This is a genomic window from Pseudarthrobacter sp. TAF60_1, assembly GCF_052113505.1.
Classification (GTDB): Bacteria; Actinomycetota; Actinomycetes; order Actinomycetales; family Micrococcaceae; genus Arthrobacter.
Window position 1 is genome coordinate 1 of record NZ_JBFRDI010000013.1, and the last position, 55,809, is coordinate 55,809.

54 protein-coding genes are annotated in these 55,809 nt (G+C 64.8%); 25 read left to right on the forward strand and 29 right to left on the reverse strand.

Annotation, left to right across the window (positions count from 1 at the left end; all coding sequences use genetic code 11):
- Positions 1-172 precede the first annotated feature (172 nt).
- Positions 173-1,828 (reverse strand): sensor histidine kinase, encoded by a 1,656-nt coding sequence (locus AB4Y73_RS14725; protein WP_441872626.1) that lies wholly within the window; start codon positions 1,826-1,828, stop codon positions 173-175.
- Positions 1,829-1,927: 99 nt separating this feature from the next.
- Between AB4Y73_RS14725 and AB4Y73_RS14730 the strand changes: the two genes are divergently transcribed.
- Positions 1,928-2,689, forward strand: coding sequence for a response regulator transcription factor (locus tag AB4Y73_RS14730; protein WP_441872627.1), 762 nt, complete (start codon positions 1,928-1,930; stop codon positions 2,687-2,689).
- Here the strand turns inward: AB4Y73_RS14730 and AB4Y73_RS14735 are convergent.
- The 5 genes from AB4Y73_RS14735 to bioB form a co-directional block, all read right to left on the reverse strand.
- A complete protein-coding gene (locus tag AB4Y73_RS14735; RefSeq protein WP_441872628.1) occupies positions 2,662-3,072 on the reverse strand; it encodes an Hpt domain-containing protein in 411 nt (136 codons plus the stop codon). The genes AB4Y73_RS14730 and AB4Y73_RS14735 overlap by 28 nt on opposite strands.
- A 230-nt stretch (positions 3,073-3,302) precedes the next feature.
- Positions 3,303-3,725, reverse strand: a complete 423-nt coding sequence (locus AB4Y73_RS14740) for a very short patch repair endonuclease (RefSeq protein ID WP_441872629.1) — start codon at positions 3,723-3,725, stop codon at positions 3,303-3,305.
- Between the two features lie 19 nt (positions 3,726-3,744).
- On the reverse strand, positions 3,745-4,179 hold the full coding sequence (locus AB4Y73_RS14745) for a pyridoxamine 5'-phosphate oxidase family protein (protein ID WP_441872630.1): 435 nt from the start codon (positions 4,177-4,179) through the stop codon (positions 3,745-3,747).
- A gap of 19 nt (positions 4,180-4,198) precedes the next feature.
- Positions 4,199-4,465 (reverse strand): biotin synthase auxiliary protein BsaP, encoded by a 267-nt coding sequence (bsaP, locus tag AB4Y73_RS14750; RefSeq protein WP_441872631.1) that lies wholly within the window; start codon positions 4,463-4,465, stop codon positions 4,199-4,201.
- Complete coding sequence (gene bioB / locus AB4Y73_RS14755; protein WP_441872632.1) at positions 4,462-5,487, reverse strand: biotin synthase BioB; 1,026 nt, start codon at positions 5,485-5,487, stop codon at positions 4,462-4,464. The genes bsaP and bioB overlap by 4 nt, the downstream gene beginning before the upstream one ends.
- Positions 5,488-5,798: 311 nt before the next feature.
- On the opposite strand from bioB, the gene AB4Y73_RS14760 reads away from it, so the two are divergent.
- The 3 genes from AB4Y73_RS14760 to AB4Y73_RS14770 all read left to right on the forward strand — a co-directional run bounded on the left by AB4Y73_RS14760 (position 5,799) and on the right by AB4Y73_RS14770 (position 8,556).
- Positions 5,799-6,449, forward strand: coding sequence for a DUF6318 family protein (locus tag AB4Y73_RS14760; RefSeq protein WP_441872634.1), 651 nt, complete (start codon positions 5,799-5,801; stop codon positions 6,447-6,449).
- A gap of 149 nt (positions 6,450-6,598) precedes the next feature.
- On the forward strand, positions 6,599-7,384 hold the full coding sequence (locus tag AB4Y73_RS14765; protein ID WP_441872635.1) for a PKD domain-containing protein: 786 nt from the start codon (positions 6,599-6,601) through the stop codon (positions 7,382-7,384).
- 101 nt (positions 7,385-7,485) lie between these two features.
- Positions 7,486-8,556, forward strand: coding sequence for an alkene reductase (locus AB4Y73_RS14770; RefSeq protein ID WP_441872636.1), 1,071 nt, complete (start codon positions 7,486-7,488; stop codon positions 8,554-8,556).
- 214 nt (positions 8,557-8,770) lie between these two features.
- Here AB4Y73_RS14770 and AB4Y73_RS14775 read toward each other — a convergent pair whose 3' ends face one another.
- Positions 8,771-9,067 (reverse strand): hypothetical protein, encoded by a 297-nt coding sequence (locus tag AB4Y73_RS14775; protein WP_441872767.1) that lies wholly within the window; start codon positions 9,065-9,067, stop codon positions 8,771-8,773.
- A gap of 139 nt (positions 9,068-9,206) precedes the next feature.
- Here AB4Y73_RS14775 and AB4Y73_RS14780 point away from each other — a divergent pair, with 139 nt between their 5' ends.
- Entirely contained in the window at positions 9,207-11,675 is a 2,469-nt protein-coding gene (locus tag AB4Y73_RS14780) for a Tex family protein (RefSeq protein ID WP_441872637.1), read from the forward strand.
- Positions 11,676-11,739: 64 nt separating this feature from the next.
- Here AB4Y73_RS14780 and AB4Y73_RS14785 read toward each other — a convergent pair whose 3' ends face one another.
- The 4 genes from AB4Y73_RS14785 to AB4Y73_RS14800 form a co-directional block, all read right to left on the reverse strand.
- The gene (locus AB4Y73_RS14785; protein ID WP_441872638.1) at positions 11,740-12,480 is read right to left on the reverse strand and encodes a YqjF family protein; all 741 of its coding nucleotides are present in this window, start codon (positions 12,478-12,480) and stop codon (positions 11,740-11,742) included.
- A 39-nt stretch (positions 12,481-12,519) separates the two neighbouring features.
- On the reverse strand, positions 12,520-12,903 hold the full coding sequence (locus AB4Y73_RS14790) for a DUF1622 domain-containing protein (RefSeq protein WP_441872639.1): 384 nt from the start codon (positions 12,901-12,903) through the stop codon (positions 12,520-12,522).
- A 64-nt stretch (positions 12,904-12,967) separates the two neighbouring features.
- Positions 12,968-13,828, reverse strand: coding sequence for an NAD-dependent epimerase/dehydratase family protein (locus AB4Y73_RS14795; protein ID WP_441872640.1), 861 nt, complete (start codon positions 13,826-13,828; stop codon positions 12,968-12,970).
- 4 nt (positions 13,829-13,832) lie between these two features.
- Complete coding sequence (locus AB4Y73_RS14800) at positions 13,833-14,756, reverse strand: MSMEG_6728 family protein (protein WP_441872641.1); 924 nt, start codon at positions 14,754-14,756, stop codon at positions 13,833-13,835.
- Positions 14,757-14,922: 166 nt separating this feature from the next.
- On the opposite strand from AB4Y73_RS14800, the gene AB4Y73_RS14805 reads away from it, so the two are divergent.
- On the forward strand, positions 14,923-15,513 hold the full coding sequence (locus AB4Y73_RS14805; RefSeq protein WP_441872642.1) for a hypothetical protein: 591 nt from the start codon (positions 14,923-14,925) through the stop codon (positions 15,511-15,513).
- A 135-nt stretch (positions 15,514-15,648) separates the two neighbouring features.
- Here the strand turns inward: AB4Y73_RS14805 and AB4Y73_RS14810 are convergent, their stop codons facing one another.
- Positions 15,649-16,284, reverse strand: coding sequence for a transglycosylase family protein (locus AB4Y73_RS14810; protein ID WP_441872643.1), 636 nt, complete (start codon positions 16,282-16,284; stop codon positions 15,649-15,651).
- Between the two features lie 214 nt (positions 16,285-16,498).
- A complete protein-coding gene (locus AB4Y73_RS14815; protein ID WP_441872644.1) occupies positions 16,499-19,078 on the reverse strand; it encodes an ABC transporter in 2,580 nt (859 codons plus the stop codon).
- 48 nt (positions 19,079-19,126) lie between these two features.
- Here AB4Y73_RS14815 and AB4Y73_RS14820 point away from each other — a divergent pair, with 48 nt between their 5' ends.
- From AB4Y73_RS14820 to AB4Y73_RS14835, 4 genes are all read left to right on the forward strand, one after another.
- On the forward strand, positions 19,127-20,176 hold the full coding sequence (locus tag AB4Y73_RS14820; protein ID WP_441872645.1) for an adenosine deaminase: 1,050 nt from the start codon (positions 19,127-19,129) through the stop codon (positions 20,174-20,176).
- 235 nt (positions 20,177-20,411) lie between these two features.
- Positions 20,412-21,353 (forward strand): pullulanase X25 domain-containing protein, encoded by a 942-nt coding sequence (locus AB4Y73_RS14825; protein ID WP_441872646.1) that lies wholly within the window; start codon positions 20,412-20,414, stop codon positions 21,351-21,353.
- A gap of 132 nt (positions 21,354-21,485) precedes the next feature.
- The gene (locus AB4Y73_RS14830) at positions 21,486-22,031 is read left to right on the forward strand and encodes a YceI family protein (protein ID WP_441872647.1); all 546 of its coding nucleotides are present in this window, start codon (positions 21,486-21,488) and stop codon (positions 22,029-22,031) included.
- A 5-nt stretch (positions 22,032-22,036) separates the two neighbouring features.
- On the forward strand, positions 22,037-22,333 hold the full coding sequence (locus AB4Y73_RS14835; protein WP_441872648.1) for an acylphosphatase: 297 nt from the start codon (positions 22,037-22,039) through the stop codon (positions 22,331-22,333).
- Here the strand turns inward: AB4Y73_RS14835 and AB4Y73_RS14840 are convergent.
- The 4 genes from AB4Y73_RS14840 to AB4Y73_RS14855 all read right to left on the reverse strand — a co-directional run bounded on the left by AB4Y73_RS14840 (position 22,320) and on the right by AB4Y73_RS14855 (position 30,285).
- Positions 22,320-23,534 (reverse strand): MFS transporter, encoded by a 1,215-nt coding sequence (locus tag AB4Y73_RS14840; RefSeq protein WP_441872768.1) that lies wholly within the window; start codon positions 23,532-23,534, stop codon positions 22,320-22,322. The two genes, AB4Y73_RS14835 and AB4Y73_RS14840, sit on opposite strands and share 14 nt — an antisense overlap.
- Before the next feature lie 30 nt (positions 23,535-23,564).
- Complete coding sequence (locus tag AB4Y73_RS14845) at positions 23,565-27,260, reverse strand: TM0106 family RecB-like putative nuclease (RefSeq protein ID WP_441872649.1); 3,696 nt, start codon at positions 27,258-27,260, stop codon at positions 23,565-23,567.
- Positions 27,261-27,347: 87 nt separating this feature from the next.
- Positions 27,348-28,544: a TerC family protein gene (locus AB4Y73_RS14850; protein ID WP_441872650.1), complete on the reverse strand. Its 1,197-nt coding sequence runs from the start codon at positions 28,542-28,544 to the stop codon at positions 27,348-27,350.
- Between the two features lie 37 nt (positions 28,545-28,581).
- Positions 28,582-30,285 carry a RecQ family ATP-dependent DNA helicase gene (locus AB4Y73_RS14855; protein WP_441872651.1) on the reverse strand — a complete coding sequence of 568 codons (1,704 nt, stop codon included), beginning with the start codon at positions 30,283-30,285 and terminating at the stop codon, positions 28,582-28,584.
- A 219-nt stretch (positions 30,286-30,504) separates the two neighbouring features.
- Between AB4Y73_RS14855 and AB4Y73_RS14860 the strand changes: the two genes are divergently transcribed.
- Complete coding sequence (locus AB4Y73_RS14860) at positions 30,505-32,832, forward strand: FdhF/YdeP family oxidoreductase (RefSeq protein WP_441872652.1); 2,328 nt, start codon at positions 30,505-30,507, stop codon at positions 32,830-32,832.
- An 18-nt stretch (positions 32,833-32,850) separates the two neighbouring features.
- Here AB4Y73_RS14860 and AB4Y73_RS14865 read toward each other — a convergent pair whose 3' ends face one another.
- Both AB4Y73_RS14865 and AB4Y73_RS14870 read right to left on the reverse strand, forming a co-directional pair.
- Entirely contained in the window at positions 32,851-33,195 is a 345-nt protein-coding gene (locus AB4Y73_RS14865; protein WP_441872653.1) for a DUF6457 domain-containing protein, read from the reverse strand.
- A 57-nt stretch (positions 33,196-33,252) separates the two neighbouring features.
- Positions 33,253-34,227, reverse strand: coding sequence for an aldo/keto reductase (locus AB4Y73_RS14870; protein WP_441872654.1), 975 nt, complete (start codon positions 34,225-34,227; stop codon positions 33,253-33,255).
- Between the two features lie 158 nt (positions 34,228-34,385).
- Between AB4Y73_RS14870 and AB4Y73_RS14875 the strand changes: the two genes are divergently transcribed.
- The 3 genes from AB4Y73_RS14875 to AB4Y73_RS14885 all read left to right on the forward strand — a co-directional run bounded on the left by AB4Y73_RS14875 (position 34,386) and on the right by AB4Y73_RS14885 (position 36,698).
- Entirely contained in the window at positions 34,386-34,733 is a 348-nt protein-coding gene (locus AB4Y73_RS14875; protein ID WP_441872655.1) for a GNAT family N-acetyltransferase, read from the forward strand.
- 75 nt (positions 34,734-34,808) lie between these two features.
- On the forward strand, positions 34,809-36,188 hold the full coding sequence (locus AB4Y73_RS14880; protein ID WP_441872656.1) for an MFS transporter: 1,380 nt from the start codon (positions 34,809-34,811) through the stop codon (positions 36,186-36,188).
- Between the two features lie 42 nt (positions 36,189-36,230).
- Positions 36,231-36,698 carry an SRPBCC family protein gene (locus tag AB4Y73_RS14885; protein ID WP_441872657.1) on the forward strand — a complete coding sequence of 156 codons (468 nt, stop codon included), beginning with the start codon at positions 36,231-36,233 and terminating at the stop codon, positions 36,696-36,698.
- A gap of 22 nt (positions 36,699-36,720) precedes the next feature.
- On the opposite strand, the gene AB4Y73_RS14890 is transcribed toward AB4Y73_RS14885, so the two are convergent.
- Positions 36,721-37,218: a DinB family protein gene (locus AB4Y73_RS14890; RefSeq protein ID WP_441872658.1), complete on the reverse strand. Its 498-nt coding sequence runs from the start codon at positions 37,216-37,218 to the stop codon at positions 36,721-36,723.
- A 94-nt stretch (positions 37,219-37,312) separates the two neighbouring features.
- Between AB4Y73_RS14890 and AB4Y73_RS14895 the strand changes: the two genes are divergently transcribed.
- Entirely contained in the window at positions 37,313-37,636 is a 324-nt protein-coding gene (locus AB4Y73_RS14895; protein ID WP_441872659.1) for a hypothetical protein, read from the forward strand.
- On the opposite strand, the gene AB4Y73_RS14900 is transcribed toward AB4Y73_RS14895, so the two are convergent.
- Positions 37,633-37,950 (reverse strand): hypothetical protein, encoded by a 318-nt coding sequence (locus AB4Y73_RS14900; RefSeq protein ID WP_441872660.1) that lies wholly within the window; start codon positions 37,948-37,950, stop codon positions 37,633-37,635. The two genes, AB4Y73_RS14895 and AB4Y73_RS14900, sit on opposite strands and share 4 nt — an antisense overlap.
- Before the next feature lie 288 nt (positions 37,951-38,238).
- On the opposite strand from AB4Y73_RS14900, the gene AB4Y73_RS14905 reads away from it, so the two are divergent.
- Positions 38,239-38,619: a VOC family protein gene (locus tag AB4Y73_RS14905; RefSeq protein WP_441872661.1), complete on the forward strand. Its 381-nt coding sequence runs from the start codon at positions 38,239-38,241 to the stop codon at positions 38,617-38,619.
- Between the two features lie 312 nt (positions 38,620-38,931).
- A complete protein-coding gene (locus tag AB4Y73_RS14910; RefSeq protein ID WP_441872662.1) occupies positions 38,932-39,444 on the forward strand; it encodes a mycothiol transferase in 513 nt (170 codons plus the stop codon).
- Here AB4Y73_RS14910 and AB4Y73_RS14915 read toward each other — a convergent pair.
- Positions 39,441-41,117, reverse strand: a complete 1,677-nt coding sequence (locus AB4Y73_RS14915) for an FAD-binding dehydrogenase (protein WP_441872663.1) — start codon at positions 41,115-41,117, stop codon at positions 39,441-39,443. The genes AB4Y73_RS14910 and AB4Y73_RS14915 overlap by 4 nt on opposite strands.
- Positions 41,118-41,367: 250 nt before the next feature.
- On the opposite strand from AB4Y73_RS14915, the gene AB4Y73_RS14920 reads away from it, so the two are divergent.
- From AB4Y73_RS14920 to AB4Y73_RS14930, 3 genes are all read left to right on the forward strand, one after another.
- Complete coding sequence (locus AB4Y73_RS14920; protein WP_441872664.1) at positions 41,368-42,315, forward strand: 2-hydroxyacid dehydrogenase; 948 nt, start codon at positions 41,368-41,370, stop codon at positions 42,313-42,315.
- Between the two features lie 190 nt (positions 42,316-42,505).
- The gene (gene fdhA, locus AB4Y73_RS14925) at positions 42,506-43,717 is read left to right on the forward strand and encodes a formaldehyde dehydrogenase, glutathione-independent (protein ID WP_441872665.1); all 1,212 of its coding nucleotides are present in this window, start codon (positions 42,506-42,508) and stop codon (positions 43,715-43,717) included.
- Positions 43,718-43,858: 141 nt separating this feature from the next.
- Positions 43,859-44,197 (forward strand): cupin domain-containing protein, encoded by a 339-nt coding sequence (locus AB4Y73_RS14930; RefSeq protein ID WP_441872666.1) that lies wholly within the window; start codon positions 43,859-43,861, stop codon positions 44,195-44,197.
- A 17-nt stretch (positions 44,198-44,214) separates the two neighbouring features.
- Here AB4Y73_RS14930 and AB4Y73_RS14935 read toward each other — a convergent pair whose 3' ends face one another.
- Together AB4Y73_RS14935 and AB4Y73_RS14940 are read right to left on the reverse strand one after the other, a co-directional pair.
- On the reverse strand, positions 44,215-45,513 hold the full coding sequence (locus AB4Y73_RS14935) for a Y-family DNA polymerase (RefSeq protein WP_441872667.1): 1,299 nt from the start codon (positions 45,511-45,513) through the stop codon (positions 44,215-44,217).
- The gene (locus AB4Y73_RS14940; protein ID WP_441872668.1) at positions 45,506-45,937 is read right to left on the reverse strand and encodes a LexA family protein; all 432 of its coding nucleotides are present in this window, start codon (positions 45,935-45,937) and stop codon (positions 45,506-45,508) included. The genes AB4Y73_RS14935 and AB4Y73_RS14940 overlap by 8 nt, the downstream gene beginning before the upstream one ends.
- A 530-nt stretch (positions 45,938-46,467) precedes the next feature.
- On the opposite strand from AB4Y73_RS14940, the gene AB4Y73_RS14945 reads away from it, so the two are divergent.
- A complete protein-coding gene (locus tag AB4Y73_RS14945; protein WP_441872669.1) occupies positions 46,468-46,803 on the forward strand; it encodes a hypothetical protein in 336 nt (111 codons plus the stop codon).
- Between the two features lie 72 nt (positions 46,804-46,875).
- Here AB4Y73_RS14945 and AB4Y73_RS14950 read toward each other — a convergent pair whose 3' ends face one another.
- The 4 genes from AB4Y73_RS14950 to AB4Y73_RS14965 form a co-directional block, all read right to left on the reverse strand.
- Entirely contained in the window at positions 46,876-47,088 is a 213-nt protein-coding gene (locus AB4Y73_RS14950) for a hypothetical protein (RefSeq protein ID WP_441872670.1), read from the reverse strand.
- 580 nt (positions 47,089-47,668) lie between these two features.
- Complete coding sequence (locus tag AB4Y73_RS14955; protein WP_441872671.1) at positions 47,669-48,301, reverse strand: LutC/YkgG family protein; 633 nt, start codon at positions 48,299-48,301, stop codon at positions 47,669-47,671.
- Positions 48,298-49,839 carry a LutB/LldF family L-lactate oxidation iron-sulfur protein gene (locus AB4Y73_RS14960; protein WP_441872672.1) on the reverse strand — a complete coding sequence of 514 codons (1,542 nt, stop codon included), beginning with the start codon at positions 49,837-49,839 and terminating at the stop codon, positions 48,298-48,300. The genes AB4Y73_RS14955 and AB4Y73_RS14960 overlap by 4 nt, the downstream gene beginning before the upstream one ends.
- Complete coding sequence (locus tag AB4Y73_RS14965) at positions 49,836-50,639, reverse strand: (Fe-S)-binding protein (protein WP_441872673.1); 804 nt, start codon at positions 50,637-50,639, stop codon at positions 49,836-49,838. Before AB4Y73_RS14965 ends, AB4Y73_RS14960 begins: the two co-directional genes overlap by 4 nt.
- A gap of 186 nt (positions 50,640-50,825) precedes the next feature.
- On the opposite strand from AB4Y73_RS14965, the gene AB4Y73_RS14970 reads away from it, so the two are divergent.
- Both AB4Y73_RS14970 and AB4Y73_RS14975 read left to right on the forward strand, forming a co-directional pair.
- Positions 50,826-52,568, forward strand: a complete 1,743-nt coding sequence (locus AB4Y73_RS14970; RefSeq protein ID WP_441872674.1) for an L-lactate permease — start codon at positions 50,826-50,828, stop codon at positions 52,566-52,568.
- Positions 52,569-52,642: 74 nt separating this feature from the next.
- Entirely contained in the window at positions 52,643-53,389 is a 747-nt protein-coding gene (locus AB4Y73_RS14975; protein ID WP_441872675.1) for a FadR/GntR family transcriptional regulator, read from the forward strand.
- 330 nt (positions 53,390-53,719) lie between these two features.
- On the opposite strand, the gene AB4Y73_RS14980 is transcribed toward AB4Y73_RS14975, so the two are convergent.
- Positions 53,720-54,304 carry a recombinase family protein gene (locus AB4Y73_RS14980; protein ID WP_441872677.1) on the reverse strand — a complete coding sequence of 195 codons (585 nt, stop codon included), beginning with the start codon at positions 54,302-54,304 and terminating at the stop codon, positions 53,720-53,722.
- Positions 54,305-55,056: 752 nt separating this feature from the next.
- Here AB4Y73_RS14980 and AB4Y73_RS14985 point away from each other — a divergent pair.
- Together AB4Y73_RS14985 and AB4Y73_RS14990 are read left to right on the forward strand one after the other, a co-directional pair.
- Positions 55,057-55,362 (forward strand): nucleotidyltransferase family protein, encoded by a 306-nt coding sequence (locus AB4Y73_RS14985; RefSeq protein WP_441872678.1) that lies wholly within the window; start codon positions 55,057-55,059, stop codon positions 55,360-55,362.
- Positions 55,352-55,702: a HepT-like ribonuclease domain-containing protein gene (locus AB4Y73_RS14990; protein WP_441872679.1), complete on the forward strand. Its 351-nt coding sequence runs from the start codon at positions 55,352-55,354 to the stop codon at positions 55,700-55,702. The genes AB4Y73_RS14985 and AB4Y73_RS14990 overlap by 11 nt, the downstream gene beginning before the upstream one ends.
- Positions 55,703-55,809: the final 107 nt, after the last annotated feature.

Genomic DNA, 55,809 nt, shown 5'->3' on the forward strand with positions numbered 1-55,809 from the left:
TGGTTCCGGAACGGACGCCCGCGTTGGCCGTCAGAGCTGGGCAGCAACGGCTCAACGCGGGCCCACTGATCATCAGTAAAAACTTGAAAACGAGACACGCCGCCAAGTTTTCCAGTCAGCGATCAACCGATTTGGGAGACACGCCCTAGTCCCACCCGCTCAGCCACCGAACTCAGACCGGCACGCGGAAGATGAACGTGGTGCCTTCGCCCAGCCTGCTTTCAACATGGATGGTGCCGCCGTGGGCTTCCACGATTGCCTTGCTGATGGACAGCCCCAGCCCCACTCCGGGGATGGCGGTCCGGCGCACACTGCTGGTTCGGAAGAACTTTGAGAACACTTCGGCCTGGTCCTCGCTGCTCATGCCCATCCCGGTATCACTGACGCGGCAGGCAACCTGGCCGTCTTCCTGCTCCAACGAGACCACCACGTTTCCGCCGTCGGGCGAGTATTTGATGGCGTTCGAGACGAGGTTGTCCAGTACTTGGGAGATCCGGGGGCCGTCCACGTGGGCATCCAGCCGTCCCGGCGCGTCAGCCTTCAGTACCACCCGGGCAGCGTCAGCCTTGGGCATGGCGGCTGAGACGCTGGCACGCACCAGGTCGGCCACGTCCACCGCATGCGGCGTCACGATCAGTTGGCCGTTCCTGGTGGCGAGAAGGTCCGATACCAGGGTCAGCAGGCGCTCTGAGTTGCGTCTGATGATGGTCAGCGGTTCCAGCTGGTCATCCCTGGGTTCGTCCTCCAGCAGGATTTCCACGTAGCCCAGGATGGACGTCAGGGGTGTCCGGAACTCATGGGACACGCTGGAGACGAACTCGTCCTTGGCGGCCAGCGCATTCACCAGGTCGGTCACGTCGCTGAAGACAATGACCGAGCCCGCGAACTGGCCGTCAGCGTCCTTCATGGCGCGGGCGCTGGTGGTGATGGCGCGCTGCTCCTTCCCAGCGCCCAGCCAGACCAGGTAGTCGGTGAACGTCTCGCCCAGGACAGCCCTACGCACCGGGCGCTCCGCCACCGGAACCAGGGTGGTGCGGTCCGCGGCGAAGACCAGCAGCTGCGACTCGTTCGGATCCTCAATGGTCTTCGGGCTGGCCAGCTCGTGGTTGGCGCGCTGTTTCCGGTTCATCAGGATGTCATGTCCATCTGCGTCGACGGCCAGGACGCCGATGTTCACGGTTTCCAGGACGGAGTTGAGCAGGGCCTCCTGCTGTTTGGTGCTGCGCAGGCTGGCTTGGAGTTGCTCGTCCTTTTCCTCGAGGGTCCGCTGCTGGCGCATCATGCTCAGGGTCAGGACGCTGACCGATACGCCGATGCCCAGCATCATGACGGGCAGGAGCAGTGACTTGGCCAGGCTGGGCCCGGAGACATCCCCGTGGATGAACAGCGGAACCCAGATGATGGCCAGCGGAGCAAGAAAGGACAACCACAGCGCAAACCGTGGATAGTAGCCCGACGCGCAAAGCCAGATGACAGGGAAGACCGACAGCAGGCTGATGCCTGTCAGGCTCTCCTGTCCGCCCTCCCGGCCCACCGCGATGGAGACGAAGTCCAGGAGAGGGATGACCAGGAAGCTCGTGTAGGGGAGCCGGTCCCACGGCACCAGGAAACACAGTGCCATGATGGCCAGCTGGGAGACAAGGAACGCGACGAACAGCGGGTTGTCCATGGTCCCGGGGAAGAATGCCCACATGAGGAACGCCGTCAGCAGTGTGGTGATGAACAGGGGCGCCTGGCTCAGGACCACCCTGTCCGTCAGCCGGTATTCGTGGAAAGGGCGACGAAAAAACCGCAGCCGGCCCGTCGCCCACGCTACTGGCTCAGTCATGAATGGTGGCCAGAAGTGTGGGGGTTGTGAGACGCATACCAACAGGGTATCGGCAGCGGGCTATACTTCTCACGTGTCAAGCTGGCTGAGGGGGCTTGTATGAGTGATGCACGAGTGGGCCTGGTCATCGAGGATGACCAGGATATCCGGGAGTTGGTCCGCGCTGTCCTGACCCAGGCTGGGTTTGACGTGAGCGTTGCCGCCAGCGGGACTGAAGGAGTCTTGGCGGCACGATCGCTGAATCCTGATGTCATCACCCTGGATCTTGGGTTGCCGGATATCGACGGGTTTGAGGTCTCCCGTCAGATCCGTGAATTCTCTGACGCCTACATCGTGATGCTTACTGCACGGGCGGAAGAACTGGACACTTTGATCGGTCTTGAGTCCGGGGCTGATGATTACCTCACCAAGCCGTTCCGCCCCCGGGAGCTCCGGGCGCGGATTGCGGCAATGATGCGCAGGCCCCGCACGGCTGCTACTGACACGGTGGAGGATGCCCCGGCGGGGGAGCGTCAGGGCGACCCGGGGACCGGCCACTACAGCCACAACGGGCTCGACCTGACGTACGCTTCACGCTCCGTCACGGTGGATGGCCAGGAGCTCAACCTGACGCGGACGGAGTTTGAACTGCTGTACGCGCTGCTCGAGGCGGGACGGACTGTCCGGACCAAATCTGATCTGGTGCGGCGCCTCCGGGACGAGGATTACGACGTCGGCAGTTACATCAGCGAGGCAGACGAACGGTCCGTGGAGGTGCACATGGGAAATCTGCGGAAGAAGCTCGGCGATTCACCACAGCGTCCGCGCTGGCTGCAGACCGTCCGCGGCGTCGGTTACCGCTTGGCACCCGCGGCCCGCTGAGACTCCAAGCGGTTTAGCGTTTGGCGGCAGCACAGGTTGATGGGCCGCAGGTAGTCGACGGCCAGTTGCGGCAACGAGACGGAGGGCTCCGTGCGGGGTGAGTCCTCGCGGATGCAGCGCTCAAGGTCTGTGGCCAGACCAGCCAGCCGCTCTGCGCCCACCATCTGGCTTGACGTCTTGATGCTCAGGACAGCATCCACGGCTCCCGGCAGGTCGCCAGTGGTCAGGGCCAGGCGAAGCCTGCCGATCCGGACCGGCAGGTAGTCGATGAAATTGCCCACAAAAACGGTGCAGTAGCCCGCGTCCTCAGCCAGTTCATCACGGAGGCGGTCCAGGACCGAAGGATCCACCAAGGGGCGCCCGGCATCGTCGGAGGGAGCCATTTCTGTCCTTTCCGCTTGTGTCGCCCACTTCAGAAAGGTGGGGTGGAAACATGGGTCATCTTGCATCTTCAGGGTAATTCGCTTCCTTTGCCCGGCGGCCCTCCGGGTTCAAGAATGGGGTTTTCGTGTGGAGACTGCGGGTTTTGCCGTTAAGAGTTCATCTTTGCCGGTGCCGATCAATTCGGGCGCGGGCAAACATTCAAGAATGGCTCAAGTTCGGGGGGCGCTGCCTACGCGCCTAGAAACGCCACCAGGTGGGCTTCAAGGGCGGAGCTGTCCTTCAGCTCGCACTCCCAGACGGTGAGTACTTCCCAGCCTGAGGCTGCCAACTGACGGCGTTGCTGCTCGTCGCGCTCACGTGTCCGGGTCCGCTTGGCTTCCCAGAAAATGGCGTTCGCCTTGGGGGCGTGCTGCCCGGCGCGGCAGTCGTGGAAATGCCAGAAGCAGCCATTGACGAAGATGACCTTGCGCCTGCCGGCGAAGACCAGGTCCGGGTTGCCGGGCAGGCGGACGTTGCCGGATTTGCCGTGGAGGCGGTAGCGGTACCCCTTGGCGTGCAGAAGGCGGCGCACCAGCAACTCCGGCTTGGTGTTTTTGCCCCGAATGCGGGACATGTTCCAGCTCCGCTGCTCGGGCGTCAGCCTGTCCGGCATGGTTCCAGTCCAGGAGCTCCTAGATTTCCCGTTCCGGCTGTTCCCCGAACAGGAAGTGACGGCCGCTGACGGACGTGGGCTGAATTTCCACGTAGAAATCTTTGAGTGTGGGCACCCACGTCTTGAGCTCCAACGCTTCGACGGCCTCAAGTTCAGCGGAGGTGGTCAGGACCCGGGCCGTTCCCCGCAGCACAATGGACCAGGCTTCGTCTGAGAGGATACCGTCCGTTTCAAACAGCACCTTGGAGTTGATGGTGAGCTGGGCCAGCTTGTTTCCTGGCGCCGTCCGGAGGTAGATCTTTTGGCCAGAGGTCACGTAATTCACGGGGAAGATGTCCGGCTCGCCAGCCACGGAGACCACTATCCGGCCGTGTTTGGTTGATTCCAGGAGTTTCCAGGACTGCTCGTCGTCGAGTTCCAGAATCGGGTTATCGTCTGCGTGGGTGAACATCATAACGGCCATTGTTCTACGTTCAGTAGAAGAATTCTAGGGCTGGGGAGGATTCATTTCCGTTAACATCGCTGCGTCCGTGACGTGAGCACGCGGCTGACCATCCTGTCGGCGTCACCTGGACTTTGAGGCGCCGGCCGCATGCGCGGCAGTAACGCGGAGGTTCCAGCTGTAGCTTCTCCCGGCACTGCCGGTGGGCGTACGACGGCGGGTTGGCGCCGCCGTCGTACGTCTCGCCGCAGTGGCCGCAATACCCAGCGCTGGTTGGGCTTGTGGGAACACTGTTCATAAAGTTTTCTGCAGTTCCTTGATGGGCATGTTGAGTTCCACCAGGAGGTTGAGGTCTGCCGTGGCGGGGCGGCCCAGGGTGGTGAGGTAGTTGCCGACGATGACGGCGTTGATGCCGCCGAGGAGGCCTTCCCGGGTGCCGAGGTCGCCGAGGGTGAGTTCGCGGCCGCCGGCGTAGCGGAGCACGGTGCGGGGCATGGCCAGCCGGAAGGCGGCGATGGCGCGGAGGGCGTCTTTGCCGTCCATGAGGCCCTGGTTTTCGAGCGGGGTTCCGGGCCTGGGGTTGAGGAAGTTCAGCGGGACTTCGTGCGGTTCCAGGGCCGCGAGCTGGGCTGCAAGTTCTGCGCGCTGTTCCAGGGATTCGCCCATGCCGATCAGGGCGCCGCAGCACAGGTCCATGGCGGCGTCCTTGACCATGGCGCATGTCTCGAGGCGCTCTTCGTAGGTGTGGGTGGTGACGACCTGGGGAAAATAGCTGCGTGCGGTTTCGAGGTTGTGGTTGTAGCGGTGGACGCCCCAGTCCTTGAGTTGGGCGACTTGGCGCTGCGTCAGCATGCCCAGGGAACAGGCGATGTTGATGTCCACCTCTTCGTTGATGCGGTCGATGGCGAACTTGATCTGGTTCATGAGTTTGACGTCGGGTCCGCGGACGGCTGCCACGATGCAGAACTCCGTGGCTCCGGACGCGGCGGTTTCCTTTGCGGCTTTGACCAGCTCGGGGATGTCCAGCCAGATGCCGCGAACGGGGGAGTCGAAGACACCCGACTGGCTGCAGAAGTGGCAGTCTTCGGGGCAGCCGCCGGTCTTGATGGAGATAATGCCTTCCACCTCTACGTCCTCGCCGCAGTGCTTCAGGCGTACCTCGTGAGCCAGTTGCAGGGCGGCGGGCAGGGCGTCGTCCGGCAGTTGGAGGATTTGGACGAGCTGATCTTCCGTCAGGCCGACGCCGTCTTCAAGAACCTGTTTTCTTGCTGTTTCAAGAATCCGGGGCCTGTTGGTTTTGGGTCTTGCGGTAAGCGTCATTGATCCGTCCCTCATGGAAGTTCCGTGGTCTGACTCGACGCTAGTTCGGCGTTCTGCGGCGGTTTTTGTCGAGGGGCTACAACTGCGGGTGCAACTGTTTGTTGGCCTCTCGTGCGACTGACTGTCCCGTTCGATGCGGAGCCCACCCAGCACCCCACCCTCCGCTGTGACTTCTTGATTGGTCCATGGCGGTGGTAGAACCGTTGCTTGGGGCCTGTGGATAACTTTGATCGCTCTGATGTGTCCTGGGCTACCCTTAGATCATTGTTCGGAGCGAGGCGTCTTGAAAACTATCGGGGGATTAGCTGCCCATGACATCGCACAATTTCTTCACCGTCCGGCATCTGCGTGCCGCCACTATCGCGACCTTTGCGGCAGTGGCTTTGGCCCTGTCCGGCTGTAACTCCGGTGGCGGCCCTGGCGGAACGGACACCGCATCGCCCGCGGCTTCGCAGACGCCGAGCGCCACACCCACGCCAACCCCGACTCCCACTCCCGCCTACGTGCCCGCATCCGCCAGCGGCCGCGCCCAGAATGTGCCGGTGCCGGTACTTCCGGAAGTCGCGAAGACGGAGACGAAGGAGGGGCTGGAGGCGTTCGCGCGGTACTGGTACGCGACCCTGAGCTACGCCTACGAAACCGGTGACACCGAAAAGTTGGGACAGCTAAGCGGACCGAGTTGTGTCTTTTGTGCGGGGCTGAAAGATGGTGTGTCGGCCGCATGGAGCGATGGTCGCTGGATATCGGGAGGAAAAATCGAAACGCCCGCGGTATCTGCGGAAGTCGTAAAGGGTAAGACTGCATACGCCACAGTGCAGGTTGTTCAACAGGCAGTTGAAATCAGAAAGCCGGACGGGAGTCTCTACCAAGATCCGACTAGGGCGACGAATACAGGAAGCCGGGCGGACGCGACTTTCGGTGCATCGGGATGGATGATCTCTGACTTGGGCCTAATCAGGTAACCATGGAGATCAAGAGCGGTGGCCTAGCGGCCCTCTGCATGTCGTTTCTCCTTATTGCTATTACTCCCACAAATTCGAGCGCTGATGAGCCGCCTATCATCATTGGCTATGAAGACAAAGGGCTTGCTGTGGGTGCGGACAATTGGGTCGTGGACAGAACCACTGGTGAGATCAGGCCTGGCCACGCGGGACAGGCGCCGTCCGACCCGAACAACTACAAGTACGAGCTGCAGTGCCACCTTGGCGGGGGTGACTTCGACTCAGTCTGCCTGCGGGCGCAGATCGAGTGCCCGGACCGCGCGGACGGCGAAGTGGGTATCCCGGTCATCTGGTACTCCATGCCCCGAGGCGTCCCGGGCGCGGTGTGGGCTATCCATTCCGGCCCCACCTGTCTCTACGACGCCCAGCCCGAAGACCTCCTGCCGCGAATAGCGGCGGCCATCCAGCGGCAGTTCGAGAGCCTGCCGATCAACGCCGGCACTGTCGTCGCGCAGCCGAGTCCGCACACCCTCCGTGGCGCCGAAACCAACTTTTACGCAAACGCGGCTGAACAGCAGTTCGACGTGACGATGTTCGGGCAGAAAGTGCACGTTGTGGCTACGCCGGTCCAATACACCTGGAACTACGGCGACGGGACCGTGTTCGGCCCTCAGCCTTCGATGGGCGGTCCGTTGCCGCAGGAGCGCTGGGGCGAGAAGACCCGGACCAGCCACGCGTATGCGCAAACAGGCGACTTCCAGGTGGTCCTCACCACGTCATTTCAAGGCACCTACGCCGTCAATGACGGACCGCCGCTACCCATCCCGGGCCAGGGCCAGTTCAGCGCACCGCCGCAAACCATCAGTGTCTGGCGCTCCATCACGCGGAACTACGCCGATGACTGCAACGTGAACCCGCAGGGGCAGGGCTGTCCCGGCGTGCCGTCAGCGCAGTAACCCCTCCCACAGCTACGTGTGACGGCCCTCTCGACCGGAATAGATGCAGACGCTAACCAGTTGGCCAAAGCAGAACTAATTACCTGCGAAAGGAACTGCCTGTGCTGTTTTCCCCGTTGACCCTTGGTGAGCACGAACTCTCCAACCGCCTGGTGATGGCGCCCCTGACCCGCCTTCGCGCGGGCCAGGAGGGTATCCCGGGAGCGTTGCTCGTGGAGCATTACCGTCAGCGCGCCTCCCTCGGCCTCATCATCAGTGAAGGCACATTTCCGAGCCCGGCCGGACGCTCCTACATGGGGCAGCCCGGCCTGGTCACCGAGGCGCAGATTGCCGGCTGGAGAAAGGTCACCGACGCCGTTCATGCCGAAGGCGGCCGGATGTTCGCCCAGGTGATGCACGGCGGACGGGTGTCCCACGAGGACATCACCGGCGGCCACACCATTGTGGCGCCCAGCGCCGTGGCAATCGACGGCGAGGTCCGCACCCCGTCCGGCAAGAAGCCATTCCCGGTACCGCATGCCCTGACCGGTGACGAACTGTCCGTGGTGATGCAGGAAATCGTGACGGCCTCCCGCAACGCCATAGACGCGGGCTTCGACGGCGTGGAACTGCACTCAGCCAACGGCTACCTCCTCCACGAATTCCTCGCACCCAGCTCCAACATCCGCACGGACAGTTACGGGGGGTCACCGGAAAACCGTGCCCGCTTCGTGATCGAGACGGTCAACGCGGTGGCGGCGGCCGTGGGGGCCCAGCGAGTCGGCATCCGCATCTCACCCGAGCACAACGTCCAGGGCGCCATTGAAACTGACGCCGCCGATGTCCGCGCTACCTACGAGGTTCTGGTGGACAGCATTGCGCCGCTGAATCTCGCCTACCTCAGCGTCCTCCATCAGGACCCCACCAGCGAGTTGGTGCAGGACCTCCGGGCGCGTTTCAACGGCACATTCCTGGTGAACTCCGGCTTCGGCACCATGACCACCCGGGAGGAAGCGGCCGGCCTGGTGGCAAACGGCCACGCTGACGCCGTGGTGGTGGGGCGCCCCGCCATCGCCAACCCGGACCTCGCGCGGCGTTGGAAGGAAAACCTTCCATTGAACGAGCCGGACCCGTCCACGTTCTACGCGGACAGCTCAGCGGGCTACACGGATTACCCCGTGCACTCGGCCTAAGGGCCCGCGGGTGGTCACCACCCCCGATTTAACGACGACGGCGGCACCCGGCTTTGGGTGCCGCCGTCGTTGGCTGCTCGGTGTGCTGTCCCGGCAGCTTGAGCCGAAAGCCATCCGACGGCCTTGGGCTCCTTTATCAGAAGACGACCCGCTTCGGCCTGCAAAAGGAGCGGTACCGCCACAATACTCCAACGAATGGACTACTGCCAGAGGCCTACAAGAAGGCTTCCCGGCCGGTCCCTTCACGCATGACGAGCTTGTCGTCCTGGATGGATACGAGCAGGCTTTTGGGCTTCCCGCTGACCTTGGCTATGGCCTTCAGGCCCCGGTTGGTGACCTCCACGCCGACCTGCGCACCTTTGGCCGGCAGTTCCACGGACGCCTCGAATGCTTCTCCGATGAGCGGGTTGGTTGAGACACCAATATCGCGACGGACTTCCTTGCCGTTGACCATGACGGTGATGTTGGCCTCGTCGAATCCATCCTGAAAGACGATGAGCAGTTCCCGCATGGTGGCCTCTTCCTCGAGAGTAAATCCCTGTGACTGCATATCCACTACAGCACTTCGCGGCCCGCAGCGGAATACCCGGCTAGCCGCGTCCCTCGGACCCAGATGGAGGCGGTCAGGCCCCGTAAGGCAAAATGTTCTGGTGACCACCCAACTTCCGCATGCCCCGTCCGCGCCCCCGTCCGCCGTTACCTCGGACAGTGCCATCCACGCCCAGATCGCTGCCGAGCTCGGCGTGAAGACCTGGCAGGTGACAGCCGCCGTGGAACTGCTCGACGGCGGGTCCACCGTCCCGTTCATCGCCCGGTACCGCAAGGAAGCCACCGGGACGCTCGACGACACCCAGCTCCGCGAGCTCGACGAACGGCTGCGTTACCTCCGCGAACTCGAGGACCGCCGTCGTACTGTCCTGGAGGCGATCGCCGGGCAGGGCCAGCTGACCGCCCAGCTGCAGACGGCGATCCTGGCAGCGGACACCAAGTCCCGGCTGGAGGACATCTACCTTCCGTTCAAGTCCAAGCGGCGCACCAAGGCGCAGATCGCCCGCGAAGCCGGCCTTGAGCCGCTCGCCGACGCACTCCTGAAGCGGCCCGACCTCGACCCCGAACGCGAGGCGGCCAAATATCTGAACGCTGAGCACTCCATCGGCGACGCCCCAGCCGCGCTCGCCGGTGCGCGGTCCATCCTGGTGGAGCGGGCGGCCCAGGATCCGGACCTTGCCGCGAACCTGCGTGAGCGGCTTTGGAACCAGGGGCGGATGGTGTCGCGCGTGAAGAAGGGCAAGGAGTCCGAAGGGCAGAAGTTTGCCGACTACTTTGCGTTCAGCCAGGTTCCGTCGGGAATGCCCTCGCATCGCGTCCTCGCCCTGCTCCGTGGCGAGAAGGACGGCGTCCTGGAGCTGGATCTCGCCGAAGCTGATCCGGATAACGACGACGCCCTCGCCGCCGCCCGCGCACGCTATGAGACTGCGGTGGCCAGGTGTCTCGGATTGGCGGACCGCGGCCGGCCCGCTGACGCATGGCTGATGCAGACCGCGGAGATTGCCTGGCGCTCGCGGGTGCTCGCCAGGCTGACCTCCGACCTTCGCGGCCGCATGTTCACCGCCGCCGAGGACGAAGCGGTTCGGGTGTTTGCCGCCAACCTGCGCGACGTCCTGCTGGCCGCGCCCGCAGGCAACCGCGCCACGCTGGGCCTTGACCCGGGCCTGCGGACAGGTGTGAAGGTGGCCGTTGTGGACGGCACCGGCAAAGTCGTGGCCACGGACACCGTGTACCCGCACGCACCTGCCCGGAAGTGGGACGAAGCGCTGGCCACGCTGGTGGGGCTAGCCCGAAAGCATGAGGTTGAGCTGGTGGCCATTGGCAACGGCACGGCGTCGCGCGAGACCGACAAGCTCGCCGCGGAACTGATCAAGCTGCTGCCCGCGGCCGAGAAGAAACCACAGAAACTGGTGGTTTCGGAGGCGGGCGCCTCGGTGTATTCGGCGTCGGCCCTTGCCGCCGCGGAGCTACCCGGTATGGATGTTTCCCTGCGCGGCGCGGTGTCCATCGCACGGCGCTTGCAGGACCCGCTGGCCGAACTGGTGAAGATTGATCCCAAATCCATCGGCGTCGGGCAGTACCAGCACGATGTCACGGCATCGAAGCTGGACCGCAGCCTGGACGCTGTGGTGGAAGACTGTGTGAACGCGGTGGGCGTGGACGTGAACACTGCGTCGCCCGCGCTCCTGAGCCGTGTGGCCGGCGTCGGGCCTCTGTTGAGCGAAAACATTGTGGCCTACCGGAACGAACACGGACCGTTCGCCAAGCGCAGCGAACTCAAGAAAGTTCCCCGGCTGGGGGCGAAAGCCTTTGAGCAGTGCGCCGGCTTCCTGCGGATCACCGGGGGCGCGGAGCCGCTGGACGCTTCGAGTGTGCATCCCGAGGCGTACGCGGTAGCCCGGAAAATCCTGGTTGCGGCCGGCTCTGCGCCGGCGTCGTCCCTGGACCCGCAGGCGTTCGTGGACGGAACGTTTGGCCTTCCCACTGTCCAGGACATCCTGGCCGAGCTGGACAAGCCCGGACGCGACCCGCGGCCCGCCTTTGCCGCGGCGACGTTCTCCGAGGGCATCGAAAAAATCTCCGACCTCAGGCCCGGCATGGTGCTCGAGGGGACGGTGACCAATGTTGCTGCATTCGGCGCGTTCGTTGACGTGGGGGTGCACCAGGACGGCCTGATACACGTATCGGCGCTGGCCAACCGCTTCATCTCCGACCCGCGTGAAGTGGTCAAGTCGGGGCAGGTTGTGCGCGTGAAAGTGCTGGAAGCTGATCCGGAGCGGAAGCGGATTTCCCTGACGTTGAGGCTCGACGACGAACTGCCGCCCTCCGGCGGCAACCCGCCTGGAAACGACGGCCAGCGGGGCGGGCGGAACACAGGCGACCGGGACAGCGGCTCCAGCGGCGCGCGACGGCCCGGCGCCTCGGGCGGGCCCCGCCCCCGCAGCCAAAATGCTGAACCGGGACGGGGATCGTCCGGCAAACGTCCCGATAATCGGCCTCAGGCCGGCATGCCGGCTCCTGCCGATACAGCCATGGCTGAGGCGCTTCGCAAGGCCGGCCTCGGCAAATAACCTGACCTTTGCGGGCGGTTTGGGCGAGTTCTAGCACCGGTAGGAACGGGTCCAGCCAAAGCCGCTAAGGAAGCAGCACGCGGGGGCGCCCGAACTGGGTCCGAACTCCGGGGGAGAAGAGGACAGAGTCAGGGGGACCGGACACGTTGATTCCGGCGGCGCTGATCAGTCCGTCGTTGACTCTTGTCACCTCGGCCCGGTGAAGGGGCCACGCCGCATGGGTGTTGGGAACGTACAGCGTGCGGCGCCCGAGCGTGGTGTGGAGGCCGAACCTCGCTGTCAGGTAAATGGACAGCGGATCGGCAGCGACATTGTCCAAATCGGGTACGGCCCCGAAGTCGCTCCGCGCCCCGTCCCTGAACCGGCGGACGGTGAAGCCGATGGAGTTGTCCATCTGCGAGCGATGGAAGCCCGCGCGGGACCAGACGTAGGGGATTCCCGCCGCCCGGGCCGCCAGGACCACAGCCAGCCGGTTGGCGTCCAGGCTCAGGAACACCACGCCGCGGGTACCGTCCGGTTCCCGGGAGTAGAGACGGACATTGATCTCGTTGAAGTCTCCGAAGAAGGGTACCGCGGGACCGCTGCCGAGCCCGGCCTTCTGCATGCGAAAACCTATCAGGCCCACCCACGACGAGCCGTCGAAAACGTCAGGTACCACCCCGGGCGGCATGAAGGGTGCTGCCTCGGCTTCACGCAAACGCCAGTGCAGGAACAGGGCATCAGTCCAACGCTGGTCCATGATGATGGGCCCCGGCAGTTGGGGCGCGTCCGGCCAAGGATCCAGCTTCTTCGCTTGGGAAATCATTACTTCTGCTGTCCTTGCTGCGCTTGCGCTGGTGGGGGCTTAAGCGTCCGTTCGCGCCGTGCCGGCGGGTGCTTTCTGCCATGGCCATCGTCCTGTGATTTCCAGCTCCAGCGAGAAGCTTAGGAAAGTGCGGATGAGGACGATGATGGCCAACACCCCGACGCTCTCGAAGGTGGGCGTCACGGCTACCGTCCGGATGATGTCCGCTGCCACCAGAAGCTCCAGGCCCAACAGGATGGACCTCCCCAGCAGTTGCCGATAAGCGCGATAGACCGTCAGCTTCTCGGCCCCGGCCGGCAGTTTTCGCGGCTGATAACCGCGCAGGGCCATCGGAATGGACACCACAGCGCCGATCACCATCACGGACACCCCGGCCAAGTCCATGTATTTACCCACGGCCTCGATGATCTGCTGGAAATCCACCCTGCTCCTCGTGTGTAGCGTGACTGCCACCCCTTGGAAGAAAGAGGCGCCTAACGACAGCAGCCTACGGGTGCCGGACTCCAGTTCCGGCCAGGACCGCGCGGTATCCTTCCCGGAACGTCGGGTAGGCCAACTCGAGTCCGGAGGCCCGGAGCAGCACGTTGCTGCAGCGTTTGTTCCCGCCGCGGGCCTCGCCGGCCGGGCCGATCGGCGGCTCCGGATAACCCATTTCGGCTGCCAGGAAACGCAGGACGTCCCCAAGCTCCGCGGGATCGTTATCCACGCCAACATACACCGGCGCCGGGCCGGCAGCCATCGAAGCCAAATGCACAATCGCCGCAGCAGCGTCGTCCCGGTGGATTCGGTTGGTGAACCGCGGCTCGTCGGGAATGACGGCGGCGCCGCTGCGGACCTGGTCTATCAAGCGGGTCCGCCCCGGACCATAGATTCCGCCGAGCCGCAGCACAACAGCTTCAGAACCGGTGCCGCGCAGCCGCGAGAGCAGGAGTTCCTCCGCCTCGCGGAGGACGCGCCCGGAAAATCCCCCAGCCGCCGCCGTCGTACTTTCATCAACCCAGCCACCGGCAGCGTCCCCGTAAACCGCGGTGGAGGACACAAAGACCATGCGCCGGGGAGTGACGCGGTCGCGCTCCAGGGCGTCGAGGACCTGCGCCAACCCGTCCACGTACGTTGCCCGGTAGGCCGTTTCCGTGGGGGAGTCGGCCGCAACTGCGACGACGACGGCGGTGGTGTCCGCCGGGATAACCGGCAGGTCGGAGCCGCGCAGGTCAGCCGCCACACCTTCGATTTCCGCGGGCAGCTTTTCGGGCGAGCGGCGCCAGCCCACCACGCGGTGCCCTGCGGCGGCAAACCGCAGCCCCGCTTCGGTGCCCAGGTCGCCGCAACCGGCCAGGAGGATGGTCATGCGTTCAGCCGGCGAGAACTGAAGGAGTGGGAACCGGGAAGAACACGCGCGGATCCTGCAGCAGTGCCGGGTAATCGAACGCGGACCGGTCGATGACTTCGCTGACGCTGAAGTTGCGGCCGAAGCGGCCGTCGTCGAGCGTGATGGGCCGGCCCAGAACCTGTCCCACGGCGAACCTGCGGCCGTCCTCGAAGGACACCGCAACGGTGGTTTTGCCGGGCAGCGTGGCGAACGCAGCCTCCTGCGCCTGGCGCTTCTTTGTGGGCTTCTTGACCAGCTTGGGCGGCAGTTTGCGCGGCTGCTTGGAGGGGCGCCGCGAGCCGTCATCAATGTAGACGGGCGAGTAGCCGTCCGCCGAAACTGCGGCGGGAGCGTTGGCGCGCCGGACCGGAGGCAGCGCCACGGTATTCAGCTGCTCCGGATCAACGGCGGGGTGCGGGTCACGGAGGATCCAAAGAAAGTCATCCTCGGGATCCGCGGGAAGGAACTCGTGCCGGGGCTCGGGCCAGACGTAGTCCACGTCCACATCCGCGTCGGGGAACACGGCCTTGTAGAACTTCGGTTCCTTGTGCACCAGCTTCGCACGGTGGCTGAGGTGGAAGTCAGGATTCCCGAGCCACTCCGGCATGGGGATCTTGGCGGCGTAATCCGGGTGGGCTGCCTGGGGTGCAAACTCGGTGATGTTGGCACGCGTGTTGTCTGCATGGCCGCGCGCGGTCCATTCGTCCACCATCGCCAGGCCGTACATGGTCAATGCCGGCACGTGGCCCATCCACATGCGGACTGCGGGGTGGGTCTGCCAGCCGTATTCGGGGATCACCAGAGCCCGGAGGGTCTGCAGCGCCTCGACACGCTGTTTGCCGAGCCTGGCGGTGTCAAGGGCTGCGGCGCTCTGCCGGAAATCGGGATACGGAAGGAAGGTTTGCATCCTTTCAGTCTGACGGTACGCGGCGGATGTGCCAATTGCAGTGCCCCCCGCCACACTGAGCGCCCCGGCGGCGCGCCCTCGGTGTTCACATAGTGGACTGATGCATACATGGGGGGCCTTTACCCACTAAGATCACCGAAACGCCCCACCACTCCGGAAGCCTCCCATGACAATTTCACCTGAAACGACCGCCGGCCCATCGTCGCATTTCAAGCCCAAGTTCGGGCAAATGCTGAGCCCGGAGGCCAAGGGCATCCTCGTCCTTGACGAATTTACCCTCGACCCTGCCGAAGCAAAGAAAGAGCAGCACCGCTTCCGCACCGTCATGGCGTCCGTGGCCCTGACTCTTCGCCGGATCGTCGCGCTGCGGATTGTGATTGCGCTGGTAGCCATCGGCAATTTGCCCTTGTTTCTGCTGACGAGCGGCATGTGGATCTACGCCGTGTCCCTCACCCTCGTGGTCGGCGTCCATTTGGCCGTGTCCTTGCTCAACAAGCACGAACCTAAAGTTCGCCAGCGCCAGCTGCTGGAACTTCACCTGCACCGCGAGAAGAGCGCGAACTACCGCAAGGTCCGGGACGCCGTGAAGTACATGATCGACACACCCAGCCGCATGAACGAGCACCTCTACCTCGAACTGCTTGCTGCCAAGCGCGTGGCACTGAACGTAGCCCACGGCACGGTGGCGTTGCTGGATACCAGCGACGCCAGCGCCTGGAAAGTGCGAATCGTCCGGGAAATCCCGTTCGCCGCTTAGCTCCTGCGCAACAGCGAAAAAACTGAACAAAGAACGACGCCGGAAATCCCCTGGGTGGGGATCTCCGGCGTCGTTGTTTTTACTGCTTTGCCGTTCCCGGGGAGAGGGGAAAGGGGTCCCCGGAAGCAGGAAACGCTAGGCGGGGAGCTGGATGACCTGCCCGGCGAACACGAGGTTCGGGTCCGCGATGGTGGCAAGGTTGGCGTCCGCCAGCTTCTCCCAGCCGCCCTGAATACCGAGTTTCTGGGCCACGGTGCTGAGGGTATCGCCCGCTTCCAGAGTGTAGGTCTCCCCGCTCAGTGCCGGCGCGGCAGCGTGCTGCGGAGCGGCCACCGGTGCCTGGGCTACGGGCGCCCGGGTGACGGGCGCTTGGGTGACCGGGACGCTCTGAACCGGCACGCTCTGCGGTGCGGTCGCGCCGCCCCCGCCGCTCAGGCCAAGCTTGGCCGCGCAGGCAGGCCAGGCTCCCCAGCCTTGTGAGGCCTGGACCTGCTCGGCCACGGCGATCTGCTGTTCGCGGCTGGCGGTCGCCGCGGAACCGGTGCCGCCATGGGCTGCCCAGGTGCTTTGGCTGAATTGAAGGCCGCCCGAGTAACCGTTGCCGGTGTTTGTGGCCCAGTTGCCCCCGCTTTCGCACTGAGCCAGTGCGTCCCAGGTGGACGTTGTGGTGGCCGCGTTGGCCCCTGTGGCCGAGAGCGCGACTCCGGCCGCTGAGATGGCGGCAACGGTCAGTCCGCGGCGTGCGGCAGTACGGATGGTGGTGTCTTTCATGTGATGCTCCTGAAGGCCACCAGCGCTCGGTCCGTCCCCGGAGGTTATCGCGCCACTGCCCGCCCCTGACAAATAGAGGTCAATTTTCGGTGTCTGCCGGCCGGGCAGTTCTGGTGGAGGCAGCACCGGGCATTCATTCCGCCCGCTTTGGCGGGCTTGCCCTTCACGCTAGGACATCCCGCCGCCGTTATCAAACCGAGATGATTTCTGGTGTTCAGCTGGTGGCTTGCTGGTGGAGCGCTGCAGCCAAGTACGGCGCGGTCCGGCTCTGGGAGGAACGGGCGACGGCGGCGGCTGTCCCGGCAGCGACGATGCGTCCGCCGGCGTCGCCACCCGAGGGGCCAAGGTCGATGACCCAGTCGGCGCCAGCCGCCACGTCCATGTCGTGTTCCACCAGCACCACGGTGTTGCCGGCGTCCACCAGGCCATGGAGTTGTGCCATAAGCAGTTGTACGTCGGCCGGATGCAGCCCGGTGGTCGGCTCGTCCAAAAGGTAAAGCGTGTGCCCGCGACGGGCGCGTTGGAGTTCGGTGGCGAGCTTGATGCGCTGGGCTTCGCCGCCGGACAGTTCGGTGGCAGGCTGGCCCAGCCGCAGGTAGCCCAGGCCCACATCGCGCAGACTCTTCAGGCTGCGGGCGGCGGCGGGAATGTCGGCCAGGAAACCGGCAGCGGCGTCCACGGTAAGGCGCAGGACCTCCGCCACGTTCTTGCCGCGGTGCGTCACCTCAAGGGTCTCCGGGTTGTAGCGTGAACCGTTGCACTCAGGGCACGGACCGTAGCTGCCGGGGAGGAACAGCAGTTCCACCGCGACGAAGCCCTCGCCCTGGCAGGTCTCGCAGCGGCCGCCGGCCACGTTGAAGGAGAAACGCCCGGCACCGAATCTGCGTGCCCGGGCCTGGTCAGTGGCGGCGAACTCCTTGCGCACAGCGTCAAACAGCCCGGTGTAGGTGGCCAGGTTGGACCGTGGTGTCCGTCCGATCGGCTTCTGGTCCACGGCCACCAGCCTGTCGAAGCGGTCCGCGCCCCGGACCGTCCCCACGGTCAGCGGTCCGGCGGGATCCGTGTCGTCCGGTTGGGCCGCGTCCGGTTTGGCCTGCTCAGCCGCGGGCAGGTTCCTCAGGCCCGATCCCACGACGTCGGCGAGGACACGGCTCACCAAGGTCGACTTGCCCGAGCCGGACACGCCCGTGACTGCCGTGAGCACACCCACCGGGAACCGGGCGTCCAGTTCCTTGAGGTTATGCTGGCTGATCCCGCTGAGTTCCAGCCATCCGTCGGGTTCGCGGGCGCCCTTGGTTGAAACATCGCCGCCGGAGGGTTCGCCACCGGACTCGCCACCGCCGTCGAACAGGAACGGGCGGGTGACCGACTCCGGAACGGCAGCGAGGCCAGCCACGGGCCCGCTGTAGAGCACCTCGCCGCCGCCTTCCCCGGCACGGGGCCCAACGTCCACCAGCCAGTCGGCGCGGCGCACCACATCCATGTTGTGTTCCACCACGAAGACGGAGTTGCCTGACTCCTTGAGCTGGTCAAGGACGGCCAGGAGCGGCTCGGCGTCGGCCGGGTGAAGGCCTGCGGAGGGTTCGTCCAGTACGTAGATAACACCGAAGAGCCCGGACCTGAGTTGGGTGGCGATCCTCAGCCGTTGCATTTCGCCGGGGGAGAGGGTGGGGGTGGCGCGGCCCAGCGAGAGATAACCGAGACCCAGGTCCAGCAGCACCGTGATGCGGTGCAGGAGGTCAGCGGTGATGGCGACGGCCACCTCGTTCTCCTCCCCGGAGGACTGCCGGCGGGAGGCGGTGCCGGCGTCCTTGAGGCCCGCAGTGGGGCGGATGATCTCGGCAAGTTCCACCATGGGGGCGGCGTTGAGTTCGGCGATATTGCGGCCGGCAAAGGAAACCGCAAGGGCTTCGGGCCGGAGCCCGGTTCCCCCGCAGCGGGGGCAGGGCCCGGATTCCATGAAGGCCAGGACACGCTCGCGCATGGCGGCACTCTGGGAGTCCGCCAGGGTGTGCAGGACGTAGCTTTTGGCGCTCCAGAAGCGGCCTTTATACGGCTTGGCCACGCGGTCCCGTTCGGGCGTGACTTCGACCACGGGCTGGTCCTCCGTGAACAGGATCCAGTCGCGGTGCTTCTTTGGCAGCTTCCGCCAGGGGACGTCCACGTCGTAGCCGAGGTGGCTGAGGATGTCGCGGAGGTTCTTGCCCTGCCAGGCACCCGGCCAAGCGGCGATGGCACCCTCCCGGATGGTCAGCCCGGTGTCCGGGACCAGGGAATTCTCGCTGACTGTGTGGGCCACTCCCAGCCCGTGGCATTCCGGGCAGGCGCCCGCAGCAGTGTTCGGTGAGAAGGCGTCGGAGTCGAGCGGGGCGGCGCCGGACGGGTAGGATCCCGCCCTGGAGAACAGCATGCGGAGCGAATTGGACAGCGTGGTCACCGTGCCAACGGTGGAACGGCTGCTCGGTGCGCCGCGGCGCTGTTGAAGCGCGACGGCGGGCGGCAGCCCGGAGATCATCTCCACCTTGGGATTGTGGCCCTGCTGGATGAGGCGGCGTGCGTACGGCGCCACGGATTCGAAATACCGGCGCTGGGCTTCGGCGTAGATGGTGCCGAACGCCAGCGACGACTTTCCTGAGCCGGAGACCCCGGTGAAGGCGACAATGGAGTCGCGGGGCACGTCCACGTCCACGTTCCGCAGGTTGTTCTCGCGGGCTCCCCTGACCCGGACAAAGCCGTCCGAGAGGTGGCCGGAAGTGGGAGAGGTTCGATCGTCAGCTTGCTGATGGTTCCGCATTGGTTCGACTCTAGCCGTGCACCGGCCGGCGGGCGATATCCTGAGCCGATGGACAATTACCCGGACACAGCCACCGACCCGCTGCCGGAAACGGAGCTGCCCGAGGCAGAAGTAGCGCCCCAGCTTCTGCCCCTCGCGGAACTGCACCTGCACATTGAGGGCACGCTGCAGCCCGAGCTGATCTTTGAGCTTGCCGCCCGCAACGGCCTCACGCTTCCGTATTCGGGCCTTGAGGAGCTGCAGGCGCTGTATGAATTCAGCGACCTGCAGTCCTTCCTGAACCTGTACTACGCCAACATGGCGGTGCTGCAGACTGAGCAGGACTTTGCCGACATGACCCGCGCCTACCTGGCCCGGGCGGCCGCTGCCGGGGTACGGCATGCGGAGATCATGATAGACCCGCAGGCCCACATCTCCCGAGGCGTCAGCCTGGAAACCTGCGTTAATGGTGTGGCCTCGGCCCTGGCCACGTCTGTGGAGGACTTCGGAATTTCCACCCTGCTTATTGCTGCGTTCCTGCGCGACCTTTCCGAGGAATCGGCGCTTGAGGTCCTGGACGGACTGTTGGCCATGAACGCCCCCATCGCGGCCATCGGCCTGGACTCGGCCGAGGTGGGCAACCCGCCGGCCAAATTCGAGCGGCTCTTTGCCAAGGCCCGCGAAGCGGGCCTGCGGCTGACCGCCCACGCGGGCGAGGAGGGACCGGCGTCGTACATCATCGAAGCGCTGGACATCCTGGGCGTGGAGCGGATTGACCACGGCATCCGTTGCATGGAGGATCAGGACCTGGTGGAGCGCCTCGTGGACGAGCGGATTCCGTTGACGGTCTGCCCCCTGTCCAATGTCCGGCTCCGGGCCGTGGACACCCTGGCTGACCATCCGTTGCCGGCGATGCTTGCCGCGGGGCTCAACGTTTCGGTGAATTCGGACGATCCTGCCTACTTCGGCGGCTACGTGGACGATAACTTCGCACAGCTGCAGGCAGTGTTTGAGCTGTCTGACTTTGACCGCTCCCGGCTCGCTGCCAATTCCATCCATTCGTCGTTTGCTTCCGAAGAAAGGAAAGCTGAGCTTCTTGACGAGCTGAACGGCGGTTAGCTCCGGCCCAAAGGCGTCGGTAAACTGGGACTCGTGCGTGTGGGGGAACGACCGGCGGTCCCCAAAAGCGCTCCCGGGTTGAGAAAACAGCCCACTAGCCGAGACTCATACCTCAGTTCCGCTGTAATCGACGTCATAGTCGGTCACGACACGCAGAGTTAACCATTTCAAGTCGTGCGATTTAATACGGTCTTGGCAAGATGCCTAGAGACAGATCGCTTCACTAAGGGGAATCATGGCCACGTCCACCGCAGAAAACACCAACCTTCGACTCAAGACCGTTTTGGATGTCCTGACAGAGGGCACGTGGACCGGCGAGGCGCGCAACGCCGGTGAAGTCCTGGCGGAAGCCACCGCCCGCGTGCCGTTCACCGATCACGAGGCGACGCTGCTCAGCGGCGGCATTCCCCGAGGCCACAAGACCCTCACCTCGGCCACTGCCAAGCTGGTCAAGGCTGGCTGGCTGGTCAAGGGCCGTTCCGGCTGGACCATCACCGAGGACGGCATGCGTGCCACCGTGGCGTTCGCCGATGCGGATACCTTTGCTGCAGCGCTCGACGCCGGCACTCCCGTTCCGGCCGATACCCCGGTTCCTGCCGCTCCCGCGGTTCAGAAGGCACCCGCCAAGGTGGCGGCCGCCAGCAGGACCGCCGGTGCGAAGACAGCGGCCGCTGAGGCACCTGCCAAGAAGACGCCCGCCAAGAAGGCCCCGGCCAAGAAGGCTGCCGAGGCTGTGGGCAAGGCCGCGAAGCTGATCGAGGAAGCCGTGGAGCCCGTGGTCAAGGCCGTCCGCTCGCGCAAGGCGCCCGCCACAAAGTCCAAGACTCAGGACGTTGCGTCGGAGCCGCTGGAAGGCCCGGATGAGGAAACCTTCCCGCAGCCCGAAGCCGTGGCCGTGGCAGGCGACTTCAACACCCTCCTGGGCGCCCCGGAGAACTGGGCGCCGCAGTATGACGAGTCGCAGATGGACTTCGACTTCAGCTCGCAGCTGTGGACGAAGAGCACCGAACTGCCCGCCGGCTACTACACCTTCAAGATTGCGCTGAACCGGTCGTGGACCGAAAACTACGGCGCGTTCGGTACGTTCGATGGTCCCAACCACGAGCTGCACCACGACGGCGGCACTGTCACCATCCGCTACAACCACCGCACGCGGGACATCACCATTAACAGCTGATAGCTGCACCTGCTGCCCGCGGTTATCCGGGCAAAGCATTCTCTGGACAAACGGTCCTCAGTGAAGCAGTGTGGGAACCGGCCGTACATGGCTGGTTCCCACACCTGTTTCCGAACACAAGGAGATGCAAAAGTGACCCTTCCCTCAGGCCTGACACCAGGCGTTTGGACCCTCGACATGTCCCACAGCGAGATCGGCTTCACGGTCCGCCACGCAGGCATCAGCAAGGTCCGCGGCCGCTTCACGGACGCTTCGGCGGAAGCCCGTGTTGGCGAGTCCCTGGCCGATGCTTCACTGCACGCCACAGTCAAAACCGCCAGCTTCGAATCCGGCGACGCCAACCGCGACGGGCACGTCAAGGGCCCGGATTTCTTTGACGTGGAGCAATTCCCGGAGATGACGTTCCGTGCCACCTCGGTGGAAGGCGACGGCGAGGATTACACGCTTACCGGCGATCTCACCATTCGCGGCGTCACCAAGCCGGTGGAACTCGAAGTCGAATTCACCGGGGTTGCTGTTGACCCGTTCGGAGCCACCCGCGCGGGCTTCTCCGCAGAGACCGACATCAGCCGCAAGGAATTCGGCCTGACCTGGAACGCCGCGCTGGAAGCGGGCGGTCTGCTGGTCAGTGACAAGGTCAAGATCAACGTCGAAGCAGCGCTGGTCAAGCAGGCCTGAATGCCATGACCACTGGAAGCCCCCAGCGGGGCGATATCCGGCTCTCTGCCCGCGTCTTTGGCGTGGTCCAGGGGGTCGGATTCCGTTTCTGGACTATGGGCAAGGCCGACGAGCTTGCGCTCCGGGGCGTGGTGAAGAACCTCGACGACGGTTCAGTATCGGTGGTTGCCGAAGGGCAGGAGGAGCAGGTGCAGCAACTGCTGGACTGGCTGAGGTCGGAGAACGCACCCGGGCGCGTGGAGCGGGTGGAAGAAACGATCTCGGACGCCGACGGGTCCTTCCGGGATTTCAGGGCCCGCTGAGGCGCTCCCTATGGCCGGGAGGGTAGGCGTGCCGCCGGCCGGTCAGGATGAGCACAAACGAGATGATGGCAGGAATGGCGGCCGCCACCGGGATCAGGCCGGGGCCGGCCAACGTTAAGGCAGCGGCGCCGAACATCGCTCCGATGGTGATGCCCACCTGGATGGTCAGGACGGTCAGGCCGTTGGCCGCGTCCCGGTATTCACCGCCGGCCCGGAGGATGGCGGACTGATTATAGATTCCCATGGCGCCGATGCCGGTGCCCCACACGAGCATCAGGAGCATGGTTGCCGGCAGCGCGAGGTCTTCCCCCGCCACGCCCCCCAGCGCAAGCCCGGGCAGGGCGGTTCCCACCAGGGGGAGCAGCAGAAGCGAAACCACCACGCCGGCTACCGTGATGAGGTGCCAGCGCCGCGGCCTTGAATCCACGGTGATACCGGCGATCCAGATGCCCACCAGGCCGGCAACGCCCAGGACGCTGATGGAGAGCGGGATGCTGAAGTCGGGGAGCCGGACCTCGCGCAGGAACGGGGCAATGTAGGTGAACAGGGCGAAGTGTGCCATCAGCATCAGCGGCCACCCCACGGCGATGGTTTTCACACCGGGCTGGCCAATCGCTTTCCGGAGCGACGGGCGGGGAGCATCGGGGATTCGTCGAACCGGTGGAAGTAGCCACACGGCGAGCAGGGCGAGCAGTACGCCGGACGCGGCCAGCACAAGGAAGGCCGATCGCCAGCCCAGGAGGTTGCCAAGGGCAGTGCCAACCGGGGCACCGACGGCCAGGCCGAGGCTGTTGCCGCTGAACACGACGGCCAGGGCCTTGCCTACCTTGTGGGCGGGGACAATCCGGGCCACGAAAGGGGCCATCGCGGACCACAGCAGGCCGTGGGCGATGCCGCCCACCACACGCGAACCCATGGCTGCGCCGAAGTCCGGGACCACCGCCACCAGCGCATTGCTCGCGGCGAAAGCCAGGATCAGGGCGATGAGCAGGAAGTGCCGGGGAATCCGCGACAGGGCCATGGACAGCGGGATGACGGTAACGACGATGATGGCCGCGTAGCCCGCCGTGAGGTAGCCGGCGGTCGCCTCCGACACTTTGAAGTCAGCGCTGATTTGGGGCAGCAGGCCTGACGGCAGGAGCTCGGTAGTGATCGCAGTGAACCCGATGGCAGCGAGGACGATCAGGGCGCCGACAGGCATCTTGTTGGTCTGGGAGGTCACCCACTGAACTTACCTTGTTGGTGGCTGCCTGGGTTGGTGGCTCCCGGTGCGTTGGTGGCTGCCTGGGCGCAGGCTGCCCGGGCTGAGGCCGATGAAGGCTCCGAGCTCTTCGAGTCCCCCAGGTTTGGACGGCATATAGTTGGTGAGCTCGGGCGAACGGACTATCACCGCACGCCATTGCCCACGCGAAACTGCCACGTTGATCCGGTTCCGGTTCAGCAGGAATTCGGCCCCCCGCGGGGCTTCAGCCACCGCGGAACATGCCATGGACACCACAACAACCGGCGCCTCCTGGCCCTGGAACTTGTCCACCGTGCCCACCCGGACATCCGGCAGGCCCGCGTGCTGCAGTTCCTGCCGGATCAGCTGGACTTGGGCGTTGTACGCGGCCACCACCAGCAAATCCTCGGCAGCCAGCGGCCGGGCAGGTTTGTCGCCCCCCGGAATCCACTTCAGCCCGAGATGCCGTCGCGCCTGCCTGACCACTTCGGCCGCCTCTTCCAGGGAGGACGTGGTGTTCCCGGCATGCGCCACGAACACTGTTTCGACGCCGGCCGGCAGCTCGGCCAGGCTTCGCAGCGAAGCCGCCGGCGCCGCTTCGAGCTTGCCGTCGTAGTTGAGCACGGACACGGCACGGCACAGATCTGGATGCATGCGCCAGCTGTCGGCCAGGAAGTAACCCAGCTCTTCAGGCAGGGTGGCATGACCGGCGGCGAGCCAGCCCAGGGCCGATTCGTCCACCGGCTCCGGGTGCGAGCCCTGGGTGACCTGTGGCAGCTGCTGCGGATCGCCCAGGAGCAGGAGGCGCTTGGCGGCGCGGGCCACGGCCAGGGTGTTGGCCAGCGAGAACTGCCCGGCCTCGTCGATCACCAGCAGGTCCAGCGATCCGGCGGGGACCGACTTGCCGGTCAGGGCCCAGGCGGTGCCGCCCACCAGCGCACCGCCGGGGGAGGCCAGGAGGGCCGCGACGTCGTCGTCCTTCTTCTGCTGCCACGGCACGGCATGGTCGCCGACCACCTTCTTGGCCACCCGGCCCGGATCCACCCCGGCCGATTCGATGGCGGTGCACAGCATGTTCTCCACCACCGCATGCGACTGCCCCACTACACCGACCTTCCAGCCCTGGCGCACCAGCCTGGCAATGACGTGGGAACCCACATACGTTTTGCCCGTCCCGGGAGGGCCCTGCACGGCGAGGTAGGAATGATCGAGGTCCAGCAGCGAGCCAGTGATTGCGGTGACATAATCCGGCGCACCGGAGTTGCCGGTTTCGGGGCTGCCGGCTCCGACAGGGGCCGGGCCGGAGAGTGATCGGAACCGTGGCGGGAGCTTGCGGAGGATGTCGACGCCGGGATGCCTGGGGAGGGAGGGAACAACGGCACCCACGTCCTCGGCAAGTTCGGCCAGGGCAGCTTCGATGCTGGCAGTGCGGAGCGGCTGGTCCTCGGTGAGGGCCACCGGGATGTGGGGGTACGCCGGGACTTTGCCGGTTTCCTTCTCCTCGATGGTGATCCTGCTCTGGCCTGGGATCCGGGGATGGTCCTCCACCGCAGTCACCAGGGTGCCGAAGGTGAAGCCCCGGCCGGCGGTTCCGGACGACTCCTCCAAGCCCTCGGGGAGCGGGGAATCATAAAGCCGGCACCAGGTGCTGCCTGGCTTGAAGTCGGAGCCCTCGCTCATGGTTCCCGTCAGCCGGAGCGTGCGGGTGCGCATGCGCGCGGTGGGCTTGGCCATCGCCCAGTCCGCGACTACTTCCGCCGTGTCCACCACAAACACGTTGCGGTGATCGGACCAGTGGTCGATCTCGGCTTCGGTGCGGTCGAAGTGTTCCCACCAGAACTGCTTGCGTTCGCGCCGGTGGTACCCGGTGGCCGCAGCCACCATCGCGATGGCCCGTTCGTCGTTCGTCCAGGGCCTCGTGTCCGGGAGGCCGGCCAAGTACTCCTGAAGCCTGAGCTCACCGGGTGTGGGCTGCGCTTCAGCAACTTTGGGAACCCGGGGAGCCTCAGGAGCAGGGGGAGCCTCAGGGACCCCGGGTCGAAGCGGGCCAGGAGCGGAGCCCCGCAGTTCAAGCAACCAGTCCCGCAGACGGAGGGTGGAGAGGCAGTCGTACTCGTTGTAGTCGGAGATCGAGGCGAGGATCCGGGCGGCTTCCGCGGTGTCGCCGCCGTCCCGGGCCGCACAGTAGGCGGCGTAGGCCACCACGGAGGCGCCGGCGTCCTTCACCTCTCCGGAGCGAAGGTTGGCTCCCATGTACAGCGGCTCGAGTTTCTTGATGGAGTAGGACGGCTCGGAGATCCTGAGCGAATGCCGGGCCGTGGCGTAGAGGTCAACGAGCACCCCTTCGCGGAGCCAGTTGTCCACAATGTCCTCGCCAGCCAGATGCCGCACGGACAGGTTCCGGAGGGCCGATTTTTCGTACGCGGCGTAGTGGTAGACGTGCATGTCCGGAAACCGAGCGCGGCGTTCTTCCACATACGCCAGGAAGTCCAGGAACGCCTGCCGTTCACCGGAACGGGAATGCGCCCAGAAGGGCCGGAACACAGGCCTGCCGCCGCCGCCATCCTGCCCGGCAGGTGCCTCCACCACGCCAAAAAGGTACTCCAGGCCCCACTGGCTGGTGGCCGGATCCTGCCACAGCGGATCACCCTCGAAGTCGAAGAAAATATCGCCCGGGCTGGGCGCCGGAATGGTGGCCAAGGCGTTCTCCGGCAGGACCTTGAAGGCGACTGTGTGCTCTTCGCCGTCCTTGGTGAAGGTGCGGGAACCGTCCGGTACATCCCGGCCCAGCTGCATCCGGGCCTGGTCTCGGAGCCGTACCACTGAACCGGAGGCCTTGCCCGGCGGGAGACCGGCCAGTGCGTCGATGGTGGTGATGCCCTCGGCAATGAGCTTTTTGCGCCGGACGGTGGTCATGCCGCCCACCATGAGGAGGTCGCGGTGGGCCTGGACCTGCTCGGCGCAGTAGTTGCACCGGCCGCAGTAAGTGACGCCGGCTTGCTGCCACTGCACGGCCGCGTCCTGCTCCCGGTGGGCGGCGGTCAGCTCACGGAAGCGGTCGCGGCGCTCGCGGAACACGGGCAGCAGGTCCGGCAGGGAGTGGTGGCTGCGGACGTAGTCGCCGTCAACCACGGCGCCCAGGACCAGGGTGACTCGGGGCGAGGGTTCCAGGCCCATGCCGATGAGTTGGTCCCCGTAGGCGGCCAGTTGCAGGAGTGCTCCGACCTTGGCATGACGGGCAAGTTTGGTGTCCCATACTTCGTAGCGGCCCGGGTTGGCGGTCCCGGCCGCCTCATTGACGATGAAGTCCGCGTAGCCCAGGAATTCGCCGTCGAAGAACGTAGCCTGGAAGACGACGTCCGCCCCGGCCCGGAGCGCCAGTTCGGTTTCGGCCTGTTTAGCCAGCAGGTCCCCGCGTGTGTTGTCCCCGCGGTCAATGCAGTACACCCCGGCGCCGCGGCCGGCATCCCAGCTGCCGTACTGCTGGATGAGGCCGGCCAATACCTTTTCCTCGTGCCTGTCGCCGAGTTTCCCGGCCCGGCGCTGCATCTCATCCTCGGGAAACTGGGCTTTGGGGGAGCGGCCCAGCTTCTCATCCAGGATGCGGAGCGTGCGGTACTCACACTCGTTGGCGGCCACGAGATCGCTGGCGGAAAACACCAGATCCGGAGTTCCCGATTCAATAGCAGGATCGAGCAGAAACACGGGGCCTCCCCATTGATTCCCTGGCCGGAGGAGGCTTCCCCTGGCCACGCTTTGAATCTATCAAGAGGGACTGACAACGCATGCCGATTAGGAGTTCGCGGCCCGCACCTGGGCTTTGTCGTGCTCTGTGTGGGCGCTGCGGAGGAGGTCCATGAACTCGGTTTCGTTGCGGACCAGCCGCTTGTACTTCTCCGGCAGCTTCCGGATCTGGTCTTCCTCGCGGACCATCTTCGCGAAAATCCGGTCCCGCTCCACAATGTCCGTTTCGTAGTTCAGGTCAAGGTACTCAACAGCGTGCCGCCTGGCGCCGGACACCGCGTTCTTGGCCTTGCCCTTGGGACTGAAGATGGACGCCAGGATAGTGACCACCAGGACTCCCAGGATCACCGTCAGGGAGACGCCGGTGCTGACTTCCACCACATTGACGGGCTCGCCGTCGTTGATGAACGGCAAGTTGTTCTCGTGCAGTGCATGCAGAATGAGCTTCACGCCGATGAAGCCCAGGATCGCCGCAAGCCCGTAGGACAGAAAAATGAGCCGGTCCAGGAGCCCGTCGATCAGGAAGAATAGCTGTCGCAGGCCCATCAGTGAGAATGCGGTGGCAGTGAAGACGATGAAAACGTTTTGCGTTAGCCCGAAGATCGCCGGGATGGAGTCCAACGCAAACAGGAGGTCGGTGCCGCCAATCGCCACCATCACCAGGAGCATCGGGGTGAGGACGCGCTTGCCGTTTTCCATGGTGAACAGCTTGTCGCCGTCGTAGTGCTGCGACGCCGGGAGGAGCTTCTTGGCGAGCCGGACCACCAGGCCTTCGCTGTCATCGTCGTGGTCATCAGGCTTGAGCAGGTTGCCGGCCGTGATCAGGAGGATGAGCCCGAAGATGTAGAACACCCACGCGAAGCTGTTGATCAGCGCCGCGCCCAGGAAGATGAAGGCCGTGCGGGCGAGCAGGGAAAATACAATGCCAAACAACAGCACCTTTTGCTGGTCTGCCCGGGGCACCTTGAAACTGGCCATGATGATCAGGAACACAAAGAGGTTGTCCACGGACAAGGCCTTCTCTGTGACGTAGCCGGCAAAGTATTCGGTGCCCATGGTGGTGCCGCCAAACAGCAGCACGCCAAGGCCAAAGATCAGGGCGATTCCCACGTAGATGGAGGACCAGATGGCCGATTCCTTCAGCGACGGGCTGTGGGCTTTCCGGACATGGAAGAAGTAATCGAAGGCCAGCAGGCCAACAATTCCCGCGATGGTCAGGGTCCAGACAAGGGGAGAAACTGCCACGTGGGGGCCTTTCGTCGTGGGTCTTCCTCCAGACTACCTAAGCGGGTTTGAGGAGCTTCCGCTTCGTGACAGCCTCCCTGGACAACGTCTTGTAGCCTTCCCGCTCAAACAGGACGGTGATCACGTCGTCCTCATAGCGCATCACCAGCCCGGGACCCCACTTTTTGTGGGTGACAGGCGATTGGACCGGGAACGGAACATCATCCGCATTACCCGCAGCGCCGCCGTCGTGCTTTCCGGCGTGTGGCTCCGGCGCGCCATGCGGCGGGGCCTCCGCGCAGGAATCGCAGTTGCCGCACGGCTCCGGGAGGTCCTCGCCGAAATACCCCAGCAGGAACTGGCGCCGGCAGCCATCCGTTTCAGCATAGCCGCGCATCATCTGGAGGCGGGATTCGTCCACGCGCTGCCGCGCTTCGGCCAGTTCGACGGCGCGCCGCACCAGGGCGGCCGGCTTGGCTGTAGAGATGAGCCGGACGCCGCGCTTACCGGAGCTCACCGCACCGGCATCCTGCAACTGGTTCAGCAGTCCGGTCATATGGCGCGGCTTGAAGCCGGTGAGCTCGGCCAGTGACGAGGCGAAGACGGGCCCGTCCGCCGATCGGAGCGCCTTGAGCACAGCCAGCAGCGCCTCCGGGTCCGGATGGTGGGTGCCGAAGAACTTCCGCAGTCCAAGGTCCTCGGCGCGGTAGTGGAGAACCGCCGACGCCGGCTGACCGTCCCGTCCGGACCGGCCGATCTCCTGGTAGTAGGCATCCAGCGCCGCGGGAATATCGGCGTGGATCACAAAACGGATGTTCGGCTTGTCGATCCCCATCCCGAAGGCCGTGGTTGCCACCACCACATCCAGCTGGTCGTCCATAAAGAGTTCGAGGATACGTTCCCGGTCCGCGGCGGAGCGGCCTGCGTGGTAAGCCTCGGCACGAAGCCCGTGCCCAACCAGTTTGGCGGCGTACTTCTCGGTGTCCTTGCGGGTGGCCGCGTACAGCAGCCCCTGCTGCCGGGTATCCACACCGGATCCGTTTCCGTCAACGAAGGCAACCACCTGCTCCACCACGGCACGGCGCTTCTCCTTCTCCTCATGATGCCTGACCACATCCAGCATGATGTTGGGCCGGTCGAAGCCATGAACGAGGACCAGCGGGTCCTTCATGCCCAGCCGTTCCGCAATCTCCTCCCGCACCGGCGGGGAAGCCGTGGCCGTCAGCGCTGCCACGGGCGGGTTGCCGAGATGCTCCCGCACCGCGCCCAGAGTGAGGTAATCCGGGCGGAAATCGTGCCCCCAGGAGGAGACACAATGTGCTTCATCCACCACAATCAGAGCCGGGTGGACGGCGGCGATGCGCTCCACCGTTTCCTTCTTTGCCAGCTGCTCCGGGGCCAGGAAAAGGAACGCGGCCGCTCCCGACTCCACTTTTTGCCAGGCGTCGTCCACTTCCGCGTCGCTGTGGGCGGAGTTGATGGCGACGGCGGAGCCCTCGCCCAATGCCTCGGTGAGGCCGGTGATCTGGTCCTCCTGGAGGGCAATCAAAGGTGAAACCACGACGGCGGGGTGCCCCGTCTCCCGGTGGAGGTGGACGGCGGCCACCTGGTAGATCGCGGACTTGCCATAGCCGGTGGGCATGACGGCCAGGACGTCACGGCCGTCCGCCAGGGCTGACATGCCGGCGAGCTGGCCGTCGCGGAGCGTCGGGAGGGAGAAGGCGGAAGAGGCAAGCGCGCTGAGCGCAGGGTTCTGGGGCATTAAGGCAGCTCCGGGTGGTGGGTCCTGCGGCCGCTTGCTTCAGCCGTGGTCACCAGCCTACGCGAGGCGGCCACCCGTCGTCGTCCGCGGTCCGACAGGACACCCCTCCCAGCGCGCTTTGCCTTGACTTCCTGAGTCCCCTGAACAAGTGTGGAAGAACCCGTACCAGTCTGAATATTTTCGTGTTGACGGTGTCAGTTTGAAGAAGGAGAGTGCAGCGTGGCGCGAAAGAATCCGAAGGTCGAAGAGGTCAACGAGGCCGACATCGAGGTTACCGGCCACCCCAGGTCCTGGGCCGCCGGCTTCCCCGGCGTCTATCACTCCATGGAGCCGGCCATCACGCACATGGGCGCGGGCCGGGCCGGGAAGACCCTTCTGGCGATGAATCAGAAGGACGGCTTCGACTGCATGAGCTGCGCGTGGCCTGACCCGGACCACCGCAAGACCTTTGAATTCTGCGAAAACGGTGCCAAAGCGGTCACCTGGGAGGCTACGCCCGTGCTGGTCGGCCCCGAATTCTGGACCGAAAACCCGGTCAGCGAACTCCGGAAACGCTCCGAGTATTGGCTCGGGATGCAGGGGCGCCTCACCGCGCCGGTCTACAAAGCCACAGGTGAGGACCACTACCGGCCGGTCAGCTGGGACCGGGCCTTCACCATCATCGCGGACAAGCTGAAGTCCCTGCCCAGCCCGGACCAGGCCACCTTCTACACCAGCGGCCGGACCTCCAACGAGGCCGCTTTCCTGTACCAGCTGTTCGTCCGGGCGTACGGCACCAACAACCTGCCGGACTGCTCCAACATGTGCCACGAGTCCTCCGGCTGGGGGATGGGCCAGACCATCGGCATCGGAAAAGCCACGGTCTCCTACGACGACTACGCCAAGGCGGACCTGATCATCATCATGGGCCAGAACCCGGGCACGAACCACCCGCGGATGCTGACCGCCCTGGAGGAATGCAAGGAATCCGGCGGGGAGATTGTGGCCGTCAACCCCCTGCCGGAGGCCGGGCTGCGCCGCTACAAAAATCCGCAGAAGGTCAAGGGCATCATCGGCCACGGAACCGAGATTGCGGACCAGTTCCTGCAGATCCGGCTCGGCGGCGACATGGCACTCCTCCAGGCCGTCTCCAAGCGTGTGCTCGACGCCGAGGCCAAGAATCCCGGCACGGTGCTGGACCATGCGTTCCTGGCGGAGCACTGCCACGGGCTGGAAGAGCTGAAGGCGCACCTCGCCGAACTGGACGAGGCAGCCGTCCTGGAGGCTACCGGGCTGCGGACCGAGGAAATCGATGAGCTGGCGGACCGCTACCTGAAGGCCGAGAAAGTGATCATCACTTGGGCCATGGGCATCACCCAGCACAAAAAGGGCGTGGCCACCATCAAGGAGATCATCAACCTCCTGCTGCTCCGTGGCAACATCGGCAAGCCGGGCGCCGGCGCCTCACCTATCCGCGGGCACAGCAACGTCCAAGGTGACCGGACCATGGGCATCTGGGAGCAGATGCCGCCCTCGTTCCTGGACGCACTGGGCAAGGAATTCAGCTTTGAACCGCCGCGTGAACACGGCGCGGACGCCGTGGAAACCATCCGGCAAATGCGCGACGGCGGGATCAAGGTTTTCGTCGGGATGGGCGGGAACTTCGTGGGAGCCATTTCGGACACGCAGGCGGCCATCTCAGCGATGGAAAAAACGGAAATGTCAGTCCAGGTTTCCACCAAGCTCAACCGCTCCCACACTGTCACCGGCGCCGAGGCCCTGATCCTGCCCACCATGGGCCGCACCGAGATTGACCTGCAGGAATCCGGGCCGCAGTTTGTGTCCGTGGAGGACACCGTCTGCGCTGTCCATGGCTCCCACGGCGCGGTCCCGCCGGTGACGCCCGGGCTGCTGTCCGAGGTGGCCATCCTCAGCAGGCTGGCGCAGAAGGTGGTGGGGGACCGGGTCAACGCTGACTGGGCCGGGTTTGAGAAAAACTACGACCTCATCCGCGACCACATCTCCCGGGTGGTCCCCGGGTGCGAGGACTACAACGGGAAGATCCGGCAGAAAGGCGGCTTCGTGCTGCCGAACGGACCCCGGGACTCCCGCAAGTTCGACACCCCCATGGGCAAGGCGATGCTCACGGTCAACCAGCTCGAACACGTCGAACGGCCGGCGGGCACTCTGATCCTGCAGAGCATGCGTTCCCATGACCAGTTCAATACCACCATCTACGGCAATAACGACCGCTATCGCGGCATCAAGAAGGGCCGCGAAGTGGTGTTTGTCAGCCCGGAGGACCTCGCCGAGCTGGGGATCAGCGACGGGCAGCACGTGGACATTCATGGCGTGTACCAGGACAACGTGGAGCGTGTACTGCACAACTACCGGGTGGTCTCGTACCCCACTGCGGCGGGCTGTGCGGCCGCGTATTATCCCGAGGCCAACGTCCTTGTTCCGCTGGACAGCGTGGCCGAGGGCAGCCAGACGCCGGTATCCAAGGCAGTGATCGTCCGGCTGGAGCCAGCCAAAACATTCGTGCCGGCGGACGTGGCCGCCGGCTGAATACTGAGCGCGGGCTGACTACTGGGCGCTGTGCGTCCAGCCCTTCGCGCCGGGCTCCGGGTGGGGATTCCCCTGCTGGCGGGCGTCCTCACAGAGGCTGAACGCGACGTCGGCTGCTTTGGTGACGGACGCCGTCGAGGCCGCCTTGGAACCGGCGCTTCCGGTGCCGGCCTCGAGCGCGGCGGCGTAGCCTACCAAGAAGGCGGTGATCGGGGCTGCTGCGTGCGTCACGGAATCTGCGGACTTCCGGGCCAGCTCAAGGACCAGCTCCTGGTCGACCTTCAGGTCCAGGATCTGTAGGGACTGGGTCAGCTTGTGGGTCCACTGGTCCAGGATCTGAGCTTCGTCGTCGTTCGTGGCCATGGGGTCTCCTTCGTGGGGGCGGGTTTCGCGGAACGGCTGAGTGGAAGCAGACGGCTCTCAGGTGTCGATGGTGGACATGTTGGGGTAGCGGGCCCCTGCGGTGGCACCGGCAGGCGCCAGTTCATCCAGCAGCCGGAGGTCCTCCGCGGTGAGCTCGACCCCCACCGCGCCCAGGTTCTCGGCGAGCCGGTCGCGCTTTTTCGTGCCGGGGATCGGCACGATGTGCTGGCCCTGGGCCAGCAGCCAGGCGAGGGCGAGTTGGGCAGGGGTGCAGTCCTTCTGGCCGGCCAGTTCCTTCACCCGGTCCACGAGCTTCAGGTTGCGCGCAAGGTTGTCGCCCTGGAACCGGGGCGAGTGCCGGCGGAAGTCGTCTTCAGCGAAGTCATCAGCAGAGCGGATTTGGCCGGTCAGGAAGCCGCGGCCCAGCGGGCTGTAGGGCACAAAACCGATCCCCAGTTCCTCGAGCACCGGAAAGACCTTGGTCTCGGGTTCGCGTTCCCACAGTGAGTACTCGGTCTGCAGTGCAGTGATCGGATGCACGGCGTGGGCCCGTCGGATGGTTTCCGCGGACGCTTCGGACAAGCCCAGGTGGCGGACCTTCCCCGCTTCGACCAGGCCGGCCATGGCCCCCACGGTGTCCTCGATGGGCACGGTTTTATCCACCCGGTGCTGGTAGTAAAGATCGATATGGTCCACGCCCAGCCGCTGGAGGCTGGCATCGCAGGCGGCGCGGACATAGTCCGGATGGCCGTTGATGCCCACCCAGGAGCCGTCCTCCCGGCGTTCGTTGCCGAACTTCGTGGCCAGGACCACGTCGTCCCGGCGCCCTGCGATGGAGCCGCCCACGAGTTTTTCATTCGTGAAGGGCCCGTACATGTCAGCTGTGTCCAGCAGGGTTCCGCCGGCGTCGAGGAAGGCGTGGATGGTGGCGATCGATTCCTGCTCATCACCGGTCCCGTAGAACTCGCTCATGCCCATGCAGCCCAGGCCTAGGGCGGAAACGGTTAAGGGTCCAAGCGTCCGGTTTTCCATACGGTTCTCCTTCGCGGCGGAACTGGCTCAACGGCCTGCTTTTCCGCAAGCCGGATGGTGCACCGTAGGCCACTATAGGCGCGTTGTGTCGGCTGTCACAACAGGATTGCGGAGGAGCGTTAGGGTTGGAGGGAAGCCCGCAACGAAGGAGAATCCCCGTGAACGACATCACTATCAGCAACAATCCGGACCGGGAGCGGTTCGAGGTTTCGGTTGCCGGAAAAGTGATCGGGAAAGCCTGGTACAAGGCGTACGACGGCGATGGCCAGGCTGAGCGAATTTTCTATCACACGGTGGTCAATGAGGAATACGCGGGGCAGGGATTGGCAGGCAGGCTGGCCAAGGCGGCGCTGGATGAGACAGTTGCTGCGGGGCTGGGGATCGTCCCGGTGTGCCCGTTCATCAAGAGCTACATCACCGGGCACCCGGAATATGAGGCAAGCACCGTGGCCATCACGCCCGCGCATCTGCAGTTCCTGGACAAGGCGTTGGCTGCCCGGGCCTGACGTTTTTGCCGGCGGAGCCGGCCGGTGCATGTCATCAAATCGCGCTTCCAGCAGCCCGTAGAGCAGACTGTTATCTTGAGCAACCAACCCCGGACCCGCCTGGCGGTCGCCGGCCTGAGCCTGGGCACGGCGCTGAACCCGTTGAATTCGTCCATGATCGCCGTGGCACTGGTGGTGTTGCGCGCGGATTTTGGGCTCGACGTCGCAACGGTCACGTGGGTGATCACCTCCTTCTACCTCAGCTCCGCTGCGGGCCAGCCGCTGATGGGCAAGCTCGCGGACAGGTTCGGGCCGCGCAGGATGTTTACGCTAGGCATGGCACTGGTGGCCGTGACCTGCGCCCTGGCCCCCTTTTCGCCGAACTTCGCCTTGCTCTGTGTGGCCCGGGCCGTGATGGCTTTGGGCACCGCCGCGGCTTATCCCAGCGCGGTAGTGATGGTGGGCACCATGGTCCATCAATCCGGCACGGCCCGGCCGGCCGCCCTTAGTTCGTCCCGGCCCTTGGGGTACATCCAGATGGCAAACACGTCCGCAGCGGCGGTAGGACCGGTCATTGGTGGTCTGCTGGTGGGCTTTGTGGGCTGGGAGGCGCTGTTCCTTATCAACGTTCCGTTAGCGTTGGCTGCGTTGCTGATCGTCAGGCGCGCCGCCCCCGCGGATGCGACGAGGGAACGTGGAAGCTTCGCCGAGCTGGTGCGGGATTCAGATATCCCGGGCGTCCTCGGCTTTGTCAGCTCCCTGCTGCTGGTGATGATGGCTCTCCTTGACGTGGCGCCGGGGTACCGGTGGCTGCTGCTCGGAGCAGGGACCGTGACGGCGGCACTGTTTGCCTGGCGTGAACTGCGTTTCAGCCCGCCGTTCCTGGACCTGCGGCTCCTCGGCAGGAACCGGCCGCTGATGCTGGTGTACGCGGGCTTCGCCCTTTTCAACAGCGTCTACTACTTTGCGTTTTTCGGGCTGCCCCAGCTGCTGCAGGAGTCGGGGGGCTATGAGCCCGGCCTGGTGGGGCTGCTGATGTTGCCGCTGGCCGCCGCATCAGTAGTGGCCACACCATGGGCAGTCCGGGCGATGGGAAAGTTCGGGGTCCGGCAGGTGCTGATTGCCGGCGTCGTACTTCTCGCCGCGGTGGCCGCCCTCATGTGGCTCCTCACCCACTCACTGGCCATACCGCTGGTCCTGGTTCTGACGGCGCTCATGGGTGTTCCGTTCGGGGCGGTGAGCATCGCTTCGAACCAGGGCATGTTCGTCTCCACCCGGCCGCAGGAACGCGGTGTTGCTGCCGGAATCTTCCAGACCTGCCGCTACCTGGGCGCCATCACGGCCACGGTCCTGATCGGCGTGTTCGCCGCCGACGGCGTGGACCAGGAAAGCTGGGGACAGATGACTGTAACCATGCTGATCCTCACCGCTGCGGCCTTCGCCGTGACTTGGATGTGGCGCGAACGGAAAGACTAGCTGGTGCCCTGATTGCCAGAGGTCGGCGCTTATGATGGCCGCATGTCATCCTACGAAGTCACCCGCAGCGCCTTCATTCCTGCCTCGCCGGAAGAAATCTTTCCGCTGGTAAACAGCTTTCTTGAGTGGACAAAATGGTCGCCGTGGGAGAACGTCGATCCGGAAATGGACCGTTCCTACGCAGGCAACGATGCCGGTGTCGGGGCCCGCTATGCCTGGAGTGGCAACCGCAAAGCCGGCAGCGGAAACATGGAGATTGTTGAGTCTGACTTTCCCGGGAGCGTCAAGGTACGGCTCGAATTCACGAAGCCGTTCAAGGCCGTGAACCCCACCTCGTTCACGTTTACCCCGGCCGACGGCGGCACCCGGGTCACGTGGCGGATGACCGGCGAGAACAAGGGGTTGGCCAAGATTTTTGCCCTGGTTGTCAACATGGACAAGATGGTGGGCGGCGATTTCGAGCGCGGGCTGGCCGCGCTGTCCACGGCCGCGACGGCCAGCAAAGCCTGACCCTGTGGGCGGATTCCCGGTCCTAGCTGTCGAGGATCTGTTCACGCAGAATATCGGCATGCCCGCAGTGCTGGGCGAGTTCGCGCAGCACGTGCAGGTACACCCAGTGCAGGGGGAGCGGGCCGCGGCGGTTCCCGAGGAGCATATCGTCGAGTGACAACGACGACGTCGCCTGGCGCGCTGCCTCGCAGGCCTCCCGGTGGGCCCGCTGGACACCGGCGATGGTGTCCTCGCCTGAGAGGATAAAAGACTCATCAGGCCCCGCCGGGATACCGATCTCCGCGCGGGACCGGCACGTGACGGCTTCGTCGAACCAGACTTTCTCCACGAAGATCGCGTGCTTTACCAGGCCGAGCAGGGTGGTGCGGGACGACACCAGGGACCGGCGCGCCTGCTCCTCGGTCAGCCCGTTCAGGCAGCTGGTGAGCATGTTCCGGTGGTCATCCAGGAATGCCTCAAACTGGGCGCGCGCAGGCTGACGGATGGCGTTCTCGGCGAGAGTGGTGTGGGGAGCGGGCATCCACGCAGTATCGCAAGGTCCGGGTGCGGAGGCAACGGCCGACGTCGGGCGCTCACCCGTGGCGGTCGGGGTGCCGCACGCCTATCGTGGAGCCATGTCCAATTCTTTTGCGTCCTTTGTGGAGACCTTCAAAAACGTCGGCGTTGCCAAGGCGTATGGCGAGCCCGTTACCGTCGGAGGGGAAGAGATCGTCCCGGTGGCACTGGTGTCCTTCGGATTCGGCGGCGGTGGCGAGGCCGGGGAGGGCGCCTCCGGAGGCGGCGGGGGTGGCATGGTGCTGCCCCTTGGCGTATACGGGAACGCCGGCGGCCGCGCGGAGTTCCGGCCCAACACCGTTGTCACCTTGGTCTGCCTTGTCCCGGTGATCGCCGTCCTCGGCGGCGCGGTTCGTGGTGCGATCCGCGCCGCAAGGTCTTAGCGCCGGAAACGCCTATTTCGCGCCTGGCGGGCCAGCCGGATGAATCCGTAGACGAACACGGTTTCGATGAGCACCATCAGTCCCAGCAGCAGCCACTGATGCTGGGCGATGAAAACGACGGCGCCGGTGATCACCAGTGTGGTTCCGAGCGCCAGCGCATACACGGCGAACCCGAGGGCAACCTTTGCGCTGCGCACTCCCGTGCTGAAGCCGAAGCCCACCGGCTCGCCGCCGGGACGCCCGGCCACACGGTCCGGGCGGGCGGGCTTGACCTTGTCGAATTCCTCCCAGAGGTCAGGGTCCTGGTTGCTCATGGTTTCATTATCGCGCGGCGCAACCGCTCCATAACACATCTCCAACCTTTGTGGGGAGGCTGCTCAAATTAGGGTATGTCGCTCTGTTCCGGTTCGGTCGATAATGGCCACATAAGCTTCGGGGACCCTCGCGCCGATGATGGCTGGCGGGGCGTTGCAGAGTCCCAGGTGGCCGCCCCGGCACTTGGCGCAAGGGACGGCCACGCGGCCCCGGGCAACGATGCTCCGGGACCGCCACCGGGGGGAGAGCACCGCCACCAACGCGAAAAAGGCACAAAGGAAATCATCATGCTCAAGGATTCAACGATCATGGCTGTCCTACCCGCGAAGGACATCAACAGGGCGAAGGATTTCTACCGCGACAAGCTGGGACTCGAATCATCCGAAGCCATGGAGGAGGACAGCCTGCTCTACAAGTGCGGAAACGGAACCAGCTTCCTCGTCTACCAGACAGACAATGCCGGTTCAGCCAAGAACACCCAGATGGGCTGGGAAACAGACAACCTGGAACGGGAGATGGAAGACCTGAGGGGCCGCGGCGTCGTCTTCGAAGACTACGACTTCCCCGGTCTGAAGACAGAAAACGGCGTTGCCACCAATGACTGGGGGAAGTCCGCCTGGTTCCTGGACAGCGAGGGAAACATTCTCAACCTTTCCCAGCGGGCGTAGTAGCCGCCGGGGCTGAGAAGGCCATCACGGGCCGCCCTGCCACCGCGGGGCGGCCCGTTCGACGCCGAGTGGAATCCGCGTCGCTGAGGGGGAATCGCCGTCGCCCCTTCCATTGGGACCCGCTGACCGGGGGGAATTCCAGCAGGACGCCGCTGTCTGACGATGTGCTGGGGGACATTGTCGCGCTTCGCCGTGCCGAGATTTTGGGAGCAGGGGCTTAAGGCCACGCGGGGGTCCTCGTCGTCTATCCCCTGACGGGGCGCACGTGCAAGTATGGGGGCTCAGCGAAACTGGCACCGTAAGGGGGATCCGATGGAATCCAAAGGATTGCTGCTTGATGCCTTCGGGCGGATCCGGGAAACCGTGGAGGCCACCCTTAATGGGCTCGACGACGAGGCTTTGGTCCGGCGTCCGGCGGGAACCGGGAACTCGATCGCGTGGCTGATCTGGCACCTCAGCCGGGTTGAAGACGCGCAGGTCGCCTCTGCCGCAGGCCTAGACCAGGTGTGGACGTCACAGGCCTTTGCCGGTCGTTTCGGACTGCCCCTGACAGAGCGCGATACCGGCTACGGCCATTCCAGTCACCAGGTCGACGCGGTGCAGGCGACGCCGGAACTGCTCCTGGAGTACTACGACGCCGTCCACCGGCAGACGGTGGGGTTTCTGAAGACTCTCACCGACGACGACCTGGACCGGGTGGTTGACAAGCGCTGGGACCCGCCCGTCACACTCGGCGTGCGGCTGGTCAGCACCATCGCCGACTGCCTCCAGCACGTGGGGCAGGCCGCGTACGCGAGGGGGCTCAACCTCCAGGGCGAAGGCTAGAGCCGGGCCGCCAGCGCGCGGCCCACTGTCCGGCCGGTGAAGAGGCAGCCGCCCAGGAACGTTCCTTCCAGCGCGTTGTACCCGTGGGCGCCTCCGCCGCCGAAGCCGGCAGCCTCGCCGGCAGCGTACAGGCCCGGAATACAGGTGCCGTCCTGCGCGAACGCCTGCCCGGTGAGGTCTGTCTGGATGCCGCCGAGGGTTTTGCGGGTGACCACATGAAGCCTGACGGCGATCAGCGGGCCTGCCGCCGGGTCAAGAATCCGGTGCGGCTTTACTGTCCGGAATAGCCTGTCGCCGAGGAAACGCCGGCTGTTATGGATGCCGGCGACCTGGATGTCCTTCGAGTAGGGGTTCCGGACCTCGGCGTCACGTTCCTCGATCTGGCGCCGGAGGTGCTGGTAGTCCAACAGGGCCTCGCCGGTCAGCCGGTTCATCTCGCTCACCAGGTCGGCCAGGTTGTCCGCAATCACAAAATCCTCGCCGTGCTCCTTGAACGCCTCGATCGGGGCAGCGGCGCCGCGGCCCAACCGGGACCGGAGCAATAGCTTGAGGTCCCGGTTGGTGATGTCCGGGTTCTGCTCGGAGCCGGAGAGGGCGAACTCTTTTTCGATGATCCTCTGGGTGAGGATGAACCAGGAGTGGCTGTGCTGCTGGATGTCCGGTGTGGTTCGCAGCAGCTTCAGGGTGCCCAGGGTGTCGTAGCCGGGCAGCCCGGGCGCGGGGAGGCGGCGGCCCAGGGCATCGAACCACAGGGAGGACGGCCCGGGCAGGATCCGGATGGCGTGGTCCGGCCAGACGGGGTTCCAGTTCTGGATACCCTCGGTGTAGTGCCACATCCGGTCGCGGTTGACCAGCCGGACGCCGGCGTCGTCCGCGATGCCCAGCATCCGCCCGTCGACATGCTGCGGAACGCCGGTGATCATCTTCTTCGGAGCTGTGCCCAGGCGCTGTGGCCACCACTGGCGCACCTGGTCGTGGTTTCCGCCGATCCCTCCGGTTGCGATGAGCACCGCCTGGGCATGCAGCTCAAACTCCCTAACAGCATCCCGGTTCGAGGCCACGCCACGGGACGAGGAATCCGGTGCCAGAACGGTGCCCCGCACCCCGGTGACCGCACCGCCGTCGAACATCAACCCGTCCGCCTGATGGCGGAAGTAGAACCGGACCTGGCCCGACGCTGCAGCCGCCCGGGCTTTGTCTGCGAACGGTTCGGAGATTCCGGTGCCTGTTCCCCACGGGACATGGAAGCGGGGAACAGAGTTGCCGTGGCCGCCGGCCCTGCCGTCGCCCCGTTCTGCCCAGCCCACCAACGGGGTGAACTTGATGCCCTGCTGCAGCAGCCAGGCATGTTTCTCGCCGGCCGCGAACTCGACGTACGCGCGTCCCCATTGCCGGGCCCATTCGTCCTCGGGGTGCTGGCCGTCGAGCCGGTCCCATTGTGCGGAGCCCTGCCAGTCCTGCCACGCCAGGTCGAAGGTGTCCTTCACGCGGAGGCGGCGCTGCATGGGCGTGTCCACCAGGAAGAGTCCGCCGAGCGACCAGAATGCCTGGCCGCCCAGGTTGGCCGCATTCTCCTGATCCAGGATGGCCACACGCTTGCCGGCCCTGACCAGTTCGTTGCTGGCGGCGAGCCCGGCCAGGCCACCGCCGATGATAATGACGTCTGCGTCCATACCGCCCTGCTGGTGTAGTTGGGGTCTGACAAGCACTTGTCAGACCCCAACCTACGGCCTGTTTAGCCCGCAGCGGGAGTGCCCGGCCGCTGAGGCGGCGCATTCTGCGCCATCATTCGACGCCTGCCGGCGGACCGCCGCGGAACTGTGCGCCACACAAGGTGCTCCGGCCGAATGATGGCGCAAAATCCGCCGCAGCCGGGGGCAGGACTGGTTAACTGTCAGGGAAGCCGAGAGAGAGGGAGCGCGCATGTCCGGTTTGGCCGCAGAACGGAAACTACGGGTGAGTCTGCCCAGCGAGGAGCTGGCGGACGCGGTGAAGGTGCCCGCCGGCGTCGAACTCTTCTTGTGGGACCTGAGCGGTGAGGCGCCGGCGCAGCACTTCGATCTGGTGGTGCCGCCCTATATGGGCAGGCCGGACGCACTCGCGGCGCTCGCCGGCGTCGACGTGGGGCTGGTTCAGAGTCAGTCAATTGGGTACGACGGCGTCGCGAAGGTTTTGCCCGCAGGGTGCCGTTTTGCCAACGCTTCGGGAGTACATGAAACCTCGACGGCGGAACTTGCCGTGGGCATGATGATCGCCAGCCAGCGGGGCATTGCTGACTTCGTGCGGAACGCGGCGACGGGAACCTGGGACACCCGGCCGCGGCCCAGCCTGGCGGACCGGCGGGTACTCCTGGTGGGCTACGGGGGAGTGGGGAAGGCGATTGAGGCAAGGCTGCTGCCGTTTGAAACTGAGGTGACGCGGCTTGCCAGCCGTGCCCGGGACGATGAAAACGGCAAAATCTACGGGATTGATTCCCTGTATGAGCAGCTGCCGCTGCACGACATTGTGGTGGTTAGTGTTCCCTTGGGCGAGCAGACCCGTCGTCTCGTTGACGGCGAGTTCCTTGCGGCGATGCCGGACGGTGCGCTGCTGGTGAACGTCGCGCGGGGTCCGGTGGCCGACACCGATGCCCTGCTCCGCGAGACGTCGACAGGCCGGTTGCGGGCGGCACTGGACGTAACAGACCCTGAACCGCTGCCGCAGGACCACCCGTTGTGGACTGTGCCGGACGTGCTTATCACTCCGCACGTTGGTGGCGCGAGCACGGCCATGCTGCCCCGGATGGCGCGGCTCATCCGCAAGCAGATCGGGCTGCTGCAGGCCGGCGAGGAACCGGTGAATGTGGTGCTGGGCGGACGCGCCTGGCGCTAGGGGAGCAGAAAGGGGGCGCGAGCTATGGCCCTTTCGAAAGAGGCATGCCTAGACTGGCCAGACCTCCGACCGTAGGAAGACATTCAGTTGCTCAAGCCGCGGGCAGCCCCTGCACCCGGAGGTCCATCGCAGCACTTTATGATCCGCCGCGCCCCTACCGGGACCGCCGCGCTGACAAGAGGAGAGCATGATGACAGGGAACAAAGCCGTTGCCTACAAGGAGCCCGGCAAGGTCGAGCTGATCGACATCGACTATCCAACCTTCGAACTGAAAGACGGGCCGGGCGTGAACCCCGCGAACGTGGGGCGGGCGGTCAACCACGGAGTAATCCTGAAGACCGTGGCCACCAACATCTGCGGATCCGACCAGCACATGGTCCGCGGGCGTACCACGGCCCCGCCCAATCTGGTGCTCGGGCACGAGATTACCGGCGAGGTAGTGGAGGTGGGCCGCGACGTCGAGTTCATTAAAGTCGGAGACCTCTGTTCGGTGCCGTTCAACATCGCCTGCGGCCGGTGCCGCAACTGCAAGGAACGCAAGACGGGCATTTGCCTGAACGTGAACCCGGACCGCCCGGGCAGCGCCTACGGGTACGTGGACATGGGCGGCTGGGTGGGTGGCCAAGCGAATTACGTGCTGGTGCCGTACGCCGACTGGAACCTGCTGAAGTTCCCGGACAAGGACCGGGCCATGGAGAAAATCCTGGACCTGGCCATGCTGTCGGACATTTTCCCCACCGGCTTCCACGGGGCCGTTTCCGCTGGGGTCGGCGTCGGTTCCACGGTCTATGTGGCCGGCGCGGGTCCTGTTGGCCTCGCCGCGGCTACCAGCGCGCATCTGCTCGGTGCCGCCGTCGTGATTGTGGGGGACCTTAACGAGGACCGGTTGGCGAGGGCACGCAGCTTTGGCTGTGAAACGGTGGATCTGACCAAGGGCGGCCCGGCGGAGCAGATCGAGCAGATCCTGGGCGTGCCGGAGGTGGACTGCGGCGTGGACGCCGTGGGCTTTGAGGCGCGCGGTCACGGCCATGACGCCAAGGAGGCGCCCGCCACGGTGTTGAATTCGCTCATGGACATCACCGCCGCCGGTGGTGCCCTGGGCATCCCGGGGCTGTACGTCACTGGCGATCCCGGCGGAGTTGACGAGGCTGCCAAGACTGGTTCGCTCAGCCTCAGCCTGGGCACCGGGTGGGCGAAGTCGCTCAGCTTCACTACCGGCCAGTGCCCGGTGATGAAGTACAACCGCCAGTTGATGATGGCCATCCTGAACGACAAGGTGAACATCGCCAAGAACGTCAACGCGAAGGCGATCACCCTTGAAGAGGCGCCCAAGGGCTACGCCGAATTCGACGCCGGTGCAGCCACGAAGTACGTCCTCAACCCGAACGGCTACCTCAGCTAGGGCGACGGGTCATTATGTAAGCCGTGGGTACCTTCTCTTGTCGAAGGTACCCACGGCGCGTTTGACGTTGGGGACAAAAGTCGCGGGCCGGATTCATTGGCTCCCGCGACTTGGCGACTGCATTGTGGGTACGGTGTCCTCATGCAGAAGATATCGATTGATGCCCTGGCCCGCCAGCAGATCACAGCCGCCGTGGCAGCCCCGAGCGGCCGGGCCGCCGATACGGCTTACGGCGGGCACGAAAAGCGGCTCCGCCAAACGGTGATGGCATTTCGCGCCGGGACGCAGCTCAGCGAACACCAAAACCCCGGCGAGGCTACGGTCTACGTCATCAAAGGATCCGTCAGGCTGCGGGCGGGGGGCGAGTCCTGGCAGGGTAAGGCAGGGGACCTGCTGATCGTCCCGGACGGGCTGCACAGCCTCGAGGCGGACGAGGATTCGGCGGTGCTGTTCACTGTGGTCAAAACCGACCGTCCCTGATACGGGGTTGCCGCCGCTCAGGCTGCTTTGACGAGCGGGAGTTCGTCCCAGTGGGTGGTGTAACGGGGCGAGAGCATGTCCCGTTTCATGGTCCAGTCCGGGCCGCCCCGGATTCCGGCGTGGCCGAGGCCGATCGAACCACGGCCGTAACGGCGGAGGACGTCTTCGAGGAGACTCCCGACACGGCGTTCCTCGTGCGGGTTCTCGAACAGGGACAGGGGTGCCTGATTGCCGGTGGGGCGCAGGTCGGTGACCATGATCCCGGCTTTGGCGTATTTGACGCCGTCGTGGATGAGGGGCAGCAGGGCGTGGGCGGCCTTTGTCAGTGTGACGGGGTCCGCGGTGGGCATCGGCAGGGGGACACAGACGGAGGGGTAGGAAGTGTCGTGCGGATTGAAGTGGGACGTGGCGGCGAACCCGGTGAGGACTTTGGCCTGCAGGTCGTGTTTGGCCAGCCGGGCTGAGGCCTGTTGACCGTACACGCTCATGACCTGCCGCATCCCGTGCACAGTGGTGATGGGAGTGGCGAAGGAGCGGGAGAAGATCAGCTGGTCCCTCCCGGTCCGTTCTTCTTCCATCGGGATACATGGTGTGCCCTGCAGTTCCAGGACGGTGCGCATCATGACGACGGAGAACCGGTCCCGGATCATCACAGGGTCGGCCCGGGACAGGTCAAGGATCGAAAAAATGCCCATGGCGTTCAGCCGCTTCGTCAGCCGGGTGGCGACGCCCCAGATCTCGATGACGGAGAGCCGGCTCATCAGGCCTTCACGTTCCGGCGCGGGGATGGAGTCCCAATGGCAGACGCCGCCGAAGGCCGGGTTGTTCTTGGCCCATTTGTTTGCCAGCTTCGCCAAGGTCTTCGTGGTGGCGATCCCGACACAGACGGGCACGCCGACGTTCCGCCGGACCGCGGTCTTCATCTCACGGCCCAGCGCGAGCAGTTCGGCGGGGGTGCCTTTGACGCCGAGGAAAGCTTCATCGATGCTGTAAACCTCAAGCCAGGCCGGGTAGCGCCCGAGCAGTTCCATCACCCGTGCGCTGATGTCCCCGTAGAGCTCATAGTTGCTGGACAGCGCCACCAGCCCCCATTCCTTGGCCCGCGGGGCGAGGTTGAACCAGGGCTCCCCGAGCGGGATACCGAGCGCCTTGGCTTCGGGGGAGCGGGTGACAGCGCAGCCGTCGTTGTTGGAGAGCACGACGACGGGCCGGCCTTCCAGGGACGGGTCGAAGGCGCGTTCGGCGCTGGCGTAGAAACAGTTCACATCCACGTGCGCTATCTGCGGCATGCGCCGCATCAGCGCTGGTCTAGACATGGTGCAGGCACCGCGTGGCCACACCCCAGATGGTCAGCTCGCTGAGGCTGGGTACCAGGATGTTCGGGTAACGGGCGTTCTCTGCTTGAAGCACGACGCCGGTGGGCGTGATCCGCAGCCGCTTCACCGTGAGCTCCCCGTCGAGAACCGCAACAACCACGCAGCCATCCCGCGGCTCCAGCGCCCGGTTCACGATCAGCTCATCGCCGTCGCTGATGCCCGCGCCTTCCATGGACTCCCCGGACACCCGCACCACATAGGTGCTGGTGATGTCCTTGATCAGGTGCTCGTTGAGATCTATCCGGCCGTCAAAATAGTCCTGCGCCGGCGAAGGGAAGCCAGCGGCGACCTGCACCGGGGAGATCAGCACAGACAACAGCGAAACGCCCGCACCTATCACGCGGGGACCAATAATGACGCCCACAACACACCTTTATTCGAATATATGTTTCCTTCAGCCCGCGGCTGGATGTCTTTGACGTAGCTTACGGGTGGCCTACGACAGTCACGCCGGCTGCGCGGAAGTGTTATCTGGAGTGTTGTCCACGAGTTCACGGTTCAGTCAATTGGGGTCTGTTAGACCGGATGTCATCACAGGAACCTGCTTCAAGGAGCCGCCATGCCCTGGACCGTTCAGCGAGTGCCTCAGCGCGACGGAGTGGAGTCATGGACTGTCACTGATTCCTCATGCGAGGTCGTGGCTCCGGTCGACCGTTTCCTGGCTCATCCGGGCGCGGTCGATCGGTCACCGGGACTGTTAGGTCTTATGCCACGTATGGCTCAGGATTTGAGGATCTGGACAGGACGCATCACTAGGGTTTTGTCGACGATGCTCCTATAGGCGTCAAATTGGGTTCGAGGTTCGTTGAGCTTGCCCGCGTCTTGCCTCGTGAAGGCAGTTAGGCTGGTGCTTTCACAGCCTATTCAGGCTGCTGGCTAGCCAAGGGGGAGCGTATGGACCAGCACCAGTCTGGGGTAGTTGGATTTCACGAAGTGGATGAGTATCGAAACCCGTTGACGGCAGCGGCTGAGAGACCAGCTGAGGATGTCGTCCGGTCCGGCCCTAAGTTGAACCCGTTCATCGCCGTGCTGTGGCTGGTGGTCGCAGTGCTGGTTGTCGGCGGATTCGCATTCCTCTTGAATGCTCCTTTGTCCGTTTCGATGACTGACCGGGTCAGCATGGCTTACGTCCTGTTTTCATTTGCCTCGCCGGCTGTATTCGTCGGAATCCTGACCTTCCTGGGCCTCATGTTTTGGCATGCCGGGCAGTGGCAGCGTCGGCGCGGCTAGGTGGCGACACAAAGAGGTGGACTAGGCCGCTAACGTGGTCAGATCTACGTAGTCGGGGGGGGGGGGGGGGGGTTACATGGTGGTATCTGAGGCACGGCTTGCATCCAAGCCGAAACGGATCATTTGGGGAATTGTTGTAGCGTCCTGCATTGTCGTCATCGTCTCGGCAGCGGCCGGGAATATTCTGGTGCCGGGGATGACCATTGTTCTTGGAATCGCGGCATTCACTTGGTTGATCCTGAGTATGACTGTATCCATTGATGTTGACTCGGAGAACGTTGTCATCCGCTGCAAACCTTTCTACGGCAGGAAGATTAGTCTCTCCGATGTCATAGCTGCCATGCCGGCTTCTGAAACGACCATGACCGAGGGATATGGAGTTCGAGCCCTGGGCGATAAGACTTGGGGCGTCCTAGTGGGCGGTCCCGCTGTAGCGCTGCAAACCTCTACACGAAGGTGGATTGTGTCTGCCGATCGACCTAACGCTGTGGCTTCTCAAATCAATGCGCACATAGCGCGCAATTAGATAGCCTGCCGTTTCTGCAGGTGGCATCAAACGGTGGTTCTGGATGTGCGCTCGGTGAGCCATTGTCGGTAGGTGACCGCGAGGTGGTCGTTGCGGATGTCCCGTCGGCGGCGATCCAGAGGGCCGACGAGTCAGGCATGACGTCCTCGACGAGTCCTTCGCGAAGTACGGTGCCGTTCTTCCGGACCTCCACGAGGGCACCGAGGAGGTGCTGCCAGGCGTCATGGCGGTAGGAGGTCATGAGGGTGCCTTTCGTTCAGCGGTGAGGGTGCGGGGTCCGCGTTGTTGCGTCCGGGCACGGCCAGGGTGATGGCCGTGCCCGGACTTCACTGCCCGGATTTAGCGGGCGATGATGACGTCGAGCTTGCGGGGGCCGTGGACTCCCTCGACACGTTCGAGTTCAATGTCGCTGGTGGCACTCGGCCCGCTGATCATGGTCAGCGGCCGGGTGCCGTCAATCCGGCGCAGCGCCTCCGGCAGGATCCCGGCAATGTCGGCGACCTTCACGATGCAGATGTGGTGGTCCGGGACGAGGGTGATTGCCCGGCGGCCCTGGCTGGGACTGCCGTCCAGGATGATGGTCCCCGTCTCGGCGACAGCGACAGCACTGGCGGTCACGACGGCGTCGATACCATCGAGCTCGACAACGCTCAGCGGAGCCGCTGCCGAATCGGTGCGGCGCCGGTTGTCGTGGTCGAGTTCGAGTTCACTGAGCCAGCCGGCGTCCAGCCCCGTAGGCACGACATAGCTGCGCGCTGCTTCGAGCAGTTCAGCAATCCGTGCCGGCAGATCGTCGGCATCCACGACGGAGACCTGGGCTTTGTAGTCGATCAGGCGGTCCACCAGCAGGTGGATCAGGGCATCCTCGTCCAGATCGGATGAGGACCGGTACCGGCGGGGAACTTCCGGTACTTTGGGGCTGTCTTTCAGGGCGGTGCGGATCCGTTCAAGGATCTCATCGCGTGCGCTCATGACTGGTCTTCCTGGTGCTCTGATGGCTGGTTATCTGACGTAGCGGGGGCAGCGCCGGTGTCCGGGGTCCGGTGTTCCTTCTTCCACCAGTCGCGGAAGGACTGCGACGGCGGCGCGGGAATATCCCTGCTTTGGGTCCAGCCGGCGGCGATTCCGGGCAGTTTGGTGATCTTCTTGTCCGGGCCCGCGGCCAGGCGTCCCAGCGGCAGCCCCTTCTCGATCAATCCCAGCCGTTTGCCCGACGACAGGGCCCAGGACGCGGCGTTCATCCCCACGTCCATCTGGCTGGGGATTTTCTTCTTCCCGCGTTTGCTGTCCACATCCACGCTGCGCAGGTGCACCAGGATGTCCGGGATGTTGATCTTCACCGGGCACGCGTCATAGCAGGCCCCGCACAGCGAGGACGCGTACGGCAGCGAACTGTTCTCCTCGGCCTGAATGCCGGTCATCAGCGGCGAAAGGATCGCCCCGATCGGCCCGGGGTAGGTCGATCCGTAGGCGTGGCCGCCGGTCCGTTCATAGACCGGGCAGACGTTCATGCAGGCGCTGCAACGGATGCAGTGCAGGGCCGAGCGGCCCATTTCGTCGGCCAAGGCGGCGCTGCGTCCGTTATCAAGCAACACCAGGTGCACGTTTTGGGGCCCGTCGCCCTCGGTGACACCGGTCCACAGCGAGGTATAAGGGTTCATCCGTTCCCCGGTGGAGGAGCGGGGCAGCAGCTGCATAAAGACTTCAAGGTCCTGCCAGGTCGGCAGCAGCTTTTCGACGCCCATGACGGTGATCAGTGTCTCCGGCAGGGTCAGGCACATGCGTCCGTTGCCCTCGGATTCGACGACGGCCAAGGTGCCCGAGTCAGCCAGGGCGAAGTTGGCCCCGGAGACAGCGACTTTGGCAGTGAGGAATTTACGGCGCAGGTGTGCCCGGGCGGCCGCGGCGAGGCGGGCCGGTTCGTCGGTCAGCTCCGGGTCGACGCCCTCCATTTCGCGCAGGAAGATGTCCCGGACCTGTGTCCGGTTCTTATGGATCGCCGGGACGAGGATGTGGCTGGGCTTGTCGTGGTCCAGCTGGACGATCAGCTCGGCCAGGTCGGTTTCGTAGGCGGCGATGCCGTGCTCTTCAAGGTATTCGTTGAGGCCGATTTCCTGGGTGGCCATGGATTTGATCTTGACCGCTTCGGTTTCCCCGGTCGCCCGGATCAGCTCTGCGACGATCTCATTTGCCTCATCGGCGTCGCGGGCCCAGTGGATCACGCCGCCGCGGGCGGTGAAGTTCTTCTCGAACTGTTCCAGGAGTTCGGGAAGGCGGGCCATCACGGATTCCTTGATGGCGGAGCCGGCGTCGCGCAGTTGTTCCCAGTCCGGCAGTTCAGAGACCACTTGGATGCGTTTGTCGCGGATGGTGTGGGTGGCGTGGCCGAGGTTGGCCCGGAGCTGGGCGTTGCCGAGTTCGCGGTGCGCGGCCTTGGGGAAGGATTCGGAGGCGTGCAGGTTGCCCGTGCCATAAACGGGGAGGGAGGGCATGCCCAGGTAGGTGCTCATCGTGTGGCCTTTCCGGTGGTGACGCGGACTTCGCCGGTGACAGAGGCCGGTTCTTCCAGGGTGCTGGCGAGGATTTCGGCCAGGTGCAGGGTGGTGACGTCGCTGCCCCGGCGGGAGAGGCCGCCGCCGATGTGCATCAGGCAGGAGGCGTCCCCGCCGGTGCAGAGGCTGGCGCCGGTTGCGGTGATATTGACGGTTTTGTCTTCGAGCATGGCGGAGGAGACGTCGGCGTTCTTCATCGAGAACGTGCCGCCGAACCCGCAGCACTGGTCCGCTTCCGGCAGCTCTGCCATCTCGATCCCCTGCACGCTGGCCAGCAGCCGGGACTGCCGGTCGCCCAGTTTCAGCAGGCGCATGCCGTGGCAGCTGGGGTGGTACGTGACCCGGTGCGGGAAGTAGGAGCCGAGCTGGGCCCCGGCGTCGGTCACGCCCAGGACGTCCACCAGCAGTTCGGAGAGTTCGTAGGTTTTAGCGCCCACGGCGGTCGCGCGGGCTTCGAGGGCCGTGTCACCGCAGGAGCGGGCGACCATGGGATGCTGGTGCTTCACGGAGGCGACGCAGGAACCGGACGGGGCGACGGCGACCTCGTAGTCCTCGGTGTCGAACGCGGCGACGTGATTGGCGATCACGGGGACGGCTTCCTTAAGGTAGCCGCTGTTGACGTGCATCTGCCCGCAGCAGGCCTGGCCGGATGGAAACACAACTTCGTGTCCCAGCCGCTCCAGGATTTTCACGGTGGCCCGCGCCGTGGCGGGGTACATCGCATCCACGATGCACGTAGCGAACAAAGCGATTCGCATGGCAGCCTTTCGGGCTAAGCGGTTTGTGGTCTGACCATAGTAGACCACGTGACCGACGCCACTCGCAACCGGTGAATCCAAGTGAAGCCGCTCACACTGCCAGAAAAATCTGCGCTACACTCTGATGGTCAGACCACAGAGGTCTGACCATACCCCCTGTCGTCCCCCTCAATGTGGAGGAACTCCGTGGATCAGTTCACACCCAGCACCGATCCGGTGCTCAACAGCGTCATGTGGTCGGCCATCGTCGCCCTGCTGCCGCTGCTGACGTTCTTCATCCTGCTTGCCGTCGTCAAAACCCGCGCCCATGTCGCCGGCGCCTTTGCGCTCCTGACTGCCCTCCTGGTCGGAATTTTTGCGTTCCAGATGCCGGCCGGGCTGGCGCTGCTCTCGGCCACCCAGGGCGGCGTCTTCGGCGCCTTCCCGGTGCTCTGGATCGTCATCATGGCCGTCTGGCTCTACCAGGTCACGGTTCTCAGCGGACGCTTCGAGGACCTCCGCCGCGTCTTCGACGTGATCGGCAAAGGCGACGTGCGCCTCCAGGCAGTCCTGATCGCCTTCTGCTTCGGCGGCCTGCTCGAAGCCCTCGCCGGGTTCGGCGCGCCGGTGGCCATCACCGCCACCATGCTGCTGGCGCTCGGACTGCCGCCGCTGCGCGCAGCCGCCGCCGTCCTGGTCGCCAACACGGCACCTGTTGCCTTCGGCGCCATGGCCATCCCGATCACCACCGCGGCCGGCCTCACCGGACTGCACGCCACGGACATTGCCTCCGTCGTCGGACGCCAGGCGCCGCTACTGGCCACCATCGTGCCGCTGATCCTGCTCTTCATCCTCGATGGCCGCAAGGGCCTGAAAGACTGCTGGCCCGCCGCACTCGTTGTCGGTTTCTCCTTCGCCACCGCACAGTTCCTGTGCTCGAATTACTTCTCCTACGAACTTACCGACATCGTCGCCTCCCTCGTAGGCCTCGGCGCGGCTGTCCTGTTCTTCCGCAGCTGGACGCCCAAGGGAAGCGTCGCAGCACGCGAGCGTCTCGGAGCAGCCTTTGATGCAGTCTCGAAGAACACAGCCTCCACCACCGTAGGCGGCGGCTCCCGCCGTGCATCCACTGTCGCCGTCAGCGAAGCCGCGGCAGACCGCCTGACCCCGACCCGCACCTGGCTCGCCCTGTTCCCGTACTTCCTCGTCATCGTCGTCTTCGGCATCGCCAAGCTATGGAAACTCGGCGCGGACGTGCCCGCGTTCCTCGCCTCGACGGACGTCAAAATCCCCTGGCCGATCCTGCACGACGCGCTGGTCAATGCCGAAGGCAAACCCGTCTCCTCCACCATCTACTCCTTCCAATGGCTCTCCACCCCCGGAACCCTGCTGCTGATCACCGGCCTGATCGTCGCCTTCGTGTACTCGAAGTACGACGACGGCGGCCGCTACCCCGTCACAGTGGCTAACGCCGTGAAGGAGATCGGCCGCACCATCTACAGGATGCGCTGGGCAGGCCTGACCATCATCACCGTCCTCGCACTCGCCTACGTGATGAACTTCTCCGGCCAGACAGTATCCATCGGCACCTGGCTGGCCGGCACTGGCACCTTCTTCGCATTCCTCTCACCCGTCCTGGGCTGGATTGGCACCGCCGTCACCGGCTCAGACACGTCCGCCAACGCGCTCTTCGCCAAACTCCAGCAGACCGCCGGCCTGAAAGCAGGCATCGACCCGAACCTCCTCGTCGCCGGAAACACCTCCGGCGGCGTCGTCGGGAAACTGATCAGCCCGCAAAACCTGGCCATCGCCGCGTCCGCGGTCAACCTTGAAGGAAAGGAATCGGTGATCCTGCGTAAAGTAGTCGGATGGAGCGTAGCGCTGCTGCTGGTGCTCTGCACCCTCTCCTACCTCCAGTCCACCCCGATCCTGGGCTGGATGCTGCCTTAGCGTCCCGCCTACTCAAGACGCAGTGTGCGGGCCGCCCCCAGACCCGCACACTGCCCGCCCTTAAGGAACCAACCGTGAGCACTGCCGAACCAGGAGCAACCCCCCGCCGTCGCACCCATGACGCGCTCCTGAAAGACATCGAAGCGGACCTGCGCTCGGGCAAAATCACGGTCGGGGACCGTCTCCCGGGCGAACGCACACTCGCCGAAAACTACGGCATCTCACGGGCCTCCGTACGCGAGGCCATCCGGGTCCTGGACGCCATGGGAATCCTGCGAAGCTCCGTCGGGTCTGGGCCCACCTCTGGAGCCATCGTCATTTCCGATCCTTCCGCGGGACTGTCATCGGCCCTGCGGCTGCACGTCGCCACCAACCGGCTCCCGGTCGCGGACATTGTCCAGACCCGTATCCTGCTCGAAACCTGGACCGCCCGGGCCGGCGCTGCCCGCACCGGAGGGGACGAAGACCTCGAGCAGGCATCCCAGCTTCTGCACGCCATGGACGACCCCGACATTGACCGCGCCGCGTTCCACGAACTCGACGCCCGCTTCCACGTGGCGCTGAGCTCGCTCGCCGGGAACGCGGTGGTGGCCACCATGATGGAATCCCTGTCCGGGTCCATCGTCGGCTACGTCAAAGGCGCGATGGACGCCATGGAAACATGGCCGGACGTCATCGCCACGCTACGGACCCAACACCACCACATCTTCGACGCCGTCCAGGCACACGACGGGGAACTCGCAGCCCGCCTCCTGCAAGAACACATCGAATGGTTCCACCAGAAGGCACAGGAAGCGTCAGTACCCCGGGACGGACTCTGAAGCGCTATCCTCCCGGCAGTTCCAACCCAGCCGACTCCGGGTGTAGACGACGTCTGCACACGCTCCCACGGAATTCCGGGGTAGTGCAGACGAGTGTGGACATGAAAATGTCAGAAGTCCCCTGCACGATAATCCATTCCGCTCAATAGCCGCCTGCACTAACCGTCACTTTTCAGAAGTCGACTGCACTAAACAGCAAAAACTGCTGCGTCGAAGCTCGCTGTGGCGCCTGCACGGGCTCCCCGGCAGAACCCCGGCATGGAGACGGCATCTGAGAGGAAGCGCTGTAATGCGCACCAAGGACGAACCGGTGTTGATTCCGGCATGGATCTAGATGGCGATGTCGCCGGCTCGTTTGATGGCGCGGTAGACGGTTGACCGTGCGACGGAGAAGAGTTCGGCTAGTTCCGCCGTCGTGTGTGTTCCCGCCCGGTGAACGGAGACCAGGTGTGCTTCCTGTTTTTTCGAGAGCTTGGGTTGTTTCCCACGCAGGCGGCCCTTTGCCTTGGCGACGGCCATGCCCTCGCGGGTCCGTGCCCGGATCAGGTCTGCTTCGAATTCGGCGACCATGGCCAGGACATTGAAGAGGAGCCGGCCGACGGGATCGGTCGGGTCGTGGACGGAGCCGCCGATGCTCAGCTTGCCCTCGCGGCGGGTGAGCTCATCCACTATGTCCTTTGCATCGCGCAGCGACCGGGCCAGCCGGTCGAGTTTGGTCACGACCAGGGTGTCCCCGGACCGGCAGGCGGCCAGCGCTTCTCTGAGCCCCGGCCGTGCCCGGTTGGCGCCGGTGAGGCCCTGGTCGGTGAACGTCTTCTCCGATGACACCCCGAGAGCGGCCAGGGCATTCTTCTGGGCAGTGAGGTCTTGGTCGTTCGTGGATACGCGGGCGTATCCGATGAGGAGTCCGGTCATGGTGTTGAATGTACCGTTTAGCCCCCCATCACCGGGCATTTTTGCGGGCGGGTCCTACGGGAATCGGGCGGCCGCGGAAGTTCGCCAAATCGTGACCCGGAAATTTTGCGTCTTCCTTGCCCCGGGGGAGGACCGGCTTACGGGCAGTCTTAGAAGAGCCTTTCGTGGCGGTCTTCGAGAAGCCCCTTACCAAAACCGCACATGATGGCTAGGCTCCGGATACGCCCCACCAACAGGAGGTCGGAATATGAGCCCTTCATCTTCTGCGCGCTACGGCAATCGGTTCGTGGCATGGTGCGGGCTCATAGCAGGCGTATGTGTTGCACTTCCGCCTCTTCTGCGTCTAGGTCAGGAAGGATGGACGGGGCCGAACATATCTTACTTTGCGGCCGGCACGATCTTGGCCTGTGTATGGGCATTTCGCTTAATTTTCCTGAACCGGGACAAACATCATCGAGGCCAAACAGACGCAAAAGGACAACGTAGGCCCTGACCCGCCGAGCGGTCTTCACCCTGTTCTGACAAGCGAGCGAGACAAATCAAAGGGCCGGCAGCGGATCGGTGCACGGTCACCGATCCCCTACCGTTCCTCACGGCCATGGGTGTCGGCTGCCATAAACGGGCGAGCCGAGGGCTGGGCTTGCGTGCACCATTGCTGGTCCCATCAGCTCATCTGGAGGCAAGTCGGAGAAGGCTGGAAGCACTGGTCGCGTTTGCCTAGCCCACACCGTCTCGCGTGGGACAATGTCGGTATGACCGCTGCAGTGAACTTAGACCTCAAGGCGATCGCGCGCGCGTGCGAGACCTACGGTGTCAGGCGTCTGCGGATCTTCGGGTCGGTTCTCTCTGACAGCTTCGACACCCAGACTAGCGATGTCGATTTCCTGATCGATTTCTTGCCCGGGCGTGGAGGCTATTTCCACGACTACTTCAAGTTGAAGTCGGAATTGGAGCGGATCCTGGGGCGCGAGGTCGATCTCGTGGATGCGGGTGCGGTGAGGAATCCATATTTCGCGAAGTCGGCATTCGGCAGCGCGGAGGAAGTGTATGCAGCCTGAGGCGCCGGCCCTCCTCTGGGATGCATGCGAGGCGTCGAAAAGGGCCGTCTCAATCGCGTCGGGGCGCGAGGTCGGGGACTACCTGGGTGAGTGGATTCTGCAGGCCGCCGTCGAGCGCCAGCTCGAGATCATCGGCGAGGCATTGAAACATCTGCGCGCCGCAGACCCGGAGACCGCCGAGCGGATCCCGGACGTCCACGCGATCATCGCGACCCGCAACATCTTGGTACACGCGTACGCGCAAGTGGACCAGGAGAAGGTCTGGGAGATCATCACAGGGGACTTACCAACACTCATCTCGGTACTTGAGGCGCTGCTCTCCGAGGTCGAAGCCCAGTAGGCCCAAGCCTGGACGAGAAGGCCGGCACCAGAGAGTTGCGGATAGGGATCCACCACCGGTCACTTCAGTGCCCTGTTGATCCCTCCCAAATTGGCACTGCTGCTCTA

Coding starts and splice junctions, on each gene's coding strand:
- AB4Y73_RS14725 (WP_441872626.1), bottom strand. CDS start 1,828: ATGACTGAGCCAGTAGCGTGGGCGACGGGCCGGCTGCGGTTTTTTCGT.
- AB4Y73_RS14730 (WP_441872627.1), top strand. CDS start 1,928: ATGAGTGATGCACGAGTGGGCCTGGTCATCGAGGATGACCAGGATATC.
- AB4Y73_RS14735 (WP_441872628.1), bottom strand. CDS start 3,072: ATGGCTCCCTCCGACGATGCCGGGCGCCCCTTGGTGGATCCTTCGGTC.
- AB4Y73_RS14740 (WP_441872629.1), bottom strand. CDS start 3,725: ATGCCGGACAGGCTGACGCCCGAGCAGCGGAGCTGGAACATGTCCCGC.
- AB4Y73_RS14745 (WP_441872630.1), bottom strand. CDS start 4,179: ATGATGTTCACCCACGCAGACGATAACCCGATTCTGGAACTCGACGAC.
- bsaP (WP_441872631.1), bottom strand. CDS start 4,465: ATGAACAGTGTTCCCACAAGCCCAACCAGCGCTGGGTATTGCGGCCAC.
- bioB (WP_441872632.1), bottom strand. CDS start 5,487: ATGACGCTTACCGCAAGACCCAAAACCAACAGGCCCCGGATTCTTGAA.
- AB4Y73_RS14760 (WP_441872634.1), top strand. CDS start 5,799: ATGACATCGCACAATTTCTTCACCGTCCGGCATCTGCGTGCCGCCACT.
- AB4Y73_RS14775 (WP_441872767.1), bottom strand. CDS start 9,067: ATGCGGGAACTGCTCATCGTCTTTCAGGATGGATTCGACGAGGCCAAC.
- AB4Y73_RS14785 (WP_441872638.1), bottom strand. CDS start 12,480: ATGATTTCCCAAGCGAAGAAGCTGGATCCTTGGCCGGACGCGCCCCAA.
- AB4Y73_RS14795 (WP_441872640.1), bottom strand. CDS start 13,828: ATGACCATCCTCCTGGCCGGTTGCGGCGACCTGGGCACCGAAGCGGGG.
- AB4Y73_RS14800 (WP_441872641.1), bottom strand. CDS start 14,756: ATGCAAACCTTCCTTCCGTATCCCGATTTCCGGCAGAGCGCCGCAGCC.
- AB4Y73_RS14805 (WP_441872642.1), top strand. CDS start 14,923: ATGACAATTTCACCTGAAACGACCGCCGGCCCATCGTCGCATTTCAAG.
- AB4Y73_RS14810 (WP_441872643.1), bottom strand. CDS start 16,284: ATGAAAGACACCACCATCCGTACTGCCGCACGCCGCGGACTGACCGTT.
- AB4Y73_RS14815 (WP_441872644.1), bottom strand. CDS start 19,078: ATGCGGAACCATCAGCAAGCTGACGATCGAACCTCTCCCACTTCCGGC.
- AB4Y73_RS14820 (WP_441872645.1), top strand. CDS start 19,127: ATGGACAATTACCCGGACACAGCCACCGACCCGCTGCCGGAAACGGAG.
- AB4Y73_RS14825 (WP_441872646.1), top strand. CDS start 20,412: ATGGCCACGTCCACCGCAGAAAACACCAACCTTCGACTCAAGACCGTT.
- AB4Y73_RS14835 (WP_441872648.1), top strand. CDS start 22,037: ATGACCACTGGAAGCCCCCAGCGGGGCGATATCCGGCTCTCTGCCCGC.
- AB4Y73_RS14840 (WP_441872768.1), bottom strand. CDS start 23,534: ATGCCTGTCGGCGCCCTGATCGTCCTCGCTGCCATCGGGTTCACTGCG.
- AB4Y73_RS14855 (WP_441872651.1), bottom strand. CDS start 30,285: ATGCCCCAGAACCCTGCGCTCAGCGCGCTTGCCTCTTCCGCCTTCTCC.
- AB4Y73_RS14865 (WP_441872653.1), bottom strand. CDS start 33,195: ATGGCCACGAACGACGACGAAGCTCAGATCCTGGACCAGTGGACCCAC.
- AB4Y73_RS14870 (WP_441872654.1), bottom strand. CDS start 34,227: ATGGAAAACCGGACGCTTGGACCCTTAACCGTTTCCGCCCTAGGCCTG.
- AB4Y73_RS14885 (WP_441872657.1), top strand. CDS start 36,231: ATGTCATCCTACGAAGTCACCCGCAGCGCCTTCATTCCTGCCTCGCCG.
- AB4Y73_RS14890 (WP_441872658.1), bottom strand. CDS start 37,218: ATGCCCGCTCCCCACACCACTCTCGCCGAGAACGCCATCCGTCAGCCT.
- AB4Y73_RS14895 (WP_441872659.1), top strand. CDS start 37,313: ATGTCCAATTCTTTTGCGTCCTTTGTGGAGACCTTCAAAAACGTCGGC.
- AB4Y73_RS14900 (WP_441872660.1), bottom strand. CDS start 37,950: ATGAGCAACCAGGACCCTGACCTCTGGGAGGAATTCGACAAGGTCAAG.
- AB4Y73_RS14905 (WP_441872661.1), top strand. CDS start 38,239: ATGCTCAAGGATTCAACGATCATGGCTGTCCTACCCGCGAAGGACATC.
- AB4Y73_RS14910 (WP_441872662.1), top strand. CDS start 38,932: ATGGAATCCAAAGGATTGCTGCTTGATGCCTTCGGGCGGATCCGGGAA.
- AB4Y73_RS14915 (WP_441872663.1), bottom strand. CDS start 41,117: ATGGACGCAGACGTCATTATCATCGGCGGTGGCCTGGCCGGGCTCGCC.
- AB4Y73_RS14920 (WP_441872664.1), top strand. CDS start 41,368: ATGTCCGGTTTGGCCGCAGAACGGAAACTACGGGTGAGTCTGCCCAGC.
- fdhA (WP_441872665.1), top strand. CDS start 42,506: ATGACAGGGAACAAAGCCGTTGCCTACAAGGAGCCCGGCAAGGTCGAG.
- AB4Y73_RS14930 (WP_441872666.1), top strand. CDS start 43,859: ATGCAGAAGATATCGATTGATGCCCTGGCCCGCCAGCAGATCACAGCC.
- AB4Y73_RS14935 (WP_441872667.1), bottom strand. CDS start 45,513: ATGTCTAGACCAGCGCTGATGCGGCGCATGCCGCAGATAGCGCACGTG.
- AB4Y73_RS14945 (WP_441872669.1), top strand. CDS start 46,468: ATGGACCAGCACCAGTCTGGGGTAGTTGGATTTCACGAAGTGGATGAG.
- AB4Y73_RS14950 (WP_441872670.1), bottom strand. CDS start 47,088: ATGACAACGTTCTCCGAGTCAACATCAATGGATACAGTCATACTCAGG.
- AB4Y73_RS14955 (WP_441872671.1), bottom strand. CDS start 48,301: ATGAGCGCACGCGATGAGATCCTTGAACGGATCCGCACCGCCCTGAAA.
- AB4Y73_RS14960 (WP_441872672.1), bottom strand. CDS start 49,839: ATGAGCACCTACCTGGGCATGCCCTCCCTCCCCGTTTATGGCACGGGC.
- AB4Y73_RS14965 (WP_441872673.1), bottom strand. CDS start 50,639: ATGCGAATCGCTTTGTTCGCTACGTGCATCGTGGATGCGATGTACCCC.
- AB4Y73_RS14980 (WP_441872677.1), bottom strand. CDS start 54,304: ATGACCGGACTCCTCATCGGATACGCCCGCGTATCCACGAACGACCAA.
- AB4Y73_RS14985 (WP_441872678.1), top strand. CDS start 55,057: ATGACCGCTGCAGTGAACTTAGACCTCAAGGCGATCGCGCGCGCGTGC.
- AB4Y73_RS14990 (WP_441872679.1), top strand. CDS start 55,352: ATGCAGCCTGAGGCGCCGGCCCTCCTCTGGGATGCATGCGAGGCGTCG.